At 37.4% G+C, this 57,671-nt stretch carries 59 protein-coding genes and 1 other RNA gene (1 of these 60 running past the window's edge); 40 read left to right on the forward strand and 20 right to left on the reverse strand.

Features of this window, described 5'->3' with window-relative positions; genetic code table 11:
- Nucleotides 1-139 precede the first annotated feature (139 nt).
- Genes ftsW through HNR32_RS07815 form a run of 3 tightly spaced genes read right to left on the reverse strand, consistent with a single transcriptional unit; the run spans nucleotide 140 to nucleotide 2,727 of the window.
- Entirely contained in the window at nucleotides 140-1,342 is a 1,203-nt protein-coding gene (gene ftsW / locus HNR32_RS07805) for a putative lipid II flippase FtsW (RefSeq protein ID WP_183861391.1), read from the reverse strand.
- Nucleotides 1,339-1,992: a tRNA (guanosine(46)-N7)-methyltransferase TrmB gene (gene trmB, locus HNR32_RS07810; protein ID WP_183861393.1), complete on the reverse strand. Its 654-nt coding sequence runs from the start codon at nucleotides 1,990-1,992 to the stop codon at nucleotides 1,339-1,341. Before trmB ends, ftsW begins: the two co-directional genes overlap by 4 nt.
- Nucleotides 1,993-2,043: 51 nt before the next feature.
- Nucleotides 2,044-2,727: a uracil-DNA glycosylase gene (locus HNR32_RS07815; protein ID WP_183861395.1), complete on the reverse strand. Its 684-nt coding sequence runs from the start codon at nucleotides 2,725-2,727 to the stop codon at nucleotides 2,044-2,046.
- A 261-nt stretch (nucleotides 2,728-2,988) separates the two neighbouring features.
- Here HNR32_RS07815 and eam point away from each other — a divergent pair, with 261 nt between their 5' ends.
- Complete coding sequence (eam, locus tag HNR32_RS07820) at nucleotides 2,989-4,242, forward strand: glutamate 2,3-aminomutase (RefSeq protein WP_183861397.1); 1,254 nt, start codon at nucleotides 2,989-2,991, stop codon at nucleotides 4,240-4,242.
- 45 nt (nucleotides 4,243-4,287) lie between these two features.
- On the opposite strand, the gene HNR32_RS07825 is transcribed toward eam, so the two are convergent.
- From HNR32_RS07825 to HNR32_RS07845, 5 genes are all read right to left on the reverse strand, one after another.
- Nucleotides 4,288-4,812, reverse strand: a complete 525-nt coding sequence (locus tag HNR32_RS07825) for a 2-oxoacid:acceptor oxidoreductase family protein (RefSeq protein WP_183861523.1) — start codon at nucleotides 4,810-4,812, stop codon at nucleotides 4,288-4,290.
- On the reverse strand, nucleotides 4,809-5,633 hold the full coding sequence (locus tag HNR32_RS07830) for a thiamine pyrophosphate-dependent enzyme (RefSeq protein ID WP_183861398.1): 825 nt from the start codon (nucleotides 5,631-5,633) through the stop codon (nucleotides 4,809-4,811). Before HNR32_RS07830 ends, HNR32_RS07825 begins: the two co-directional genes overlap by 4 nt.
- 1 nt (nucleotide 5,634) lies before the next feature.
- Nucleotides 5,635-6,780, reverse strand: coding sequence for a 2-oxoacid:acceptor oxidoreductase subunit alpha (locus HNR32_RS07835; RefSeq protein ID WP_183861400.1), 1,146 nt, complete (start codon nucleotides 6,778-6,780; stop codon nucleotides 5,635-5,637).
- Complete coding sequence (locus tag HNR32_RS07840) at nucleotides 6,777-6,980, reverse strand: 4Fe-4S binding protein (RefSeq protein WP_183861402.1); 204 nt, start codon at nucleotides 6,978-6,980, stop codon at nucleotides 6,777-6,779. Before HNR32_RS07840 ends, HNR32_RS07835 begins: the two co-directional genes overlap by 4 nt.
- Before the next feature lie 284 nt (nucleotides 6,981-7,264).
- Complete coding sequence (locus tag HNR32_RS07845; RefSeq protein WP_183861404.1) at nucleotides 7,265-8,893, reverse strand: DUF4127 family protein; 1,629 nt, start codon at nucleotides 8,891-8,893, stop codon at nucleotides 7,265-7,267.
- Nucleotides 8,894-9,111: 218 nt separating this feature from the next.
- Between HNR32_RS07845 and HNR32_RS07850 the strand changes: the two genes are divergently transcribed.
- From HNR32_RS07850 to HNR32_RS07940, 19 genes are all read left to right on the forward strand, one after another.
- Nucleotides 9,112-9,354 (forward strand): cell division protein ZapA, encoded by a 243-nt coding sequence (locus HNR32_RS07850; protein WP_183861406.1) that lies wholly within the window; start codon nucleotides 9,112-9,114, stop codon nucleotides 9,352-9,354.
- Nucleotides 9,355-9,517: 163 nt separating this feature from the next.
- On the forward strand, nucleotides 9,518-12,037 hold the full coding sequence (locus HNR32_RS07855) for a U32 family peptidase (protein WP_183861408.1): 2,520 nt from the start codon (nucleotides 9,518-9,520) through the stop codon (nucleotides 12,035-12,037).
- Between the two features lie 10 nt (nucleotides 12,038-12,047).
- Entirely contained in the window at nucleotides 12,048-14,423 is a 2,376-nt protein-coding gene (locus HNR32_RS07860) for an endonuclease MutS2 (protein ID WP_183861410.1), read from the forward strand.
- Between the two features lie 234 nt (nucleotides 14,424-14,657).
- The gene (locus HNR32_RS07865; protein WP_183861413.1) at nucleotides 14,658-16,763 is read left to right on the forward strand and encodes a transglycosylase domain-containing protein; all 2,106 of its coding nucleotides are present in this window, start codon (nucleotides 14,658-14,660) and stop codon (nucleotides 16,761-16,763) included.
- Between the two features lie 16 nt (nucleotides 16,764-16,779).
- On the forward strand, nucleotides 16,780-17,997 hold the full coding sequence (gene tyrS / locus HNR32_RS07870; RefSeq protein ID WP_183861415.1) for a tyrosine--tRNA ligase: 1,218 nt from the start codon (nucleotides 16,780-16,782) through the stop codon (nucleotides 17,995-17,997).
- A 124-nt stretch (nucleotides 17,998-18,121) separates the two neighbouring features.
- On the forward strand, nucleotides 18,122-18,856 hold the full coding sequence (locus HNR32_RS07875; protein ID WP_183861417.1) for a YebC/PmpR family DNA-binding transcriptional regulator: 735 nt from the start codon (nucleotides 18,122-18,124) through the stop codon (nucleotides 18,854-18,856).
- Nucleotides 18,857-18,861: 5 nt separating this feature from the next.
- Nucleotides 18,862-19,356 (forward strand): crossover junction endodeoxyribonuclease RuvC, encoded by a 495-nt coding sequence (ruvC, locus tag HNR32_RS07880; RefSeq protein WP_183861419.1) that lies wholly within the window; start codon nucleotides 18,862-18,864, stop codon nucleotides 19,354-19,356.
- A gap of 9 nt (nucleotides 19,357-19,365) precedes the next feature.
- Complete coding sequence (gene ruvA / locus HNR32_RS07885) at nucleotides 19,366-19,965, forward strand: Holliday junction branch migration protein RuvA (protein WP_183861421.1); 600 nt, start codon at nucleotides 19,366-19,368, stop codon at nucleotides 19,963-19,965.
- A gap of 156 nt (nucleotides 19,966-20,121) precedes the next feature.
- Nucleotides 20,122-20,931, forward strand: coding sequence for a TrmH family RNA methyltransferase (locus HNR32_RS07890; protein ID WP_183861423.1), 810 nt, complete (start codon nucleotides 20,122-20,124; stop codon nucleotides 20,929-20,931).
- Nucleotides 20,932-20,973: 42 nt separating this feature from the next.
- Nucleotides 20,974-21,326: RNase P RNA component class A (rnpB, locus tag HNR32_RS07895), an RNA gene on the forward strand.
- A gap of 100 nt (nucleotides 21,327-21,426) precedes the next feature.
- Nucleotides 21,427-22,005: a bis(5'-nucleosyl)-tetraphosphatase (symmetrical) YqeK gene (yqeK, locus tag HNR32_RS07900; protein ID WP_183861425.1), complete on the forward strand. Its 579-nt coding sequence runs from the start codon at nucleotides 21,427-21,429 to the stop codon at nucleotides 22,003-22,005.
- Nucleotides 21,998-22,993: an LCP family protein gene (locus HNR32_RS07905; protein WP_183861427.1), complete on the forward strand. Its 996-nt coding sequence runs from the start codon at nucleotides 21,998-22,000 to the stop codon at nucleotides 22,991-22,993. Before yqeK ends, HNR32_RS07905 begins: the two co-directional genes overlap by 8 nt.
- 15 nt (nucleotides 22,994-23,008) lie before the next feature.
- The gene (gene rsfS / locus HNR32_RS07910) at nucleotides 23,009-23,389 is read left to right on the forward strand and encodes a ribosome silencing factor (RefSeq protein ID WP_183861428.1); all 381 of its coding nucleotides are present in this window, start codon (nucleotides 23,009-23,011) and stop codon (nucleotides 23,387-23,389) included.
- Nucleotides 23,379-24,269, forward strand: coding sequence for a CvfB family protein (locus tag HNR32_RS07915; RefSeq protein ID WP_260162622.1), 891 nt, complete (start codon nucleotides 23,379-23,381; stop codon nucleotides 24,267-24,269). The genes rsfS and HNR32_RS07915 overlap by 11 nt, the downstream gene beginning before the upstream one ends.
- A gap of 141 nt (nucleotides 24,270-24,410) precedes the next feature.
- Entirely contained in the window at nucleotides 24,411-25,355 is a 945-nt protein-coding gene (locus tag HNR32_RS07920; RefSeq protein WP_183861431.1) for a chemotaxis protein, read from the forward strand.
- A gap of 281 nt (nucleotides 25,356-25,636) precedes the next feature.
- A complete protein-coding gene (locus tag HNR32_RS07925; RefSeq protein WP_183861433.1) occupies nucleotides 25,637-26,104 on the forward strand; it encodes an ACT domain-containing protein in 468 nt (155 codons plus the stop codon).
- A gap of 100 nt (nucleotides 26,105-26,204) precedes the next feature.
- A complete protein-coding gene (locus HNR32_RS07930; protein WP_183861435.1) occupies nucleotides 26,205-27,506 on the forward strand; it encodes a homoserine dehydrogenase in 1,302 nt (433 codons plus the stop codon).
- 2 nt (nucleotides 27,507-27,508) lie between these two features.
- On the forward strand, nucleotides 27,509-28,420 hold the full coding sequence (gene thrB, locus HNR32_RS07935) for a homoserine kinase (RefSeq protein WP_183861437.1): 912 nt from the start codon (nucleotides 27,509-27,511) through the stop codon (nucleotides 28,418-28,420).
- 68 nt (nucleotides 28,421-28,488) lie between these two features.
- Nucleotides 28,489-29,727 carry a tRNA nucleotidyltransferase/poly(A) polymerase-related protein gene (locus HNR32_RS07940; RefSeq protein WP_183861440.1) on the forward strand — a complete coding sequence of 413 codons (1,239 nt, stop codon included), beginning with the start codon at nucleotides 28,489-28,491 and terminating at the stop codon, nucleotides 29,725-29,727.
- A 26-nt stretch (nucleotides 29,728-29,753) separates the two neighbouring features.
- On the opposite strand, the gene HNR32_RS07945 is transcribed toward HNR32_RS07940, so the two are convergent.
- Entirely contained in the window at nucleotides 29,754-30,863 is a 1,110-nt protein-coding gene (locus HNR32_RS07945) for an iron-containing alcohol dehydrogenase family protein (RefSeq protein ID WP_183861442.1), read from the reverse strand.
- Nucleotides 30,864-31,241: 378 nt separating this feature from the next.
- On the opposite strand from HNR32_RS07945, the gene hutH reads away from it, so the two are divergent.
- A complete protein-coding gene (hutH, locus tag HNR32_RS07950; RefSeq protein ID WP_183861444.1) occupies nucleotides 31,242-32,771 on the forward strand; it encodes a histidine ammonia-lyase in 1,530 nt (509 codons plus the stop codon).
- Between the two features lie 135 nt (nucleotides 32,772-32,906).
- Here the strand turns inward: hutH and HNR32_RS07955 are convergent, their stop codons facing one another.
- The 11 genes from HNR32_RS07955 to HNR32_RS08005 are packed head-to-tail and all read right to left on the reverse strand — an operon-like array spanning nucleotide 32,907 to nucleotide 42,461.
- A complete protein-coding gene (locus tag HNR32_RS07955; protein WP_183861445.1) occupies nucleotides 32,907-34,328 on the reverse strand; it encodes an NADH-quinone oxidoreductase subunit N in 1,422 nt (473 codons plus the stop codon).
- A complete protein-coding gene (locus HNR32_RS07960) occupies nucleotides 34,328-35,866 on the reverse strand; it encodes a complex I subunit 4 family protein (protein WP_183861447.1) in 1,539 nt (512 codons plus the stop codon). Before HNR32_RS07960 ends, HNR32_RS07955 begins: the two co-directional genes overlap by 1 nt.
- Nucleotides 35,866-37,764, reverse strand: a complete 1,899-nt coding sequence (gene nuoL / locus HNR32_RS07965) for an NADH-quinone oxidoreductase subunit L (RefSeq protein ID WP_183861449.1) — start codon at nucleotides 37,762-37,764, stop codon at nucleotides 35,866-35,868. The genes HNR32_RS07960 and nuoL overlap by 1 nt, the downstream gene beginning before the upstream one ends.
- Before the next feature lie 12 nt (nucleotides 37,765-37,776).
- Nucleotides 37,777-38,088, reverse strand: coding sequence for an NADH-quinone oxidoreductase subunit NuoK (gene nuoK, locus HNR32_RS07970; protein WP_183861451.1), 312 nt, complete (start codon nucleotides 38,086-38,088; stop codon nucleotides 37,777-37,779).
- A complete protein-coding gene (locus HNR32_RS07975; protein ID WP_183861453.1) occupies nucleotides 38,088-38,594 on the reverse strand; it encodes an NADH-quinone oxidoreductase subunit J family protein in 507 nt (168 codons plus the stop codon). Before HNR32_RS07975 ends, nuoK begins: the two co-directional genes overlap by 1 nt.
- Nucleotides 38,587-38,991, reverse strand: a complete 405-nt coding sequence (locus tag HNR32_RS07980) for a NuoI/complex I 23 kDa subunit family protein (protein ID WP_183861455.1) — start codon at nucleotides 38,989-38,991, stop codon at nucleotides 38,587-38,589. The genes HNR32_RS07975 and HNR32_RS07980 overlap by 8 nt, the downstream gene beginning before the upstream one ends.
- Nucleotides 38,992-39,003: 12 nt before the next feature.
- Nucleotides 39,004-40,038 carry an NADH-quinone oxidoreductase subunit NuoH gene (gene nuoH / locus HNR32_RS07985; RefSeq protein WP_183861457.1) on the reverse strand — a complete coding sequence of 345 codons (1,035 nt, stop codon included), beginning with the start codon at nucleotides 40,036-40,038 and terminating at the stop codon, nucleotides 39,004-39,006.
- A 16-nt stretch (nucleotides 40,039-40,054) separates the two neighbouring features.
- The gene (locus HNR32_RS07990; RefSeq protein ID WP_183861459.1) at nucleotides 40,055-41,152 is read right to left on the reverse strand and encodes an NADH-quinone oxidoreductase subunit D; all 1,098 of its coding nucleotides are present in this window, start codon (nucleotides 41,150-41,152) and stop codon (nucleotides 40,055-40,057) included.
- Nucleotides 41,153-41,182: 30 nt separating this feature from the next.
- On the reverse strand, nucleotides 41,183-41,620 hold the full coding sequence (locus tag HNR32_RS07995) for an NADH-quinone oxidoreductase subunit C (RefSeq protein WP_183861461.1): 438 nt from the start codon (nucleotides 41,618-41,620) through the stop codon (nucleotides 41,183-41,185).
- On the reverse strand, nucleotides 41,620-42,117 hold the full coding sequence (locus HNR32_RS08000) for an NADH-quinone oxidoreductase subunit B (protein ID WP_183861462.1): 498 nt from the start codon (nucleotides 42,115-42,117) through the stop codon (nucleotides 41,620-41,622). Before HNR32_RS08000 ends, HNR32_RS07995 begins: the two co-directional genes overlap by 1 nt.
- On the reverse strand, nucleotides 42,108-42,461 hold the full coding sequence (locus tag HNR32_RS08005; RefSeq protein ID WP_183861463.1) for an NADH-quinone oxidoreductase subunit A: 354 nt from the start codon (nucleotides 42,459-42,461) through the stop codon (nucleotides 42,108-42,110). The genes HNR32_RS08000 and HNR32_RS08005 overlap by 10 nt, the downstream gene beginning before the upstream one ends.
- Before the next feature lie 432 nt (nucleotides 42,462-42,893).
- Here HNR32_RS08005 and ylxM point away from each other — a divergent pair, with 432 nt between their 5' ends.
- The 19 genes from ylxM to HNR32_RS08100 form a co-directional block, all read left to right on the forward strand.
- A complete protein-coding gene (gene ylxM, locus HNR32_RS08010) occupies nucleotides 42,894-43,238 on the forward strand; it encodes a YlxM family DNA-binding protein (protein WP_183861464.1) in 345 nt (114 codons plus the stop codon).
- Between the two features lie 22 nt (nucleotides 43,239-43,260).
- The gene (ffh, locus tag HNR32_RS08015; RefSeq protein ID WP_183861465.1) at nucleotides 43,261-44,640 is read left to right on the forward strand and encodes a signal recognition particle protein; all 1,380 of its coding nucleotides are present in this window, start codon (nucleotides 43,261-43,263) and stop codon (nucleotides 44,638-44,640) included.
- 15 nt (nucleotides 44,641-44,655) lie between these two features.
- Nucleotides 44,656-44,931 carry a 30S ribosomal protein S16 gene (gene rpsP, locus HNR32_RS08020; protein ID WP_183861466.1) on the forward strand — a complete coding sequence of 92 codons (276 nt, stop codon included), beginning with the start codon at nucleotides 44,656-44,658 and terminating at the stop codon, nucleotides 44,929-44,931.
- A 15-nt stretch (nucleotides 44,932-44,946) separates the two neighbouring features.
- Nucleotides 44,947-45,174, forward strand: coding sequence for a KH domain-containing protein (locus tag HNR32_RS08025; RefSeq protein ID WP_183861467.1), 228 nt, complete (start codon nucleotides 44,947-44,949; stop codon nucleotides 45,172-45,174).
- Nucleotides 45,175-45,429: 255 nt separating this feature from the next.
- Complete coding sequence (locus tag HNR32_RS08030; RefSeq protein WP_183861469.1) at nucleotides 45,430-45,834, forward strand: YlqD family protein; 405 nt, start codon at nucleotides 45,430-45,432, stop codon at nucleotides 45,832-45,834.
- A complete protein-coding gene (gene rimM, locus HNR32_RS08035; RefSeq protein ID WP_183861471.1) occupies nucleotides 45,806-46,327 on the forward strand; it encodes a ribosome maturation factor RimM in 522 nt (173 codons plus the stop codon). Before HNR32_RS08030 ends, rimM begins: the two co-directional genes overlap by 29 nt.
- 1 nt (nucleotide 46,328) lies before the next feature.
- A complete protein-coding gene (gene trmD, locus HNR32_RS08040) occupies nucleotides 46,329-47,072 on the forward strand; it encodes a tRNA (guanosine(37)-N1)-methyltransferase TrmD (protein WP_183861473.1) in 744 nt (247 codons plus the stop codon).
- A gap of 90 nt (nucleotides 47,073-47,162) precedes the next feature.
- Nucleotides 47,163-47,504, forward strand: a complete 342-nt coding sequence (gene rplS, locus HNR32_RS08045; protein WP_183861475.1) for a 50S ribosomal protein L19 — start codon at nucleotides 47,163-47,165, stop codon at nucleotides 47,502-47,504.
- 132 nt (nucleotides 47,505-47,636) lie between these two features.
- Nucleotides 47,637-48,161: a signal peptidase I gene (gene lepB, locus HNR32_RS08050; protein ID WP_183861477.1), complete on the forward strand. Its 525-nt coding sequence runs from the start codon at nucleotides 47,637-47,639 to the stop codon at nucleotides 48,159-48,161.
- Nucleotides 48,162-48,246: 85 nt separating this feature from the next.
- The gene (ylqF, locus tag HNR32_RS08055; RefSeq protein WP_183861479.1) at nucleotides 48,247-49,128 is read left to right on the forward strand and encodes a ribosome biogenesis GTPase YlqF; all 882 of its coding nucleotides are present in this window, start codon (nucleotides 48,247-48,249) and stop codon (nucleotides 49,126-49,128) included.
- A gap of 99 nt (nucleotides 49,129-49,227) precedes the next feature.
- The gene (gene rnhB, locus HNR32_RS08060) at nucleotides 49,228-49,989 is read left to right on the forward strand and encodes a ribonuclease HII (protein ID WP_183861482.1); all 762 of its coding nucleotides are present in this window, start codon (nucleotides 49,228-49,230) and stop codon (nucleotides 49,987-49,989) included.
- Between the two features lie 15 nt (nucleotides 49,990-50,004).
- The gene (locus HNR32_RS08065) at nucleotides 50,005-51,975 is read left to right on the forward strand and encodes a hypothetical protein (protein ID WP_183861484.1); all 1,971 of its coding nucleotides are present in this window, start codon (nucleotides 50,005-50,007) and stop codon (nucleotides 51,973-51,975) included.
- A gap of 20 nt (nucleotides 51,976-51,995) precedes the next feature.
- The gene (locus tag HNR32_RS08070) at nucleotides 51,996-52,298 is read left to right on the forward strand and encodes an EscU/YscU/HrcU family type III secretion system export apparatus switch protein (RefSeq protein ID WP_183861487.1); all 303 of its coding nucleotides are present in this window, start codon (nucleotides 51,996-51,998) and stop codon (nucleotides 52,296-52,298) included.
- Nucleotides 52,295-52,651 carry a YraN family protein gene (locus HNR32_RS08075; RefSeq protein ID WP_183861489.1) on the forward strand — a complete coding sequence of 119 codons (357 nt, stop codon included), beginning with the start codon at nucleotides 52,295-52,297 and terminating at the stop codon, nucleotides 52,649-52,651. Before HNR32_RS08070 ends, HNR32_RS08075 begins: the two co-directional genes overlap by 4 nt.
- Nucleotides 52,652-52,655: 4 nt before the next feature.
- A complete protein-coding gene (locus HNR32_RS08080) occupies nucleotides 52,656-53,225 on the forward strand; it encodes a UbiX family flavin prenyltransferase (RefSeq protein WP_183861491.1) in 570 nt (189 codons plus the stop codon).
- A gap of 23 nt (nucleotides 53,226-53,248) precedes the next feature.
- Nucleotides 53,249-54,769, forward strand: coding sequence for a YifB family Mg chelatase-like AAA ATPase (locus HNR32_RS08085; RefSeq protein WP_183861493.1), 1,521 nt, complete (start codon nucleotides 53,249-53,251; stop codon nucleotides 54,767-54,769).
- Nucleotides 54,770-54,827: 58 nt separating this feature from the next.
- Nucleotides 54,828-55,691, forward strand: coding sequence for a shikimate dehydrogenase (locus HNR32_RS08090; protein ID WP_221300587.1), 864 nt, complete (start codon nucleotides 54,828-54,830; stop codon nucleotides 55,689-55,691).
- Nucleotide 55,692: 1 nt separating this feature from the next.
- Entirely contained in the window at nucleotides 55,693-56,958 is a 1,266-nt protein-coding gene (locus HNR32_RS08095; protein ID WP_183861495.1) for a GspE/PulE family protein, read from the forward strand.
- Nucleotides 56,951-57,671, forward strand: partial view of a type IV pilus twitching motility protein PilT gene (locus HNR32_RS08100; RefSeq protein WP_183861497.1) — the 5' portion only. The gene runs 290 nt beyond the window's last position; the window shows 721 of its 1,011 coding nt (coding positions 1-721); its start codon is at nucleotides 56,951-56,953; its stop codon lies beyond the right edge, outside the window. The genes HNR32_RS08095 and HNR32_RS08100 overlap by 8 nt, the downstream gene beginning before the upstream one ends.

Raw genomic sequence — 57,671 nt, forward strand, 5'->3', positions numbered from 1 at the left:
TGCCTGTTTTACTTTAAAATGATTAGGGGTAATGTTTTTCATTGGTACGTAAAATTTTACCACAAAAAGAGGTCCATCAGCTCTTCTGAGCTAACAAACCTCTTTTTTAATTATCAGGGCGTTATTTCACAGCCCCTTTTTATTTTAGGCGCCGCAGGCGTTGATTAGTTTTTATTGTTATCATCCCACCTGCTATTGTGTTTTTCTCTTTAGCTGCTTTATAGGCCGCATAACGGCCAATGTTTATTAAAACCCCAATACTGGCCATATTTAAAATCAAAGAAGTCCCACCATAACTTATAAAAGGCAAAGGTACACCCACTACCGGTAATAGACCTATTATCATTGCCATATTTGCTGCTGCCTGCCCTACTGTTAAGAGCATTATGCCGCAAGCCATCATCTTGCCAAAACCATCGTGAGCCCGCCGAGCTATATTAGCGCAGTATATAGCTAATGTCATATATAAAACAAAAACAACTAGAACCGCAATTAAACCATTTTCCTGACTAAATACAGCAAATGCAAAATCAGTATGCGCTTCCGGCAAATAAGAATATTTACTAACACCCTTGCCCAGTCCCATTCCCCATAAGCCACCTGAACCTATCGCTGATAAGGATTGGACAGTTTGGTACCCAACGCCCTGCGATTGTGACCAGGGATCATACCAGCTCTTTAATCTTTCCATACGATACGGCTGAATTGTTATCATAAATGCTGCCACTAAAGCTACTGCTATACCGCAATAGCCAATCCAGCGAACATTCATGCCTGCTACTACATACATTAATATCGGAATCCCCGCAACTAACACTGCCGTTCCCATATCAGGCTCCACTTCGACTAATGCTGCCATAATCAAGACTATAAGCAACGTACGATTAAACGGTGTTATAATTTTATCAGCATCAATCTTGGCTCCCAAAAAAGACGCGGACATAACAATACCAACAATCTTGGCAATCTCTGATGGCTGAAATTGCATGGATCCTATGCCTATCCAACGTTTTGCCCCATTTACACTAACCCCGGTAATTAAAACAACAACCAAAGCAACTAATGTAAATGCCATTAAAAAAGGAACTGCTGCTCTTAGTCTATGGTAATCGAAATTAGTTGCAATAAAAAACGCTGCTAATCCTATCACTATACTAATCAAGTGCCGTGTTAGAAAAAAATATGGATTTTTAAATGTCATCTCTGCCGTTACAAAGCTGGCACTAAAGATATTTATAGTACCAATAATTACAAGCAAGATCATTATAATCACTATGGCTTCCATATCATTAAGCCAAAATTTTCTCTTTGCTGGCAGTTCCTTTTTTATCAATGTATTCAAGGAAATGTAACCTCACAACGATTAATTTTTTCGCCAAACGCACTAAATTTACGTTCGTATTCTGTCATAAAATCTTCCCGTTCGCAGCCATTTTTATGCAAATCATAAGTTATGCTTTTAGTAGCACAACCAGCTTCTTCGAATTGTTCCAAAGAAAAATCAAATAATGGCCTGTTATCCGTCTTAAAAAACAGTTCTCCACCATCAATTAAAAGACCGCGATATTTTTGCAAAAACCCTGTATGGGTAAGGCGCCTTTTGGCATGTCTGGCCTTTGGCCAAGGATCACAAAAATTAATATAAAATCTATGTACTTCGGCTTTATCCAATAACTCTTCAATATGATTTATATCAAACACTGCCAAACGCACATTTGGCAGCTGCGCTTCTTTAATTTTTTGTGCAGCATGATAAATAATATCCTGCTGTAATTCCAGTCCCAAAAAATTTATTTCAGGATGTTTAGCTGCTGCCTGGCTTATAAAATCACCTTTACCGGTACCAAGTTCCACATAAAGTGGTGCATTATTGGCAAATATCTTCGCCCAATTTCCTTTTAAATCAGCGGCATCAAACCCATCCTTAGTATATACAAAATCTTTAAAATCTAGGATAGCCTCATCTATCCACGGTTTTCTACGTAATCGCAAAACTTTTCCTCCAACATATTATTTTCCTTTAAAAATATATTATATAATGGTTTACGCATCAGGTAAATCATTAATTTGCCAATCAATAGGCTCTTGACCTGCACTTAGCAAGAACTTATTAACTTTAGAAAACGGCTTACTGCCAAAAAATCCATGAAAAGCCGATAAGGGACTAGGATGTGGTGATTCCACAATAAAATGCGCCGGATTTGTTATCATATCTTTTTTACGGCGGGCTGGTGCCCCCCACAGTATAAATGCCAATGGTTTTTCCCGTTCATTTAAAACAGAAATTACTTTGTCCGTAAATCGTTCCCAGCCTATACCTTTATGCGAATTAGCCTGATGTTCTCGCACAGTTAGTACCGTATTTAAAAGTAATACCCCTTGCTGTGCCCATTTTTGTAAACAGCCATTATTAGGAATCCTGCAGCCTAAATCTTCATGCAATTCCTTAAAAATATTTTGCAGTGACGGCGGTGTTTTTATCCCTGGTTTTACCGAAAAACTTAAACCATGGGCCTGTCCTGGTCCATGATAAGGATCCTGACCCAAAATAACCACTTTACATTCATGATAGCTTGTATAATGTAAAGCATTAAAAATATCATACATACTTGGATATATTTTTTTACTATGATATTCTTCCTTTAAAAATTCTCGCAGTTTTATATAATAATCTTCATGCAATTGTGCATCAAGATATTCATTCCAATCATTCTTAAAAATTTCCATATAACAACCCTCTACAGCATATTTTAGTCATTACTATTATAATATAAAAGCAGAAAAATTGTAACAATAAGTTTCTTGTGACTTTATTGCTTTTATTTTTTCTATATTATCTTAAAAAATTAAAATATTTATTTTTTTCTCAAAATATGCTATTATATACATGTATATAATTTTATTTAATGCTATATACTATTTTACATAGTTTATATATATTTTAATTTTACAACCCTATTATTGTAATAAGAAAGGACTGTACTAATTATGAGCATTCACGATAAAACTGTCCCTGCATCAACCAAGGAAGAAAAACGAGAAATATCGCTGCAAAGAGCCTTTGTTTTAAAAAACAAAATCAAAAATTATATGCAGCAAAAAAATTTAATTCTGACGGGTTTTGACCTCAGTGAAAATTTTCAGACGAAAAAATCCCTTATTCTAAAATATTTCAAGGCCTCTGAAAACGATTGGCAGGATTGGCATTGGCAAGTGGCACATCGCATTGATAACATAAATGCCTTAAAAGCCTTAATAAATTTTCCTCAAGAAATTTATGATGAAATAAAAAGAATAGAAAATACCTTCCGTTGGGCTATTTCGCCATATTATTTATGTTTAATAGATGAACATAATCCTCTTGATCCCATAAAAATGCAGAGTATTCCTACAATTCTTGAAGCTGCTCACAGCGGCATAAAAGATCCTATGGCTGAAGAATACACTTCACCTGCACCCTGTATAACCAGACGCTACCCTGACCGTTTAATAATAAATGTTACAAACCAATGTGCCATGTATTGCCGCCATTGCCAAAGACGGCGCAATATCGGTGAAACCGATAACCAAGCTGCCACTGATGACATCAAAGCTGCTTTAGACTACATCCGTGCCAACCCAGAAATACGTGATGTATTAATAACTGGCGGCGATGCGCTATTATTAAATGATAATATGATTGATTGGATTTTAACCGAACTTGATAGTATACCTCATGTTGAAATAAAACGTCTTGGTACCAGAACACTTGTCACCATGCCGCAGCGAATAACAGATGACTTATGTACAATTTTAAAAAAACATACTCCCATCTATCTCAATACACAATTTAATCATCCGCATGAAATAACACCGTCCAGTAAAAAAGCCGCCGATAAGCTGGTAGCTGCTGGTGTCATCCTAGGCAATCAATCAGTTTTATTAAAAGGCATAAACGATGATCCCAATATCATAAAAAAATTAAATCAGGAACTTTTAAAAATTCGCATCCGCCCTTATTATTTATTCCATGCCAAGGCCGTTGAGGGCACGCTGCATTTTGTCACGTCTATTGATAAAGGCTTGGAAATAATGAAATATCTACGTGGCTATACATCGGGGCTAGCAATTCCATCTTATATTGTCAATGCTCCTAATGGTTACGGAAAAATACCATTACTTCCCCAGTATATTATGAACAAGAAAGATGGAAAACTACATCTGCGTACCTGGGAAGACCGCATCATCGAATATGAAACGTAAATATAAAAACGACAGGAAATTCCTGTCGTTTTTATATTTATAAGTTTAAACTGCATCATAGCCTAATTGCAGTGCTTTCATATTCTGTTCAATAGTATGCGGCGGCACACGTTTTTCCACAGCTTTTTTGGCACTTTCCAGCGAAATAAGCTGTGATAACTTAACCAATACACCTAATGCCACAATATTAGTAAACAACATCTTTCCAACTTTTTCAGCAGCAATACGCGTCACTGGTACTTTAACTACATTAGGAAAATCCGGTATATTAGGCACAAGATCTTCATCTACAACCAGCAAACCATTATTTTGATCAAGCCCTTTATAATATTTATCAGCTGCCTTTTGCGTCAATGACAAAACAATATCAGGACTGACAATTTTAGGATGATATATTTTTTCATCTGAGATAACAATTTCAGCTTTAGAAGCACCGCCGCGAGCCTCAGGACCATATGACTGCGACTGCACTACCTGTTTTCCTTCATTCATAGCAGCCTCAGCAAAAATAATAGCCGCTGTAATAACACCTTGTCCGCCCGAGCCCGACAATCGCAACTGTTTCATTATTTTTTTCCTCCCTGCGCCATTTCTATAACCTCATTATAAGCCTTGCCATATTCAGTGAATTCATGCTGATAAAATACACCTATTGGGAATTTTTCATCTCTTTTGTCCGTTGGTAATTTGTCCCAAGCTGCTTTCATTACCGCATTATCGCGCATCCACATCATCATTTGTGCCGGATCAGCCATCTTATTTTTTCTTCCATAAGCAGTTGGGCATTGTACCACAGCTTCAATGAAAGAAAAACCATCGCGGGCAATACCGCCAGCAATCATATCTGTCAAATGCTGCACATGAAAAGCCGTACTGCGTGCTACATATGCCGCTCCGGCAGCTTCAGCCAAATGGCAGGCATCAAATGGACGGTCAACACTGCCATAAGGTGCCGTTGTTGCTTTTTTATGAACAGGTGTCATCGGCGATGCCTGCCCGCCAGTCATCCCATAAATACTGTTGTTAAAAAGTACTACTGTTAGATCAACATTACGACGTGCTCCATGAATAAAATGATTACCACCAATGGCTGTACAATCTCCATCACCAGTTATAACTATGACATTAAGCTTTGGATTAGCCAGTTTTATTCCCGTAGCAAAGGGAATAGCCCGCCCATGTGCCGTATGCAGCGTATCAAAATCCATATACCCAGAGGCACGCGATGAACAGCCAATCCCCGATACAATAACAGTATTATCACGATTTAGTTTTTGTTTTTCTACAGCCTCAACAATTGCCTTCATTACTATGCCATTGCCACAGCCAGGGCACCAGATATGAGGCAGACGATGCTGACGAAAATATTTTTCATAAATGCGATCTTCCATATTATTTACTGCCTCCTTGTAGCTTTTCTATTTCTGACAAAATTTCTTCCGGAGTAAAAATTTCTGTATTATATTTTGCTAATAGTTTTACTTCACATTGTCCATTAGCTGCCCTTTTTATTTCATTGACTAACTGTCCATAATTTAATTCTGGCACTAATATTGATTTTACTTTTCCCGCAATTTTTTCAATTACTTTATCGGCAAATGGCCATATTGTCATCAAACGAACCATGCCGACTTTTATCCCCTGCCTGCGTGCCTGTTGTACAGCTTCATAGGCTGTACGAGCTACACCGCCATATGAGACCACTGCATATTCAGCATCTTCCATAAAAAATTCATCATAATGCGTTATTTCATCCTGTGCTATAGCAATTTTTTTATGTAGCCTGTCGATAAATTCTTCAGTTACAGCCGGACTGCCGGAAGGAAAGCCTGTATAATCATGCACTAAACCAGTCACATGAATGCGATACCCTGTCCCAAAAGCAGCCGGATTAGGCACAAGATCGGCTTCCGGCTTATATGGCTGATATCCCTGTTCCCTTGTCTTGGTCGGCTGACGGCGCGTATAAACATCTATTTTTTCCTGCTCTGGCAGCTGTACATTTTCACGCAGATGTCCCACAATCTCATCCATCAGTAATATTACCGGCGTACGAAACCGTTCAGCATAATTTACTGCCATAACTGTAGCATCAAATGTTTCACGCACACTCCATGGTGATAATACTATCATTGGATGGTCACCATGTGTCCCCCATCTGGCCTGCATTACATCTCCTTGTGAAGGTGATGTAGGCTGTCCGGTAGAAGGGCCTACCCGCTGTACATCAACAATAACTACTGGTATCTCCGCACAGGCAGCATAGCCAATCAATTCCTGTTTAAGTGAAAAACCCGGACCGGAAGTTGCCGTCAACACTTTTTGACCGGCTAAAGCGGCACCAAGCACTACACCCATTCCTCCAATTTCATCTTCCATCTGAATAAAATGTCCGCCAACTGCCGGTAAATCCTTAGCCATAGTCTCAGCTATTTCTGTTGACGGTGTTATCGGATAACCGCCAAAAAATCTTACTCCAGCTGCAATTGCTCCAGCAGCACAAGCTTCATTTCCCTGCATTAATTTCATATCCGTCATTTTGCCACCTTCTTTTTATCAACAAAAATTGCATAATCAGGACAGCGCAGCTCACATTGTCCACAAGCTATACATTCATCGGGATTTACTATACTGCAACGCCCCAATGCATCTATTGCCAATACTTTTTTGGGACAAAATGCTACACAAATACCGCAGCCTTTACAACGTTCTGATTTTAGAAAAATTTCTGCCTTCATAAAGCTCCCCCTCAACTCACTGCTATGTATATGATTGTACCTTCAATATATAATAAAAAAGCAAAATACATCAGCTATATTTAAATAATTGTATTTTTTTACTTTTTTTATATTTATTCATCAATCTGCCAACTACCCCCAGATTGTAGTAACACTATAGCAAAACAATATCAAATTATAATATAAGCTATGTCCAAATGACATAGCTTATATTATAAAGAATTTTGTTCTTTTTGACAAGACTATATAAACAATATATATATTACATTGTCATTTTTTTTTATTTAATTGGCTCTATTTAACGTAAATTTAACATCTGTATATATCTCAAAAGTGCGTGGCCACGGGAAAAACGCATTCACCTGCATATTGGTCAGTTTTATCTTTTCACTGCCCGTTTTAGTTCTTATCTCAATAGGTGTCTGCACTGATTTGCTGACTGAAAAATCAGCCAGCTGTTTCTGCAATGAATTATTAAGCATCAAATTAGCCCATTTATAATTATTATTCATATTTAAATCATTAACATTAGAAATTCCCGCATGACGCAAACTGTTGTTTACAGCATCAATCGTCCCTTTAAGATAAAAATAATCTTCGAAAAAATGGTCATATAATATCGTTAAATTATTAAAGATTAAGGTATGAGCTTGCTGCTCAGTAACGATATTTCTTTGTGCCAATGTATATAATGAGGCTTGTGCTATTGCTGTTCCTATGGAATTACTGGCTGTATTCCAGCCATCATATGCTATTAAGTTATTAATAGCAGTACCTTTTGCTATCAGTAATGGCAATACTGTTTCGTCAGCACGAAAATGCTGGCTTAAATCTACTACAGCAACATTTTCTCCAGCCGCCAGCCATTTTTCTATTTTTTCTGCTGAATATTGTCGTGTTGATAAATTTTTTGTCGTTCCAATATGCAGATATAATATAAAATCAGCCTGTTGTTCAGAGGATACCTGTCTAGCCCCTGCTAAATTTAATTTATCCTGTACTGTATCTTTTATTGCAGCTGCCATATACGGCAATATTATTTTAGGAGTATTTTCATCATTATATGCTACAAAAACCTTTGGTCTGTAACCTTTATCTTCCTGTATTACATTAAATAATAACGACATAGCTACTTCATCAGCCCCATGCGTTATCATTACTTTATCCGCTAATTTATTTCTATTAATATATGCCTGCAATTCCCGTCTTTCTTTATTAGGAATCCCATATTTTTCACCATCATCCTGCCCGATTATTAATCTTGTTATTATATTTTTTTGGCTAAGCATAATTAAATGTTTGTTCAATAATAAATTTTTGTCAAATAGCAGCAAATACTGTCGCAAATTTTTATCTGTAATATGTTTTTTTAGTCGCTGTAATTTATTAAAATCATCTATTCTCCGATAAATTTCCCATTTATCTACCAGACGAGAATATTCCATAATGTTTTTTATTTCCCGTGGTGAATCAATATTAGGCGGCGGTGTCAAACGTGGAAGTATATTAAAGGCATATATGGGCAGTTGGGGATTTTCCTTATGCAGCGACTCTAATGTATGCCATAGGGAACTCTCGCCAAAGTCTTTGCTTACTGGGCCAGGCCGCCTTGATGCCAGTAAACCGCCATATAGCATTTGATCTATAGATATAATCACACCATCATATGCCGCTGCGTTTGTTTGCAGCCATACACATAATTTTTCCGGCTTTCCGGCCTTAGTATAATAATCCATAATTTTAGTTGGCGGTACAATTACTTTTATATTTACAAGCCTGCCGGCATCAATGACAAATTTTCCGCAAGGCGGCCTGCTGTCCAGCGGTATCAATAATATTTTTTTTGTATAGTGCTGCTTTATTTTTATAGTATCATTACCATTATTTCTCTGATGATATTGATTTATTGCCACACATATACTTATTGCCAATATAATAAAAAATAAAATTCTCTTATACAATATATTTCTTTACCTTTTTGTTTATTTTTGTAGTTTATATGTTTTATATTACAAATAAATAGTAAAATATGTCAATTAAAAACTCTTTTGTTTTCCCTTTATTCTTGCATATTTACCTATCTTTTGATAAAATCAAAGCAGGTAAATCGCATATTTTACAGGTGATATTTATGGAAAATAAATTAACAATAGATATTTATGGTGAGCAATACCCGCTAAAAGGCGATGTGGATATTGAATATATGAAAAAACTCGCTGCAATAGTTGACGCTAAAATGAATGAACTCGTTAAAAAAAATCAATACTTACCAGCACAGCGTATTGGTGTTTTAACTGCCTTGCACATCGCTGATGATTATTTTCAAATGAAAAAAGACTATGATGAATTAGTGCGCTTTTTAGATAATAAATAATTTTGAACTATGTATGACTGTTGTTTACTCAGCAGTGTCCAGCATCAGCTAAATAAGTTTTATTAAGTACTAAAGCGGTGTGGTTTTTCCATACCGTTTATTTTATTGTAAACAAATGTAATAAACTATATATAATTATTACATAATATTTGGAGGTATTTTTTTGGTTGAATTACTAGCCCCAGCAGGAACATGGCAGTCTTTTAAAGCCGCTGTAGAAAGTGGCGCCAACGCCATATATCTGGCTGGAAAAAATTTTGGGGCCCGCGCTTTCGCTGATAATTTTGATGAAGAAAAATTACAGGAAGCTGTTGAATATGCCCATTTACGCAATGTTGCCATACATGTAACTGTAAATACATTAATTGACAATAATGAACTGCCGGCACTTGCCGATTATCTTATCTATCTGTATAACGTTGGTGTAGATGCAATAATTGTCCAGGACTTAGCTGTAGCTAAACTTGCTCAAAAAATAGTACCTGATTTACCGCTGCATGCCAGCACACAAATGAGTGTCAATAATCTGTCCAGTGTAAAAATGCTGGAAAAATTAAATTTTACCCGTGTCGTTTTAGCACGTGAGGTATCGCTAAAAGATATCGAATATATCTGCCAAAATACCAGTCTGGAAATTGAAACATTTATTCATGGTGCTATCTGCGTATGTTATTCTGGTCAATGCCTGATGAGCAGCATGATTGGCGGACGCAGCGGCAATCGCGGCCGTTGTGCCCAGCCCTGCCGTCTTCCTTATACCCTGGTAGATGAACACGATAATGATTTATTAGAAGAATTCGAGGCGGGCCAATACCTTTTAAGTCCACGCGATATGAAAACTATCGATATGATTCCCGAACTTATCAAAGCCGGTGTAAGTTCCTTTAAAATAGAAGGCCGCATGAAAAAGCCCGAATACGTTGCCATTGTGGTAAATGCTTACCGCAATAAAATAGATTCATATTATGACACTTCTGTTACTTATAATAAGGAACAAACTGATAAAGAATTATCACAAATATTTAATCGTGATTTTACAACAGCTTATTTAGCCAATCGCCCTGGCAAAAATATGATAAGCGATCGCAAACCAAATAATCGCGGTATGCTCATTGGACGCGTACAGGAATACGATTATAATACGCACCTTGCCCAAATAAAATTATCCGATGATTTATCTATCGGTGATAAAATCGATTTTTGGGTAAAAGTTGGCGGACGGGTAACAACCAATGTAGCTGATATTAAGCTGGGAAAAAACAGTGTCAGCTGTGCCCATAAAAACGATATCGTAACAATAAAACTGCCAGCACATGTCCATGAGCATGACCGCGTCTTTAAGGTGTTTGATATTAACCTCAGCGAAAAAGCAAAAACATATTTTAATACCAGCGACCCTGTGCGCAAAATAAATCTGCAGATGACATTACAGGCATCAGTTGATCAACCCGTACATTTATCCCTGGTTGATGATGATAATATTTCAGTTGACATAGCTTCTGAGTTTATTGCCCAGGCAGCATTAAAACGTCCCCTTACTTATGACACTGTCCAGAAACAAATGGTTCGCCTTGGCAATACCATCTACAACCTGCACCAGTTGACCTGCTCTATTGGTGAAAATGTCATGGTTCCAATGAGCGTATTAAATGAATTGCGTCGTCAGGGTATTGAAGCCCTTCTTGCCAAACGATTACAAAATTTTGAACGTCCAGCAACTGTTGAAAAATTAAACATAAAAAAAGATTTTTTCACACACAAAAACAATCATACAGCCCCCACTCAATTATTTGTCGCTGTTGATACGGTAAAAAAAGTTGCAGCAGCAGTTAAACACAATTGCAGCGGAGTTATATTTGGTGGCGATTCATATACCGGCCAGATTATTTCCAATAATGATTATAATAAAGCTATTAGTTTATGCCATAATAATATTACTGCCATCTATATCAGCCTGCCGCGTATTTTACGCCAAAACCAAATGGATTATATTGACACATTATTAAATAATATCGCTGTTGATAATATTGACGGTATTTATGTGCATACTTTAGGTCAATTGCATGATGTACAGCGATTTTGCCAGCAATATGATATGAATATTCCTATTTGGAGCGATTTTTCCGTAAATATTTTTAATAATATTTCCCTGAATGTCGTTAAAGATCTCGATATTTCCGGTGTTGTTTTATCTCCAGAACTCACTCTACAACAAATTAAAAATATTACCTCACAGGCTTGTCTGCCCACGGAAGTAATAGTCCATGGCCATATTGAATTGATGGTTTCCGAATACTGTATTCCAGGCAGCTTCCTTGGTGATGTCGCTTCGGGAAAATGCAGCCGCCCCTGCCAAAACAATCATTTTTACCTAAAAGACCGGAAAAATGAACATTTTCCGGTTATAACTGACCAATTTTGCCATATGCATATTCTAAATGGCCGAGAACTTGTTATGCTCTCACATCTGCCTGATTTATCAGCCAGCGGCATAGATCGCCTACGCATTGACGGTCGCTATATGGACTGCAATAAACTCGATAAAATTGTAAAACTATATAAAGAGGTATTAGCCAAAGGCAAATACCATAAATTATTCCAAAATAATAATATGCTGGAAGAAGCTGAGGGCAGTAACTTTACACGCGGACATTTTTTCCGTGGCATTTTAAGCAACGATTAAGGATGAATATATGGAACAAGCAACATTAAAAATCTTACAATATAATAAAATAATTTCTAAGCTGATGGAAAAAGCCCATACCGCCCAAGGCAAGGAAATAGCCCAAAATTTACAGCCAGCAGTTGATTATGCTGACGTCTGCTCCAGCTTAGAACAAACTAAAGAAGCCCATGCTATATTGAATGAAATTTCGGAGCCCCCCTTTGGCGGCATCTTTGATATCAGACAAGCTTTAAAAAAAGCTGCTATGGGAACCCTGCTCGATGCCCCCACTTTATTAAATATTGCCAGTACTATGTATGGTATGCGCAATATAAAACGTTTTTTTAAAGACTGTCCTGTCAATACCATAATTTTAAAAGAATGGGCTTTATCCATTGAAATACTGGGACAATTAGAAAAAGATATAAATAACATCATTGATGAATATGGCAGTATCAAGGATACTGCCAGCCATGAATTGGCGCGCATCCGCAGTAATATAAAGTCCTCACAAAACCGAATCAAATCTACTATCGATAATATTTTAAAAAATAATGAGCTGCAAAAGTTTTTCCAGGAAAACATCGTAACAGTACGCGATGACCGCTATGTTATACCAGTAAAACAGGAATATCGTCAGCAGTTTCCCGGCATTATCCATGACCAATCGGCCAGCGGCTCAACACTTTTTATTGAGCCTATGTCAATTGCGACTTTAAACAATGATATCAAGCAATATCGCTTAAATGAACAGCGTGAAACTAATCGCATATTAAAAGTCATTTCAGAAAAGATTGCTAAAAATGAGGCTGTATTACAACAAAACTGTCTATATCTTGCTCAATTAGACTTTACTTTTGCTAAAGCTAAATTAGCTCACTCCATGCGGGCATTTATGCCAATTTTAAACGAAGACGGCGTCACTGATTTAATAGCGGCCCGGCATCCTTTGCTCGATGTTGAAAACATTGTTCCTATTGACATACGCATTGGTGAAAACTATCGGACCCTATTAATTACTGGCCCTAATACCGGTGGTAAAACAGTCAGCCTTAAAACCTTAGGTATTTTAGTAGCAATGGCTCAATCCGGCTTATTTATTCCAGCTAATGATGGTTCACGTTTGGCTTTTTACCACAATATATTTGCTGATATTGGTGATGAACAAAGTATTGAACAAAATTTAAGTACCTTTTCTGCTCATATGACTCATATTATCAATATCCTCAAAAACAGCGACAATAATGACCTTATATTATTAGATGAATTAGGCTCTGGTACTGACCCTGAAGAAGGTGCTTCTCTAGCCATAGCTATCCTGGAAAAATTTATGGCAATAAACAGTTCTGTCATTGCAACTACCCATTATAATGAATTAAAGACCTTTGCCTACAGCCATGATAATATTGAAAATGCCAGTGTCGAATTTGATATAAAAACCCTGCGACCTACCTATCGCCTGCTAATTGGTATTCCTGGTGCCAGCAACGCATTTTCTATCAGTTCACGGCTTGGCCTTGATGAATCAATAATTTTGCGAGCAAAACAATTGATTCGCGCTGACCATGCTAATTTCGAAAATGTCTTAAATACCTTAGAAACTGAAAAACTGCTTTATGAGCAAAAAAATGCTGCCATTGCTGAAAAAGAACGTCGCATAAATGCATTAGAACGTCGCTTAAGTGAGCAAAAACAAGAACTCACCAAGAAAAAATCACAGACGATAAAAAACACCCAAAAAGAATGTGCTGCTCTTTTGCGTGATACACGTCGTCAGGCTGAAACAATAATCAAGGATTTAAAAGCTCAATACAATGACTCCGGCAAGAAAAACCGACAAAATGCCATGAATTCAGCCAGGCAGTCACTACAAAATCAATTGGATAAATTTAATAATTTATCTACTGATAACAATCAAATAAGCGGCAGTCCTATCGACTTAAAAACACTGCGGACAGGTGATACTGTCTTATTGACTACACTGCAACAACAGGCTGTTGTCCATGAAATAAAAGGTCAGGAACTCGTTTTATTATTAGGTGGATTAACTACAACAGTAAAAGCCAATAAATGTCTTTTCATAAAAAAGGGGCAAACTAAGTCTTTATCTTCTGCCAATACTGCTAAAAAAGCCTTCTCGCAATTAGATAAAAGCATCCATATAAGTCGTCAGATTGATATTCGCGGCATGATGGTTGATGAAGCTGAAGAAATACTTGGCAAATATATCGATGATGCTGTAATGGCTGGTCTAAAGCAAATAATTATAATTCATGGCAAAGGCACTGGTGCATTGCGTAAAGGCATTCATGAATATCTAAAAAGCCATCGCAGTGTATTTGATTTTTCCCTGGCTGATATCAATGAAGGCGGCAGTGGGGCAACTGTTGTACAATTACAATAGCATGTTTATCCCCTGTTAAAAGTGGTAACATCAGCAAATTTATGGTATTATACTTGTGCAAATGATTTTATCCGACAATTACTACTTCATAAATAAAAAAATTAATAAAAGCAATAAATATGCTTTTATTAACAACCATACTCAAATCCAATAACAACATTTTGCGGATAATCACAACGAGTATTTACTACTCAATATCTAATAGCTTTTAATCTTGCATCTAGGAGGATATGCATGAGCACCCAACAAAAACAATCGCCGCAGCATTCTACCAGCAGTAGTTGGTCAAGAGTATTTCTTGTCTCTTTTATTGTGCTGATAGTTATGGTAATTGGCGTTGGCTGTGGCTTTTTAACTGCCACACTAAATACTAAACCGGATATGCTGCACGATATTACACCACCAGCATCTTCACAAATCTATGATATAAATGGTAAATTAATAACTAATATCCACGCTGTAGAAAACCGTGTACCTATTCCTTTATCGAAAATACCTATTGATATCCAAAATGCTTTTATTGCCAATGAAGATTCAAGGTTCTATGAACATTTTGGCATTGACCCGCGTGGTATTTTACGTGCCCTATGGGCCAATATTACCCATCATGAAATATCTGAAGGCGGCAGCACTATTACCCAACAGCTGGCTAAAAATGCCTATTTGACACAAGAACGTACTTTAAAAAGAAAATTTCAGGAAGTTTTCCTAGCCTTACAGCTGGAACATAAATACACCAAGCAGGAAATCCTCGAAATGTATCTCAATCAAATTTATTTTGGTCAGGGCGCCTATGGTGTACAGTCGGCAGCCCAGACATATTTTGGCAAAAATGCCTCTGATTTGGATTTATCAGAATGTGCTATGCTTGCCGGCATTCCACGCAGTCCTAATTATTATTCACCACTTAATAATTTAGATGCTGCTAAAAAAAGAAAAACTGTTGTTTTAGAAGAAATGCTAAAACATAACTACATTACACAATCACAGTTTGAACAAGCCAATAATGAGCCTTTAAACTTAAACAATAAAAAACATAATGAAAATTATCGCCTTGCTTCATATTTTGTTGATTATGTTACCCAGCAATTAATTGATACTTATGGTGCAGATAAAGTCTATAAAGAAGGCTTAAAAATCTACACGACTTTAGATTTAAATATGCAGCGTAATGCTGAAACAGCCATGAAGCAATTGCCTAATTATCGCAAGGACGGCAATGGCCTGGAACAACCGCAAGGAGCCTTAATTTCAATTGATCCGCATACCGGCTATATAAAAGCAATGGTGGGCGGCCGTGGCGATGATAAATTTAATCGTGCTACCATGGCTGTACGACAACCTGGATCCGCGTTTAAACCATTTGTTTTTGCTACTGCTTTTGAAAACGGTATGAGTCCTGATACACTTGTTGATGACAGTCCGATTAAAATAGGGTCATGGGAACCACAAAATGATGAACATAATTTCAGTGGTATTGTAAACATCAGGCAGATTGCTACCCATTCCATAAACGTTCCTACGATAAAGTTGGCCTATTCTCTCGGTGTTGATAAAGTATTATCAACTGCACAAAGATTAGGGATATCTACATTAGTTACCGATGGAGCCGTAAGTGACCGCAATCTGGCCAGTGCTATTGGTGGGCTTACCCGTGGCGTAACGCCGCTGGATATGGCTGCTGCCTACGCTGCTTTTTCCAATGATGGTGTATATATTAAACCGACTGCCATTATTAAAGTCGTTGACCGCAACGGCAAAATAATCAGCGAGCATAGTCCGGAAAAATATCAGGCTATAAGCCAGCGCAGTGCGTATTTAATCACTGATGTTTTAGAAAATGTAATTACTCATGGTACAGGCACACGTGCTAATATTAATCGCCCGGCTGCCGGCAAAACCGGTACAACTGATAATTATCAAAATGCCTGGTTTGTTGGTTACACACCTGATTTAGCTACTGCTGTCTGGGTTGGCTGTGATGATAATGCCCGTATGCCAGGGATGTACGGTGGTACTACTCCTGCTTCCATCTGGAGGGAATTCATGATGAAGTCATTAGCCAACGTGCCTAAAAGCAATTTCACTGCACCAGCTGGTGTATCTGCCTCTGGAAGCGTAGCCCAAGTGACTACGCCTTACGACAAAGCAACTGTTGCTAAAACTAAACCTGATGACAAAAATAAACCTGACGATAAAAAAGATAAAAATAATCCCAATAATAAAAAACCTGCCAATAATAAATCAGACTCAAACACCCCTGCTCCCGAACCAATTATAATACCATCAAATGACCGCCAACCTCAACCGGGTATGCAAATGGGAAAAGGTGCAAACTAAATTAGGAGGCCTTGCCTTGAATATATATGATACACTGAAAGAACGCGGCTATATAGCCCAAGTTACACACGAAGAAGAAATTCGCAAATTATTAGCTGAAGAAAAGATCTCATTTTACATTGGCTTTGACCCTACAGCCGACAGCCTTCACGTCGGTCATTTCTTAGGAATGATGGTAATGGCGCATATGCAGCGTGCCGGTCATCGCCCTATCTGTCTAATTGGTGGTGGTACCGCAACAGTTGGCGATCCTTCCGGTCGTACTGACATGCGCCAAATGCTTACTGATGAAATGATTGAGCATAATTGCAACTGCTTCAAAAAACAGATGCAACGCTTTATTGATTTTACCGATGATAAAGCATTAATGGTAAATAATGGTGAATGGCTGCACAAATTAAATTATATTAATTTATTGCGCGATGTCGGACCACATTTTTCTGTAAACAGAATGCTTACCGCCGAATGCTATAAACAGCGTATGGAAAAGGGACTCACTTTTCTTGAATTCAATTACATGATAATGCAGGCCTACGATTTCATGGAATTAAATCATCGTTATAATTGTAAAATGGAAATGGGCGGTGATGATCAGTGGTCAAATATTATCGCCGGAGTAGAATTACTGCGCCGCAAAGATGAAACACCAGCTTTTGGCCTCACTTTTACTTTACTTACCACCAGTGAAGGCAAAAAAATGGGGAAAACCGCCAAAGGCGCCCTATGGCTTGATCCGAAAAAGACTTCTCCTTATGATTTTTATCAGTACTGGCGCAACGTCAGTGACGCTGATGTAAAAAAATGTTTAGCTCTATTGACATTCCTGCCAATGGAGGAAGTAAACCGTTTAGGCAGTCTGAAGGATAAAGAAATTAACGATGCGAAAAAGGTATTGGCTTTTGAAGTCACCAAAATGGTACATGGTGAAGAAGAAGCCATTAAAGCTAAAGAAGCCGCCGAGGCATTATTCAGCGGCAGCGGCGTTCTTGATAATGTACCTACTATTAAGCTTTCCTCCAATACAATTGGCAGTAAAATTATCGATATATTAGTTCAAGAAAAAATATTTGCTTCCAAAGGTGAGGGCAAACGCTTAATCCAGCAAAACGGTTTATCTATAAACGATGAAAAATTAAACGATATTGACAAAATATTATCATGTGAAGATTTCATTGATAATTCCTGCATGATAAAAAAGGGCAAGAAAAAATATTATCGTCTAATTTTACAATAAAGTTTGATTAGGTCTATAGATAACAATATAGGCCTAATCATCTTATCCGGATTTTACAGATAAAATGAGCAAAATCATTATTAATTCGGATAAAACTATAATTAATAATATATGAGGTGTAATAATGTCAGGACATTCAAAATGGGCCAATATAAAAAGAAAAAAGGGAGCAAATGATGCTATCCGCGGTAAAGTTACTACTAAAATAGGTCGTGAAATAACAATTGCCGTTCGTATGGGCGGCGGTGATCCTACCGGTAATATGCGTCTTAAGTTAGCTTTGTCCAAGGCTAAAGCTAATAATATTCCTAAAGATAATATCCAGCGCGCTATTCAAAAAGGTCTTGGCGCTACTGATGGCAGCAGCTATGAAGAATTCTCCTATGAAGGCTACGGCCCGGGCGGCAGTGCCGTTATGATTGATATTATGACCGATAACCGTAATCGTACAGCAGCTGATATTCGTCATCTATTTTCTAAATACGGTGGGAATCTTGGTGAAACCGGCTGCGTTGGCTGGATGTTCCATAAAAAATCTGTTTTTATTGTTGATAAAGAAGTTTTTGATGACGAAGAATCATTAATGATGATCGCCCTTGAAGCTGGTGCTGAAGATTTTCAGGCTGAAGATGATTCCTTTGAAATAACCGCTTCCCCTGATGATTTTGATGCCATCGCTCAAGCACTAGAAGATAATAATATTGAAACCGTACAATCAGAAATCACTATGGTACCTGATACCACCGTAAAACTTGAAGGCAAAGATGCTGATAAAATGCTGACCTTAATTGACGCCTTAGAAGAACATGATGATGTACAAAATGTCTATGCTAACTATGAAATAGACGACCAAGAATAATAATTATGTTAGCACTTGGCATAGACCCTGGCACCGCAATTTGCGGCTATGGCTTTGTAGAGCTGTCTGGCAGCCGTCTTAAAGCCGTGGAATATGGTGCAATAACTACCAGTCCTAAAGCCAGACCACAGGACAGACTTCTTACAATTCATACTGAGCTTACTGCTTTAATAAAAAAATACCAGCCTGATGTTATGGGCGTTGAGCAGTTATTTTTTAATCGTAATGTAACTACAGCTATTCCGGTTGGACAAGCCCGCGGCATTATCTTGCTAACTGCTGCCCAAAATAATATTGAACTTGTTGAACGTACACCACTGCAGATAAAGCAATCCGTTGTCGGTTATGGCAAAGCAACCAAAGAACAAGTCATATATATGGTAACCAAGCTATTACATCTGCCAAAACCACCGCATCCTGATGATGTTGCCGATGCATTGGCTGCTGCAATCTGTACTACCCATTGTATGAACAATATTATTTGGCGTAATAACCATTAAGGAGAATTTATGATAGGTTACCTGCATGGAAAAATTACTGAGTTATTTTCTGACGCTTGTTTTATTGATGTCAATGGCGTTGGTTATCGCGTACTCATTGCAGCCTCTACCCGCTCGCAATTAAATATTGGCAGTGAAATAACTATTTATACTTATTTAAATGTACGTGAAGATGCTCTGCAGCTTTATGGTTTTTCTAACCAAAATGAATATGATATTTTTAATCAGCTTATTTCTGTATCAGGCATTGGACCAAAAGCTGCACTGAGCATTTTGTCATCTATGAATACTGACAAAATCATTTGGGCAGTGCAGAACAAACAGCCATCATTATTAACTGCTGCTCCCGGCATTGGTAAAAAAACCGCCGAGCGCATTATTTTGGAGCTAAAAGATAAATTTACTGCTATTACTAATGATACTGGTATCTTCGCCCCAGTTGATATGCCAGCAGCTGATAGTTTACCTGATATTTGGTCTGATGCCAAAAAAGCCTTAATATCGCTTGGCTATACGCCACAGGAAACAGCTGTTGTTCTTAAAAAAGCTCACAATTTAACTTCAGTTGAAGAAATTATAAAGTTCGCCTTAAAAGAATTAAGCATGTAAACAAGGACTTGGTTGGAGCTATTGCGCTTAAACCAAGTCCTTGTTTTATATTACACTGATTTTTATAAAAAATTATATACAAATACTGTTATTATCACTATAATTACTTACATTGAATAAAATATATAAACAAATTTATTTTTTAAAGGAAAGATTATGACTACAATTACCAGCCCCGACAATATCCAAATAAAAAATGCCGCGGCCTTAAAACAAAAAAAATTTCGCGACAAAACTAATTTATTTTTAATCGAAGGCATCCGTCTTATCGAAACAGCCTTAGCCTGCAATGCCCAAATAAACGAATGTTTTTATTTGCCAACTATTCTTGACAACGAACGTGGTGCTGCCCTTATCAATAATTTAGCCCAGACAAAATGCTTCATGCACGAAGTAACCCCAGCTGTTTTTAATAAGTTAGCTGATACCGATACCCCTCAGGGCATTGTTGCCTGCGTTTATAAAAATAATGTAGAATTGACGAATTTATCATTGAAAGAAAATAGTACTTTTATTGTTCTCGACCAGTTACAAGACCCTGGTAACACTGGTACAATCATTCGTACTGCCGATGCTGCCGGCATTGATGCCATCATCAGCCTGAAAGGCACCGTTGACATCTATTCTCCCAAAGTAACACGTGCAACAATGGGCGCATTATTTCACCTGCCTATTGTCGATAAAATAACACCTGCTGATCTGGAAGATTTTATTACGAAAAACAATATCACATTGCTTGCCACTGTTTTATCAAATACAGCTGCTGCCTGCTTTGATGTTGACTATACCAAAACTGCAACGGCTATAGCAGTTGGCAATGAGGGCGCTGGTGTATCCGAGCAAATAAAACTTGCTGCTGCCAAACATATTTATATCCCTATGTATGGGAAAAGTGAATCTTTAAATGCTTCCTGTGCTGCTGCCATGATAATGTATGAAATCATGCGGCAAAAACACACTAATTGACAGGCATTTTAATCAATGTTATAATTTCAGTGTATAGCATTATGAGTGTGAAAGATAATCGCGGGTGTTTTTTAACATCTGAGGAAAGTCCGGGCTCCACAGGGCAAATATGCCGGATAACGTCCGGCGAGGGTGACCTTAGGGACAGTGCTATAGAAATTTAAACCGCCTGGCAACAGGTAAGGATGGAAAGGTGCGGTAAGAGCGCACCAGCATATAGGTAACTATATGGCTTTGGTAAACCCCATATGGAGCAAGACCGAATAGGGAAGGGATGAGGCGGCCCGCTGATCCTTCCGGGTTGTGTCGCTTGAATTGATGGGCAACTATCAATCTAGATAAATGATTATCACCGCCACGCGGATACAGAACTCGGCTTATTGATCACTCATAACAATAAACTGCCTTGCGGCAGTTTATTTTTTATTAACCCTATTTATTAAATAAAGTTATTATTTTATTAATTGTATATAAATAAAAAGGAGCTACTCAGCCTTGGACTATATTGACATTGTAAAAACTTTAAAAAACACTCTTAAGGAAAGTCGATATATTCATTCTCTCAGTGTTAGTGATACAGCGATAGAACTTGCCCAACGTTTTAATGTCGACGAACAGCGTGCAAAACTCGCCGGCATTTTGCACGATTGCGCTAGAGAAATTCCAACGTCTTCGCTTATCGAGGTTGCCCAAAAACGTCAGATAAAAATTGGTCTTATTGAAGAACACCAGCCAATTTTATTACATGCGCGCTTAGGCGCTATCATGGCTCAAGAAAAATATGGTATTGATGACAATGATATTCTTGATGCTATAAGACTGCACACTACCGGCAGCGCTGATATGACGGATTTAGCAAAAATCATTTATCTTGCTGATATGATTGAACCGCATCGTCAATACGAATCAGTCAATCGTCTGCGTGATCTTATAAAAACCTCAGATCTTGATACAATCATGTTAAATGCCTTTAATGATTCCTTAGCATTTATTCTGCAAAGAGGACTGATGATTCATCCACAAACAATTTTAGCACGCAATACTTTAATTGCCAAAAACATTAATCATGGCTAATAATAAAAGACGTGTTTCTGCTGTCGATAAAAAAGTTGTTCGCAAACAGCGCCGCCCTAAACTTTGGCGCATAATTTTATTTTTATGTCTAATAGGTGGACTATGCTGGGGAATTATCCGTGCTGGCATGTGGCTTTATGATAGCAGTATTAGTTTATATGCTTCTGCTGAGAAAGCTTATACTCAATACCAAAATACCCATGCTGCCAATGCGCAAACCTCAGCGACACCCAAAATACCGCTTGCTTATAAACAGCTAGATAATATTTTATTTATTGGCATTAAAGACTATAATAACCTTAATGATAATGCCAGCACGATGTTCCTGTTTAATATTAACCACAACGACAATAGTATTTCCATATTACAAATACCTGTTAATACAGCTATTTCTGCTAATAAATCATATATGGCAATCGGCGATGTCCAAAAAACAGGTATTGCTAATACCATGCAGGCTGTTTCTAAGCTTTTAGGTATAAATATTACCCAGTATATTATAATGGATGAGTCTACTTTACTGCAGCTGCTGGCCGGATTTAATGGTTTTGACCTATATGTTCCCACTGATATGAATTATGAAGATATCCCGGGAAACACCTCCATTCATCTTAAACAAGGCTATCAGCACCTCAACAGTAAACAGCTGCTCGAATATCTGCAATATCGCAGTGATGACCTAAATGATATCAGCAAAGCTGAACGCCAAAAAGATTTTCTGCAAAAATTGCCGGATTATGTCTATTCCAGTGATTTTCTATTTAATATCCCATCAACTATCAGTATAATTAATAAATCGCTTATTACCAATACTGATTTATTAAGTCCAGGTAATATAAAAAATTATCTTTGGGCCATAAATAAAAATTCATTAACCATAAAAATCCTGCCCGGACATTTTTCCGCTGATGGTCACTATTGGCTCCCTGCTCCAGCCGATACAATTAACGCTGCTATTAATAAGCTATTTTTTATAAATGATAAATAATAATTCCAGAAAGGTATGATTCTTATAATTAAACCAAAACAAAAAACAATAAAAACCTCTCTTGATAAGAGTAATCTGATTGCTAAGGCTGCTTTTGACAAAAAAGCTCAACATGTCTGTATTATGAATATGGAGCCGCTTACCACCTCTGCCAATTACTTTATTGTCTGTAACGGCCGCTCTGCTATCCAGGCAAAAGCCATCGCTGATAATATTGATGAACAGCTCCGCTTAGCTGGAGAGCATTGTCTTCACACCGAAGGCTATAAAACGGGCGAATGGATATTGCTTGATTACGGCGATTGCGTAGCTCACATTTTTACTGAAGAAAGTCGTGAATTCTATGGATTGGAAAACCTCTGGGGCGATGCCCAGCTCACACAATATGAAGAATAATAATTTTGCTGAAAAAAAATTTTTTGCCAGCACTGTTGCTACTTTAACAGTAGTACGAAAAAATGATATGGGTGCATTTTTAGATGCACAAACCGGCAACACTTCTGACGATATTTTACTTCATCACACTCAGCAGACCGCTGCCGTGGAAATTGGCGATACTATTACAGTATTTCTTTATAAAGATCCTAAGGGACGTCTTACGGCCAGTATGCGTATTCCTAAAATGAAGGAAGGGCAAATTGCCCGCGTAAAAGTCATAAATATTTCTAAGGACGGGGCGTTCTTGGATGTTGGTGCTGAACGTGGCATTTTCCTGCCTTATGCCGGTACCCGCGGTAAATTAAGTATTGGTGATATTGTTTGGGCTAAGCTGTATACTGATAAATCAGGACGCTTAGCCATGACTATGGTCGTGGAAGATGAACTTAGACGAGCATCTAAACCAGCTCCAGCTGATTTACAAATAGGCGCTGCCATTGATGGTTCTATCTATAATATAACTGAAGATGGTGCTTTTATGTTTACTACTGAACGTTATATTGCTTTTATTCCTGAAAAGGAAATGCCTGTCCATCCACATGTTGGTGCTGAAATCTCGGCACGTGTTACCTATATACGTGAGGATGGCCGATTAAACGCGTCATTACGGCCTATTAAGGAAAAAGCTCTCGTTATTGATGCCGAAAAAATTCTTTCTGAACTAATTGCACACGATGGCAAAATGCCGTACAGTGATAAAACTCCTCCTGAAATTATTAAAGAACGTTTCCAAATAAGTAAGGCTGCTTTTAAACGAGCTATTGGTCATTTGATGAAAAACGATACTATCACTGAAAAAGACGGCTGGATTATCTTAAATAAAACTTCAGAAAAATAGTTTAACTATATATTTTTGCAGGATTTAAAATAAAATTACCGAATTATGCATTAATAGACAATTATTTTTTGTTATTATAGATTATAAATATGTTCCGTAATTAAAAGATAATTATATGACTTAAAAATCGGAGGTATAACTATGCAAAAGATAGAAGCAGATGTATTAGACAGCAACGCTAACCAAAAGGGTATTCTGTTAGAAAGCGGCACTAATGAATTTGAGATAGTTGAATTTAATATTGGCGATGTTTACTATGGTATTAATGTAGCTAAAGTTCGTGAAGTTATAACCAGAGTCCCTGTAACGGCTATGCCATCAGCCCATTCCTATGTTGATGGACTTTTCACATTACGCGGACGTGCTATGCCGCTGGTTAATTTAGCCCGAGCAATAAATGCCCAAGGCTCTGATGACCCGAAAAACATAATTGTCACTGAAATAAATAATTATAATATTGGTTTTTTAGTTGACAGTGTTTCTCGTATTCATCGCATTTCCTGGAAAAATATGGAACCATCACCTGAAGTCGGTAATAATTCTGTAATCGTCGGTGTCATCAAAATGACCGATAAAATTGTTTTACTGCTTGATTTTGAAAAAATCATTGCTGAAATCAATTCAGAAATAAACCAGAAACTATCTACTTTTGATAAAGCTGATAGCTCCCTACAGTCGTTACGTAAAACTAAGCATATTGTCATTGCTGAAGATTCTAAAATGCTGCGTGATCTTTTAGTAGATACCCTGCATCAATCCGGTTATGAATTTGTTCGTGATTTTAATACAGGCAAAGCCGCTTACGAATATCTAACAAGCTTAAAGAACGCAACAGGTTCCATTGAAGATCATCTTACCTTGATTATTTCTGATATTGAAATGCCGCAGATGGATGGTCATCGCATGCTCAAATTAGTTCGTGAAGATGACGTATTGAATAAAACTCCTGTTATCTTATTCTCATCTCTCATAAATGAAGAAATGCGTCTAAAAGGTGATCGTTTAGGAGCAACAGCCCAGATATCAAAACCTGAAATCGGACAGTTAATAAATCTTATGGATGATATTATTTTTACAAATAAGTAATTCATTAAAAACTTATTAATACGGTAAATAAATGTCTTTTTTGTAAAAGCACCTTACTCTTATGTTATATTTTTAAGATGAGGTGCTTTTTATTTCCATCACGAGCGTATTTTTAGATATAATTTCTAAGTATATTCTCACTATTTTCTCTATTATAAAAAAAAAACAATAATATTATATCATTTTAGGGGTAGAAAATTTTTCCAAAACACGTTATAATATCACAGGGAGATTCCTCTCTCAGAATAACATTATCCATTGCATAAACACGGAGGATTTATATGCGTAAAAGAAAACAAATTATCAATAATAAAAATACAGGATTTTTCCTAGTAAAGGAAGATATCCTGCCTACTGCCATAAAAAAGACAATTAAAGTAAATGAAATGCTAAAACGCGGTGATGCTGCTACCATAAATGAAGCAATTGCTTCTACAGGACTTTCTCGCAGTGCTTACTACAAATATAAAGACTCTGTTTTTCCATTTTATGAAGCCAGTCTCAATAAAATTGTTTCTATTTCCTTTATGCTTGATCATAAAAAAGGGGTTCTATCAAAAGTATTGAATATTATTTCAGCCGATGCTGCTAATATCCTTACCATTAATCAGGGCTTACCTTTACAGGGTATGGCTAATGTAACCCTATCAATTGAAACCGAAAATATGTCTATTGACCTTGAAGCACTACTCGATAAATTACGCGTAGTCGAAGGTGTCAGACGCTTGGAAATAGTTGGTCAGGCTTAATTATTATAGGGTCTGGAAGCAGTACTATTGATATCGCTAATCTATACCTAATCATCAATCAGAACAAATAATAATACAGCTTGAAAGGATAATTTTGCGAATGAATAATATTATAAAAGTTGGTCTTTTGGGATGTGGAACAGTCGGCACAGGCGTTCTTAAAGTCTTGTCGCAAAATATGGACGAAATCACACCGCGTGTAGGTGCTAAACTCGTTGTTTCACATGTTTTAGTCCGCAATTTAGATAAAAAACGTGAATACGCTGATGCTGTAAAATTTACTGATAATATCAATGATATTTTAGAAGATCCCGAAATAAAGATTGTCATTGAATTGTTAGGTGGTCTGCATCCAGCACGTGAATATATGATACAGGCTATGCAGGCAGGAAAAAATATTGTTACTGCTAACAAAGATGTTGTTGCTCAATTTGGTAAAGATATGTTTGATACTGCTGAAGCCAACAATGTTGATTTTATGTTTGAAGCCAGTGTTGCTGGTGGTATTCCAATAATAACACCACTTAAGCAATGTCTTACTGCCAATAAAATTACTGAAGTAATCGGTATTGTCAACGGCACTACCAACTATATGCTCACAAAAATGAGCGAAGAAAACGCCAGTTATGATGCTGTATTGAAAGATGCCCAGGAAAAGGGCTATGCTGAAGCTGACCCTACTGCTGATGTAGAAGGTCTTGATGCCGCTAGAAAGACAGCCATCTTAGCTTCTATTGCCTTCAATAATCGAGTAAGCCTCAACAAAGTATCCACAGAAGGTATCACTCATATAACACCACAGGATATTGCTTATGCCAAAGAATTAGGCTATACCATAAAATTATTATCAATAGCCCGCGAAGATGAAAAAGGAATTGATGTGCGTGTCCATCCGGCACTATTGCCGCAAAATCATCCTTTGGCCTTTGTCCGTAATGAATTTAATGCTATATTCGTACGTGGCAACGTAGTTGGTGATACTATGTTTTATGGCAAGGGTGCCGGACAGCTGCCGACAGCATCTGCTGTTGTTGCAGATGTTATTGACGTTGCCCGCGATATTGTCAAAAATCGTTATGGGCGCATCCGCTGTACCTGTTATGAGCACAAAAAATTCTGTCCAATTGAAAAAACAACCTCCTCATATTATGTCCGCTTATTAGTTGATGATCAGCCGGGCGTATTAGGTGCTATTGCCATGGCCTTTGGCGAAACCGGCGTAAGCTTAAGCTCAGTAATTCAAAAAAGAAAAGTTAATAAAGCCGCAGAAATCGTTGCTATCACTCATAAAGTTGAAGAAGCGAAGATACGCAAAGCCGAAGAACTTTTGAATAAATTACCTGCTGTTGATAAAATATGCAATGTCATCCGTGTACAAGACACCGATGAGCAGGAGGGCTAAAATTGGGAAAAAGCGAAACCGTAAAAGTTCGTGTCCCTGCTACAACAGCTAACTGCGGCCCGGGATTTGATGCATTGGGTATTGCCTGTAATATCTACAATGAACTTGAACTTACTCTTTTTACAAATGAAGTATTAGAAATAGCTGTTTCCGGTGAAGGCAAACAATATCTGCCCACAGATGACAGCAACCTCATCTGGCATGTTATCAAGGATTTATTACAAAAAACAAATTCTTCATATAAAGGTGCCCATATAAAGATGCATAATAATATACCATTATCACATGGCTTAGGCAGCAGTGCCGCTGCCATTGTTGCTGGTATATTAGCTTTTAATCTAGCTGTCGGTGAACCATTCAGCAAGGAAGAAATGTTAAAAATAGCTACCGATGTTGAAGGTCATCCTGATAACGTAGCGCCAGCTATTTTTGGTGGTATGACTATAAGCTTACAGGAAAATGATGCTGTAAAAACATTTTCCTTTATTCCCCAACTACCACTAAAGATGATTGTAGCTGTACCAGAATTCTTTTTGGCTACAAAAAAAGCGCGCCAGGTTTTGCCTGAAAAAATTTCAGTAAAAGATGCCGCTTTTAATATTGCCCATGCTGCCAGCCTTGTTGCTGCAATGTGTACTGGCAGCAGTGATGTTTTGCGCTATGCTTTTGCCGATAAACTGCATCAACCCTATCGTGCAGCATTAATTCCTGGTATGTACGATGTTTTTGCTGCTGCTGAACAAGCGGGTGCTCTTGGCGCTGCTTTAAGCGGAGCCGGTCCTTCATTAATTGCTTTTACAATTGACAATGAAAATGCTATTGGTGAAGCGATGGTCAAAGCCTTTGCTGCGCATTCCATTGATTCACATTATCTCATACTGGATATTGATGCGCAGGGTGCCATGCGTATTTAACAATACATAAAAAAATAAAACTCGTTTACCGGGTTTTATTTTTTTTATAAAAGTGACGGGAGGATATTTTGACTGAGGACAACTTTGTAAAAACTATAACAGAAAATAATGGTGAAATATATATTGTTGGTGGCTGGGTTCGTGATATGATAAGAAATAAACCAGCTAAAGATAAAGACTACGTTGTATGCAAACTTACAGAAAATTTATTCTGCCAGTTATTCCCACAAGCACAGAAAGTCGGCAAATCATTTCCTGTATTTTTGCTTAATATAAATAATAAAAAATGTGAGATTGCCTTTGCCCGCACGGAAGAAAAAAAAGGCCTTGGTTATAAAGGTTTTACTACTATATATACGCCATCAATAACAATAGAAAATGATTTATGGCGCCGCGATACCCGTATGAACAGCATTGCATTAAAATTGCCGGAAAGACTTATCATTGACCCTTTTAATGGTACTGATGACATCAACGCTAAACGCATCCAAGCCACTTCAATACATTTTAGTGAAGATCCAGTGAGAGCTCTGCGTGCTGCCCGCCAAGCTGCTGAACTTGATTTTTTTGTTGAAGAGTCTACTTTAAAACTAATGTATAAATGTGCTGAAGAATTACAGGCAGAACCGGGGGAACGTATTGTTAACGAGCTTAAACGAGCCTTGGCTGCAAAAAAACCTACAAATTTTTTTATTTATCTGCACAAAGCGAATCTACTACAGATTATCTTCCCAGAAATCTTTGCGTTAATTGGAAAAACTCAGCCAGCCTTTTACCATCCAGAAGGTGACAGTTTTAATCATACTATGCTGGCACTTAAACAAATATCCCAGCTTACGGATAATATTAATACACGTTTTGCCGCCTTAGCCCATGATTTAGGCAAAGGACTTACGCCGGCTGCTATGCTGCCCCATCATTACGAGCATGAAGAAACTGGCTTAACCGCTTTAGCTAATTGGAATAAACGCACTACACTGCCAAAACTTTGGCTTAATAGTGCCCAATTTGTCATAAAAGAACATATGAGGGCGGCCCGTTTACAAAAACCAGCTAAAATAGCCGATATGCTTGCAGCTATCGAAAAAAATCCTTTAGGCATTGATGAATTCTGCAAAATTATCAAAGTGGATAATAAGGAACTGCCTAATTACTTGCAGGATATCCATTTTATATTAAAATTATTTCATAATATTAATATGTCTAATTGCCCCGCCCAATTGCAGGGAAAACAAATTGCCGACTGGCTTAAAAATGAACGCACAAAATTAGTAAATGAATATCTGCACAGTAAAACACTGCAATAAAAAAAGAGCACATAATATGCTCTTTTTTATTGCAGTGTTTTACCATATTCGTCAACAGCTAATATCGCCTGTTTATATTTTTGCTGATCCATTTTATATGGCACACAGTTCCATTCATTTATTTCCGGCGCCTTATTAATAATCATATCAATTTCGCTGTCTTTACTTATACCGACTTCTGACAAAGTTACCGGCAGTTTCATTTTTTTATTAAACGCCGCAATCTTATTGCGTAATTCAAGCTGACCATCATAAGTCAATAAAACCAAAACACCATATGCTACAACTGCGCCATGGCGATAATCATGTCCCTGTGGTAATTCCATATAGGAATTATAAAAGCAGTGTGCCAATGATGAATTATAATAATACTCAATTTTATTATCAACAGCTGAACAAGTCATATTGGATGCAATACCAGTACTAATAATAATATCAAGTACGACCTGTGCCAATTCATAAGATGGCTGTTTTTTATCTATAGCTGCCAGCGCTTTTTCTCCATATTCCAGCAATGGTGTTGTACAGGCTGTAGCTGCTTTGTACCCAATAAGCGGTGTATGCGATATTCCCTTCTCACGAACAGCTAAATCTACTTCACACTCTTTGGATAAGGCATCACCAATTCCCGCCCACAACAGTTCTACTGGTGAATCAGCAATAATTGCTGTATTGATAAATATATGCAAAGGGCATTGTTTGGGAAAATAATAGCGTGATAATGAACCATCATCGTTATATAATACCGAAATAGCCGAAGAAGGTGCGCAATTAGAAGCTACAGTTGGAAAAGAAAAATATGGTTTTTCTAATGTGTCCGCAGCTGCTTTTGCTGTATCAATAGCTCGTCCACCACCTACACCAAAAATAATATCAGCAGCCTGAACATCTTTATTATCAATCATTTTTTGTACATTACTTTCACTGGAATTGCCGCCATACCAAATGGTAGCCATATGTTCCAGCCCAGCCTTGGCAATTGCCTTTACTATAGCTGGTTCTGCCTTTTGCAAAGCAGTCATGCCGCCAATGATGACAATTTTCTTGCCAAAATATTTAGTAACCGCACCTATTTCATCATAGCAATTCGGTCCCACACTATACTGCGGTAAATAAACTGAATAATTTTCTCTCATATATGGATAAACCTCCCTTAAAGTTTATCTTTCATCTCCTTGGTCTGTGTAAATTTCAACGGTATATGGTTAATTATTATAGCACTTAGTTGTAACGTTGTAAATATTTGGTATAATATCTTTTTTCATTAATAAATAAATTTTATATTGAAATTTTATTTATTTTATGCTATTCTACTCATTAGAAAAGACAAAGTAGTCTGAAGAATAAAATTCTTCGCTGCCTTGTCTTTTTTTATCTTAAGATGATATCTATTTTTACAATATATATGCATCTTTTATTTTTCTTTTTCCATGAATAAGCCTATCAATTTTTCTATTACGTTAATTATCTTATTAATTTAAAGTTTTACTATATTAAAGGAGCGATAAAAATCAATGATTTTATTAGATGGTAATTCCTTAACACTAAATGATGTAATCAAAGTTTCCCGTTTTAAAGAGACTGTTGCTCTTTCTCCCGCAGGCGAAGAACAAATTACTGCCAGCCGCAAAATTGTCGATGACATCTTAAAAACCGAACGGCCTGTATATGGTATATCAACAGGCTTTGGCGATTTCAGTACCGTATTTATTGAAAAAGATAAACGCGAACAATTGCAGCGTAATTTAATCTTAAGCCATGCCACTGGTGTCGGCGAACATTTATCACCAGAGATTGTCCGAGCGGCTATTCTCCTGCGAGCTAATTCACTGACCAAAGGCTACTCTGGCATCCGGTTAGAGACTGTAAAAATGCTCTTAGCCTTACTCAATAACGATATTACGCCGGCTATTCCCTGTAAAGGGTCCGTTGGGGCCAGTGGTGATTTAGCCCCATTATCTCATATGGTATTAACAATGCTGGGGGAAGGTGAAGCCTATGTTGACGGCAAACTTATGTCCGGTGCTGATGCCTTAAAGCTTAAAAATTTATCACCAATAACACTAGGTGGCAAAGAAGGCCTTGCCCTTATTAATGGTACACAAATCATGACAGCAGTAGGCTGTATTGCCTGGGACAAAGCCGTTACCTTAGTCAAGACTGCTGATATTGCAGCTGCCTTAAGTCTCGAAGCATTAAAGGGCACACGAGCAGCATTTGATAGGCGTATATGTGAAGTACGTCCTTACCCCGGTCAATTGGCAACTACTGATAACATTTTAAAACTCACTCAAGACAGTGCAATTATTGCCTCACATATAAACTGCCGTAAAGTGCAGGATGCCTATTCATTACGTTGTGTACCGCAAGTCCATGGTGCTTCTAAAGAAGCCCTGCAACAAGCAGCCAGAACGCTTACCATAGAAATTAACGCTGTAACCGATAATCCTATTATTATGCCTGATACTGGTGAAGCTATTTCCGGCGGTAATTTTCATGGTCAGCCCATTGCCCTTGTAATGGATTATTTAAAACTGGCTATGGCTGAACTTGGCAATATTTCCGAACGCCGCACTAACCGCCTGCTTGATATGCATCTTAGTGATTTACCAGCCTTCCTTACAGCCTTTCCCGGTGTCGATTCCGGCCTTATGATAACACAATATGTAGCTGCATCACTCGTTTCAGAAAATAAAGTGCTTGTCCATCCTGCCAGTGCCGACTCCATTCCCACCTCTGCTAATCAAGAAGATCACGTCAGCATGGGAACTATTGCTGCCCGCCAGTCACTTGAAATAATTGATAATGTCTTTAATGTGCTGGCAATTGAAATAATGTCTGCAGCCCAAGGCATTGATTTTCTTGCTCCTTTGACACCAGGCAAAGGAACAACTAAAGCTCATGCCGTCATTAGAAATATCGTACCTCATCTTGACAAAGACAGATTTTTATCACCAGAAATCAAAAAAATATACAGCCTGATAAAAAAGGGCACACTTGTTGATAAAGTAGAACAAAGTATTGGTTCTTTAGACTGGCAATAAACTATAAATTTAAGAAGGCCCGCCCTATGAGCTTTTTAATAATCCTCAGCAAGAACGAACCAAAAATTTTCTGCATAACATGTTGTAAATAAAAAGAGCAGTCTGCCCACTAGCAGTACTGCTCTTTTTATTGATTTACAAAGCAAAGCTTATTGCCGCAAAATTAGTCAAAACAGATAGATACTGCGGCCATATCCCCAGTAAAAGAGTTGTCAGCATGCTTATTATTACTGTTATCTTTATTGCCGCTGAAACATTGATATAGTCGTTATTTGCTTTTCCTATATACATAACTTTAACTACTCGGAGGTAATAATATACCGATATCATTGACATAATAAAGCCAATAAAGGCCAGCCAGATATAGCCTTGCTCAACAACTGCCAAGAATAAATATAATTTCCCGACAAAACCAACCGTTGGTGGAATCCCCGCCATTGACAACAGGGATATCGTCATTACCATTGCCAATAACGGTGCTGATTTGCTAAGACCAGCAATTGCTTTATCATCGGTTCCTTTATTTTGTTTATCAACTACAGTAAGCACTGCAAATGCCCCGATATTAGCCACTATATATAAAAAGACATAAAATAAAACACTTTTTATTCCCTGTGGACTTGCTGCACAAAATCCCACCAATATATAACCAACCTGAGCAATCGATGAATAAGCCAGCATCCTTTTGATGTTTTTCTGTTTTATAGCGGCAATATTGCCGCCAATCATACAAATAGCCGCAAACACTGCCAATACTGGCAAAAAATAATTTGCAGTATGTAAAAATGCCACAAATAAAATACGAATGAAAACGGCAATTGCCGCTGCCTTAGACCCCATTGCCAACAGACCGGTTATTGGTGTCGGCGCACCTTCGTAAACATCAGGCGACCACATATGAAATGGCATAATCGATAATTTAAAAAACATACCAATTATTAGCAAAACAATTCCTGTCAGCATTAATGGCACAAAAAATCTTGTTTCTGCTGCTAATACATTAAAATCAAGGCTATGACCAGCACCATAGATTAAGCTTATACCATAAAGGGTAACAGCTGTTGCCACCGACCCCATAATCAGATATTTAATACCTGCTTCCGAAGAATTTTCATCATTATTTTTGAAGGCAGCCAGTATATAAAAGCTTATCGTCATCAATTCCAAACCGATAAACATCGTCACAAAATCATTGGCTGAAGCTAATACCATCATGCCAAGCAGGGAAAATAACAGCATGGCATAATATTCACCGCTATAGCGTAAATCATCTGCATAATCTAAAGACAGCATTATAGTAAAGATAACTGCCAATAAAAATAACTGCTTAAAAAATATGGCATAATTGTCAAAGTAAAACAGTTTATTATAAAAATATGGTGATATGCCAAAATGATATTGATAAAACAAACTTATAAACAAGCATCCCAATACCATTACTGCAATATAAGCCAAACTGCGTCGTGTTTCCTGCACTGGCAATAATAAATCCATTATGACGATTAACAAGGTCAGCAATAAAACTGTAATTTCCGGATATAAAATATAAATATTCATTACCATATCCCTCCCCATACCACTAATAAAGAGGGCTCATTATTTAAAGCCTGTAAAAAAGACTGTAATGGTGCAATAGTCCCATTTATCATCCCCAGCAATAATTGGGGAAAGATCCCAAACAAAATTAATACCGATCCCAATACAAATAGCGGCACCATTTCTGGGCCTTTAGCGTCTGGAATAGCATCAAAGCCATAATTTCTTGGTCCAAATAAGATTTTTTGCAATACCCGCAAAATATAAATTGCTGTAAACACTATTCCGGAAACAGCAATAATAGCTAGGAATGGATAGACCTTAAACAACCCCAAAAAAATTGTATATTCGGGCATAAAGCCGATAAGTCCCGGCAGTCCCACTGATGACATTCCAGCCAGCATAAATCCGACAGCAATACGCGGCATTTGATGCGCTAAACCGCGTAATTTATCAATGCTGCGTTTGTGGGTTTTTTCATAGACATAACCAATCATCGCAAAAAACAATGCACTCATTATGCCATGGGCTACCATATTGGCAATAGCACCGGTCAAGCTTATTGTATTCAACGCGGCAAAACCTAATAATACATATCCCATATGCGAAACTGAAGAATAACCAATTACATATTTCAAATCTTTTTGTACTATAGCTACATAGGCTGCATATATGACATTTCCCAAAGCCAAAACTATTATAATCGGTGCCCAAAATTTTGCTCCCGCTGGCAAAACCAAAAGCCCTAGACGAATAAGCCCATATCCGCCAATTTTCTTTAATACCCCCGCATGAATCATTGATACAGCCGTTGGTGCTCCTGCATATCCATCCGGTGACCAGGTATGAAAGGGAAACATCGATAGTAAAGTACCAAACCCTATTAATAACAGTAAAAAAACGATAATTTGAAACGATTGGCTTAAAGTTCCCAATAAATGAGCCTGGCTCAACGCTGCTATACTGAATGTACGCATACCTGCCGGAAAAGCCTGCAGATATAAAGCAACTATTCCCACCAGCATAAAAGCTGATCCGATCAATAAATAAATCGTCAGCTTCATCCCGGCATATTCTTTGCTTACCCGTTTGGTTGATCCCCAGATTATAACCATAATGTATATGGGAATAACAACTAATTCATAACATAATAAGAATATAAATAAATCACCGGCAATAAATGTTCCCATAACACCTGTGAGCAATATCAACAATAAAATAAAGAACTCTTTAGGCCGTTCATTTATGTTCCAAGAACTAAAAACAGCTGCAAAACCAATTATATTTGTCAAAAACAGCATTGGCAGCGATATTCCATCAACCCCTACTGTATAAGCCACGCCTAAATCACTTATCCAAGGAATTGACTGCATAAATTGCATACCGCCAAGGTTATTATCATAGTTAATATAAACATAAATAGTCATTAACAAACTTATTCCTGTAGCCATTGCAGCGATAAGTTTAATACTTTTCTTCGCAGTTGGCGGTATAAATAACAACAGTACAACCGCAACTATCGGAGCAAGTAAAATCATTGACAACAATGAATCTGTCATTAAAAACCACCTCCAGCCGCAAGTTCATTTATTTTAGTAAAAAACACTATAGTATATACCAATAAAATAATAACGCCACAGAAAAATATAGCAACATATGTTTGTATTTGTCCCGTCTGCAATTTCGAAAAAATTCTACTGCAATACACAGTCAGTGCTGCCATTGTATTAACAATGCCGTCAATAATATATAAATCAATAAAATACATTATTTTGCCGATTCCATCTATGAAGATACGGCATAATATGGCATAAAATTCATCAATATAATATTTATTAAAACTGACTGTATAAATAAATCCCATTTTTTGGGCTATTATATCCGACAAATATTTTTTACTGACATATATATGCCAAGCCAAGGCAATAGCTGCCACTGACAACGCTGTTGATATGCCGGCTAATCCAATATTCATATGTTCCGGCATCGCTTCTCCAAACCGCACCCAATCGCCAAAACCACCCACATACCCTGCTGCTCCGGCAAAAGCTGCCAATATTGACAGTACCGCTAATGGAATTTGCATAAAATATGATGTTTTATGCACGTGTCCATGCTGTTCTTTGCCCCAAAATACCACAAACAGCAATCTTGCCATATAAAATGCCGTCATAAAAGCTGTTATCGTTCCAATGATATATAATGGCATACTTACTGCCGCTGCTGCCGCTAATATTTCATCCTTAGAAAAAAATCCCGCAAAAGGCGGCAATCCAGAAATAGCCAACACCCCGATAGTCATTGTAACAAAAACCAATGGCATTTTTTTGCGCAGCCCGCCCATTTTAAAGATATCTGCTTCTTCATTGATAGCATGCATGACAGCCCCTGCACCTAAAAACAATAATGATTTAAAAAAAGCATGTGTCAACAAATGAAACATTGAAGCGGTAAGTGAACCAACACCTAAAGCCATCATCATATAACCAAGCTGGCTAATTGTCGAATAAGCCAAAATACGCTTTATTTCCCGCTGTGTTATGGCTATGCTAGCTGCAAAAAATGCAGTAAAAGCCCCCAGCCAGGCAATCAAATGCAGTAGCTCCGGTAACTGTGCAAATAAAAAATAGCTTCTTGCGACTAAATACACACCAGCTACGACCATAGTTGCCGCATGAATAAGTGCTGAAACAGGCGCTGGCCCCTCCATAGCATCAGGCAGCCATACATGCAGCGGAAATTGTCCTGATTTTCCAATGGGCCCAATAAATAACAATATGCCAATAATTGTCAATAAACCTGTCCCATTCGCCGCAATATACACTGGTAAAATATGCCTCAGTTCCATAAAATCAACTGTGCCAAATACCATCTGCAGCGATAATATGCCGATAAGCAAACCGAAATCACCAATACGTGTAGTTATAAACGCTTTTTTTGCTGCTTCTCTTGCTGATATACGATAATAATAAAAACCTATTAATAAATATGAACATAGTCCCACCAGTTCCCAAAATACATACATCTGCAAAAAATTAACTGCAATATTAAGTCCCAGCATTGATGCACTAAATAACGAAATATAGGCAAAAAATCTTCCATATCCTTTATCGCCCTTCATATAGCCGATGGAATAAATTTCCACTAAAAGTGCTACCAATGACACAACTACCAACATCATCGCTGACAAAGGATCGATCATAACCCCCATAGAAAAATGCATGCCGGCAATCTTTATCCATTGTATTTTTTGTATAAAAGGCATTTCTACACTTATTCCGGCATCTAACACGGCCATTACAACCGCTGCTGACATTATAAAACTAAAAGTCCCCGCCAGCACAGCAATTCCTGCCGACAATTGATGAAATTCCTTGAAAAATAAACCAATTATAATAAAAGCTGCTGCCGGAACCAATGGTATAAGCCAGGCATGATTAAGCGCAAATAATTCCATAGTCTGCCCTCCTTATCCCTTCATATTATTTATTTTATCAATATTTACTGTTTTAAAATCATGGTAAATCTTAAAAATAATGGCTAATCCAACTGCCACTTCTGCTGCAGCTACCGTTATTGAAAAAATCATCATAACCTGTCCCGACAAATCAGGCATTGGCAAAAAATAATTAAAAGCCGCAAAATTTATATTTACTGCATTTAGCATTATCTCTATACACATTAATATTGCAAATAAATTACGTTTCACTAAAATCCCATATAATCCTATACAAAAAAGCAGTGCACTTAAAATAAGAACCTGTGTCAACCCCACATGCATTATTCATCGGCCCCCTTTGCCAATACTACTGCGCCAATCATAGCTGCTAACAATAATACTGCTGCAATTTCAAACGATAACATGTATTTCCCCAGCAGCAGCTGTGCAATTGCATCAACAGTATTTCCCTCTGGTTTCACATTTACTGACGCCAATGGATATTCTATAAAAATAATACCTAAGCAAGTAAATAATCCACCTGTAATTAATGCAGTCCATATCATATATCTGCGTTCAGGCATATTAGTCCTGTCCATAGAAATGCGCCTTGTCATCATTATGCCTAATGCAATCAATATAACTACTGTTCCCGCATATATCATTATTTGCACCGCAGCTAAAAAATCGGCCTGCATCAGTGCATATAATCCGGCGATAGCAATAAAACATAATGTCATTGACAATGCTGAATGAACGAGATTTTTGCAATAAATTATGCCCCAGGCAGCAACAACTATTATTATTGCCAATATATAAAATATAATTGATGCCATCGTATCAGCCATTTTTCTCATCCTTCCTATTATTTTCTACAGCATCATATGTTAAATTTTCCCTATAATAACAAGAATTCTCATAATTTTTATCCCAGCTAAGTGCATCTACCGGACAAGCCTCAACACAAAAATTGCAATATAAACAGCGTCCCGCTTTATGTATATAGTTTTTCATATGCCGCTTTTTATTTTCATCTATCTCTACAGTTAAATCCAGTGCTGTATTAGGACAGGCCATTGCACATAATTTGCAGCTTATACACTTCTTTTCATCCAGCAGCAATTTACCGCCGCGAAACGCTTCCGTCATCGGTATTTTTTCTTCTGGATACTGTACCGTTTCTTTTTTGCCAAAGAAATGTTTAAGCGTAACAGCCAGCCCTACCAATAAGCCTTTTCCCTGCATAAATACTCACCTCTACATCCAGTTATAAATATATATCCCTATGCCTGTCGCTGCTATATTAAACAACGCTAATGGTAATAACACCTTCCAGCTCAATGCCATCATCTGATCAATTCTGGTGCGCGGATAAGTCCAGCGTATCCACATAAATAAAAAAATAACTAAAAATACTTTTATTAAAAACCATAATATTCCCGGCAATACAGGACCATGCCAACCACCTAAAAATAAAGTTACCGTTAATATTGCTGCACTTAAAAGATTGGCATATTCTGCTAAAAAAAACAGTGCCCAACGCATTCCGCTATATTCCGTAAACGGTCCAGCAATAATTTCTGATTCTCCTTCTACTAAATCAAAAGGTGTCCTGTTAATTTCCATTAATATTGATATTGTAAAAATAATAAAGGCCAAAGGTTCTACTGCTATAAACCACATATTTGACTGTGCCGCTACAATATCCGTCATTTTAAGTGAACCTGAAACCATGACCACCGCCAAAACAGCAAACGCCATGGGTATTTCACTGCTAAGCATTTGTGCGACCGCCCGCATCGCTCCCATAAAGGAATATTTATTTTCCGAGGCAAATCCACCTAATAAGAACATCAATACCGACTGAGACATAACTGCCATAACAAAAAATATCCCCACATTAAGATCGACAAAAACAGCCCCATCGTCAAAAGGAAATACCGCATATATAAGTGCTGCTGGAATAAATAACAGCATGGGCGTTATCCCCCATAAAATACGCTGGGCTTTAACAGGAATGATATCTTCCTTCCCCATAAGTTTTATCATATCCGCTACTGTTTGTAATAATCCCCAAGGACCAACACGATTTGGTCCAAGTCGATCCTGTATAAAACCACAAATACGTCTTTCCATATAAACCTGTATAATTGCTGCCAAAGAAATAACGGCAAATATTGCCATAATCTGGACTATTACCATTATCAGCTGGCTAATAAATTCATTGCCTGATAAATAATTTATTCCATAAAACAATTTATCAGTTAATATCACCAATAAACCACCCTGCATTTTTTCACCTCCAAGTTTAACAGTCCACTTCTCCCATTATCGGATCAATTGTTGACATGGCCGCTACAACGTCACCAACTAAATAACCACGGCACATTATGTCAAGCGCCTGCAAATTGATAAATGACGGTCTTCTGATATGAACCCGATAGGGTTTTGCCGAACCATCACTTACTATATGGTAACCGACCTCACCGCGTGGCCCCTCAGTTACATCATAAACTTCACCTTTAGGTGGTTTCAGCACTTTAGGAACCTTAGCCATAAATTCACCTGTTGGCAATCCAGCCAGTGCCTGCTTTATTATCTTGGCACTTTCTGACATTTCTTTAAGCCTGACAATGTATCTATCCCAATTGTCGCCCTTTTCTCCTAATGGAATTGAAAAATCAAAATCCTCATAAGAACAATATGTATTATCCTTGCGCAAATCGTAGCTGACGCCGCTGGCTCTAAGCATAGGTCCTGTTATTCCCAATTCCATTGCCTGTTTAGCCGTCAGTATTGAGGTATTTTTTAAGCGATATTGAAAAATTTCATTGCCTGTAAGTAAATCATTATATTCATCAATCATATCAGTCAATTTTGCCAAAAAATCATCTATCATGCTAATTACTTTTACTGCTAAATCAGATTTTACTCCGCCTATCCTGATATATGAATAGGTCATGCGTGCTCCGCACAATTCATTAAATATATCCAAAATTCGTTCCCGATCACGAAAAGGGTAAATCATTCCAGTCGTAGCACCTAAATCCACAGCCAATGAACCAATAAAAATCATATGGCTGGCTATACGATTTAATTCGGCCATTATCACTCTTATGTACTGTGCTCTTTTAGGAACTTCAATTTGCGCCAATTTTTCCACAGCACTGCAGTAACCAAGATTATTGTTCATAGCTGATACATAATCAAGTCTATCGGTATAGGGCAGGCATTGAAAATATGTACGTTTTTCCAGTAATTTTTCAATGCCTCGGTGCAGATAGCCCATACAGGGATCTGCCCTTAAAATTCTTTCCCCATCAAGTGTCAGCCAAACCTGCAAAACCCCATGGGTACTTGGGTGTACAGGTCCCATAGATAATTTATAACTTTCTGTCTGTATCATAGCAACATCCCCTTCCGGCATTTCATCATATTAAAAGTCTTTACGCAAAGGATAGCCGCTAAAATCATCTGGCAGCAATATCCGTTTTAAATTAGGATGCCCTGTAAAGATAATTCCCATTAAATCAAATTGTTCTCTTTCCTGAAAATCAGCCGCCGGCCATATTTCTGTTACGGATGGAAGCTGCGGTTTATTTTTTTCAACTGGAAATTTTATTATTATCTCTTTATAATCTTCTATCGCTGTTAGATGATAAATGACCTCAAAACATTCTGGATAATCAACAGCCGTTACATTAGAAAGCATTATAAAATTATATTTATCTTTAAGCATTTGCATAAAAGCCAAAAAATCCCCCTGTTTAAACAGCAGCGGCGGCTTCGCTAAAGTTTTATCAAACTCTATTTTGGCACTGCAAGCGGCTTGTATTTGTTCCAGTATTTCTAGAGTCACATAACTTCGTTTCATTATTCCACCTTCTGTATTAATTCCGGATGCCGGATTTTTTCTTTTAGCTTAAGCATTCCTTCTATCAATGCTTCTGGTCTTGGTGGACAGCCGGGAATATATACATCCACCGGAATTATTTTATCAACTCCCGGCACCACTGAATACGCATCGGCAAACGGACCACCTTCATTGGCACAGCTGCCCATGGCAATAACATATTTAGGATTGGGCATCTGTTCATATAAGCGTTTCAACGGCGGCGCCATTTTCCAGGTCAAGGTGCCTGCCACAATAAATAAATCAGCCTGCCGCGGCGATGGGCGAAATACTTCATAACCAAAGCGTGATAAATCAAAACGGGCGGCAGCTGCACACATCATCTCAATAGCGCAGCAGGATAAACCCGAGGTAAGCGGCCATAAAGAATTACTGCGCGCCCATTTAAACAGTCCATCCACAGTTGTCAATAAAACATTATCCCGTAAAATTTCTGGTACACGTTCTTTTATTTCCATACTAAAGCTCCTTTTTTCCAGGCATATGCCAATCCTATCGCTAATATTCCAGCAAAAATAAACATTTCAATTAAGCCAAATAATCCCATAACATTAAATTTAACGGCCCACGGAAAAAGAAATACCGTTTCGACATCAAATACTACAAAAATAATTGCATATAAAAAATAACTTATCCTGTACCGCGGTACATTTCGTCCTATTGTATCCACGCCGCATTCATATTGCGAATTTTTTTCCTCATTAGGCTGCCGTGGTTCAATAAGCAACGGCATAATCATTGCCATTATAGGAAATACTCCTGCTACTACTAATAATAATAGCATTTTCATAAATTCTGTCATTTTCTTACATCCCTTCATTTGAATTTTTTTTTATTGTATTTAGAAATTTAATTATTTCATAGAAAATTTATGATAATATTTTTTGAAAGTATATATTTTATATAATAATTACGTGTTTTTGTCAAATATACATAGATTATGTTTTATGATAATTTACATTTATAAGGTTTATAACATTGTAACAAATTGTCTGTTCTTTTACCAATTATCTATTTTTTCCCTATTTTATAAAATAAGGTTTTTCTTGCTATAACTTTATATTTATTTTTTATCCTTTCTTTTATTTGCCATTGTTACTTCATATACCTATAATTTATTTAAAATAAAATATATTCCTGTTTTTATTTTTTTGACAAGTAAAAATACTTGACAGTATATTTATTTTTCTATATAATATGCATCGTAGTAAATTTAGTTGTCGAGGTGTTATAAATGATAGACAACTTTTTAAGATTAAGCACTCTTTTCGACTTTTATGGTGCTTTATTGACAAAAAAACAACAGGATTGCCTAAAAATGCACTTATATGAAGACTGGTCACTTTCAGAAATAGCCGCTGCACTGGATATTTCTCGTCAAGCTGCCTATGACATGATCCATCGTTGTACTGCAACTTTGGAAAAATATGAAAGCAAGCTGCAGCTAATTAATAAGTCAAAAAAACGGCAAACATCTTTAAACAGTATTCTCACTGATGTTAACACTTTGCAATCCGCTATTTCTAATAAACGATTACATATTATTGAAGATAAATTACGTGAATTATTAAATTCCTGAAATACTGAGAGGGTGAATTAGAGTGATTTTTGAATCGCTGGCTGAAAAATTACAAGACACATTCAAAAAACTGCGTGGCCATGGGCGCCTCTCAGAAGATGATGTTAATACCGCCATGCGCGATATACGTATGGCTCTACTTGAAGCAGATGTTAACTTTAAAGTAGTAAAAAATTTCGTAGCTAAAATAAAAGAACGTGCTATTGGTGCTAATATTTTAGAAAGTCTTACCCCCGCACAGGCCGTAATTCAAATAGTAAATGAAGAACTAACTCAATTAATGGGAGGCTCGGTAAGCCGCCTGACAATTGCACCAAATCCACCGACAATCATCATGATGGCTGGTCTTCAGGGTGCTGGTAAAACTACATCAGTGGGTAAACTTGGTACTATGCTTAAAAAGCAGGGCAAGCGACCATTATTTGTCGCAGCTGATATTTATCGCCCAGCTGCTATAAAACAGCTGCAGGTCATTGGTGAACAGTTAGATATTCCTGTTTTTACCATGCCAGAAGGAACAAATCCGGTAACTATTGCCGATGAAGCAATAAAACATGCCTTATCACATGCTAATGATATTGTAATAATCGATACAGCTGGACGTCTCCATATTAATGAAGAACTTATGCAGGAACTTAAGTCAATAAAGTCAACTGTCCATCCACATGAAATCTTATTAGTTGTTGATGCTATGACCGGTCAAGATGCCGTAAATGTTGCTGAAAGCTTCAATAAAGATTTAGGTCTTGATGGTGTAGTTCTCACTAAAATGGATGGTGATGCCCGCGGTGGTGCGGCTTTATCCGTAAAAGCCGTTACTGGCTGTCCAATAAAATTTGTTGGTACGGGTGAAAAACTTGAAGCATTAGAAATGTTTTATCCTGATCGTATGGCTTCTCGTATTTTGGATATGGGCGACGTATTGTCCCTTATCGAAAAAGCTCAAGAAACTTTTGACGCTGATGAAGCCAAGAAAATGGAAAAAGCTTTTCGTAAAAACCAATTCACTTTAGATGATTTTCTTGACCAGATGCAGCAAGTCAAAAAACTTGGTTCACTTGATAAAATACTTGGCATGCTGCCAGGCATGGGCGGACTTAAGAAAAAAATGGGCGATATTGACATGGACTTAAAGAACAATAAGGAAATTGCCCATATTGAAGCGATCATCCGTTCTATGACACCAGCTGAACGAAATAATACAAAAATTATAAATGGCAGCCGCCGCAAACGTATTGCCAGCGGCAGCGGTACTAAAGTTCAGGATGTTAACAAACTTTTAAAACAGTTTGATGAAATGAAAAAAATGATGAAAAAAATGACCAATATGAAAGGAAAAAATGGAAAAAGCATGATGAAAGGTCTTCCTAAAGGCCTTGGCAACTTCAAGTTTCCATTTTAAGGAGGTGAATATTTAATGGCAGTAAAAATCCGTTTAAATCGCATGGGTGCTAAAAAGAATCCGTTTTATCGTATTGTTGTAGCTGATTCCCGTGCTCCACGTGACGGCCGTTTTATCGAAATCATCGGTAATTATGATGTTACCAAAGAACCGGCTATCGTAAATATAGATGAAGATAAAGCTATTGATTGGATGGGTAAAGGCGCACAACCTACCGATACCGTAAAATCATTATTTTCTAAAAAAGGTATAATGGCTAAATTCGCTGAAGCAAAAAAAGCGAACAAATAAGAAAGAGGCTATGATATGAAAGAACTTATTGAGCTTATAGCAAAATCTCTTGTCGATAATCCTGATATGGTTGTCGTAAAAGAAAAAAATGACGGCAAAACTGTTGTTTATGAACTTTCTGTAGCAGATGATGATATGGGAAAAGTAATTGGCAAACAGGGCCGTATTGCTAAGGCAATGCGCACTGTCGTAAAAGCCGCGGCAGCTCGTGAATATAAAAAAGTCATAGTTGATATTATTTAATATGCAGCGGCAACGGACTTTGAAAAAAGCCTTGCCGCTGTTATTATATCCAAGCAAACAATTATATATCTTTCATTGATAAACTATTATTAGTTTTAAATAAATTTTATTTGCCTTAGCAAATAGCAATTATTAGTCAATTAGTTGAGCCTTACTATTATAGCGAGTAAATAAGTATTACACACAGTAAAGTCCCATTCACAGCAATAATAGTAGGGCCAATTGATTTACAATGATAATCGGGAGGTTAACAAAGTGGATTCAATTACATTGCAAAGCCCGGTAACTGTTAAAGCCAAAGTTACCGAAAAATTCAAAACAGATATGTTGTTCAATCTTAAACGTGAAATAGAAAAAATCGATGCTGAAGTTTCTCATATTGACAAAGATATGAAACAGCTTTTAGCCGAAGAAAATAATGATATGCAGCGTGTTTCAGCAATGCTGCAACGTATGGAAGAAGAAAAACATAAACGTTTATCTTACAAAGAAAATCTTAATCATAAAATTGCTGACACCGAAGGCTTAGAAATCGGTGCTGAAGTCGTACAGGGCACTTTGCAGCGTCTTATTGAAATAAAAGTCGGCGATATGATGCCGGAAATCATGAATACAGAATTGCTGGTAGAAGATGGAAAAATTATCGAAATGCGCGCCTGAAGAAATGCTGATAATCGGCAAAATTGGTAAACCGCATGGCATCAAAGGTGAACTGCGTGTTTACCCCTTGACCGATTTTCCCGAGCGCTTTGAAAAACTGCGCACAGCTTATATTGATAATACTGCAGTTGACATTGCGTCTACCCGCTATAGCAATGATTTCGTCATACTCAAAATAAAAGATTTCAATAGCAGAGAGCAGGCTGCTACGGTTACAGGCAAGCTGCTTAAAATCAACCGTGCCGATGCAGCACCATTAGCCAAAGGTGAATATTACTCCTTTGATATAATTGGTCTTATTGTCTATGACGAAAATGGCATCTGCCTGGGTAAAATAATCGATATTATAAAAACCGGCAGCAATGATGTTTATGTTATCGAGGAAGCAGAAACTGCCAAACACATACTTGTTCCGGCACTAAAAAAGGTCGTCACTAATATTGATTTAACTAACAAACGCATGGATATTATCATGCCGATAGTAGAAGAATAATATGCAGATAGATATATTATCATTATTTCCTGAGATGTTTATAAGCCCTTTTGCCCATAGCATCATTAAACGTGCTATCGACAAAAAACTGCTGTCAGTTAATTTTACTAATCCCAGAGATTATACCTATGATCGGCATCATCAAGTCGATGATGTTCCGTTTGGCGGCGGGGCCGGGATGGTATTAAAACCTGAACCATTTTTTCGGGCGGTAACTGCTGTAAAAAAGCATATCCCAGTTGATAAAAAGTCTCGGACTATTTTACTTTCGCCGGAAGGAACACCATTTTCGCAGGATAAGGCTAAACATTTAGCCACATATGATTCCCTTATTTTTATTTGTGGACATTATGAAGGCTTTGATAATCGTATTTCCGAGCATCTTGCTGAAGAAAAAATCTCCATCGGTGATTATGTATTAACGGGCGGCGAACTGGCCTGTATGGTAATTGTCGACGCAGTTTCGCGAATGCTTCCTAATGTTTTAGGGTCGCAGGATTCGGCACCAACTGATTCTTTTTATAATGGCCTTTTAGAACATCCACAATATACACGTCCTCGTCAATATAAGGATATGTCCGTACCTGATGTACTCTTATCAGGTAATCATGCCTATATAGATAAATGGCGTCAGGAAAAATCTTTGGAAACAACCTATAAAAATCGACCAGATTTACTGGATAAATTAAATTTATCTGCAAACCAAAGGGCACTTTTGGAAAAGATAAAAAATGATTGCACCTAAATTTAAATTATGATAGAATTAAGAGGTATTGCAATCGGTCCGCTGGCATCAATTATTGTCATGAACGATTGATATTAAGGAGGAAAAATAATGAATATTATCCAAGCTTTGGAACAGGAACAATTAAAGAAAGACATTCCCCAGTTCCAACCAGGTGACACTGTACGCGTTCATGTAAAAGTTGTCGAAGGAACTAATGAACGTATCCAGATGTTTGAAGGCGTTGTTATTGCTCGTCAGGGCAGTGGTGTTCGTGAAATGTTTACTGTAAGACGTATTTCTTATGGTATCGGCGTTGAACGTACATTCCTACTTCACTCTCCGCGTTTACCACAAATCGATGTTGTACGCAGAGGCGTTGTACGCAGAGCAAAACTTTATTACTTACGCAATCTTACTGGTAAAGCTGCTCGTATTAAAGAAAGACGCTAATAATTTATTATTGGGGACTGCGCCTTATGGCAAGTCCTCTTTTCTTTTTTTTAGCAAATATGTATTTTACCGTATTTTCATATCTTACAGCAAATTTATTAGCAGCTAAAATTTATTTAATGGAGGCTTAATATGAATAAATCATTAGGCGCAGAAATTAAAGACTGGATCATATCTATTGTTATCGCAATAGCTTTAGCTTTATTTATCCGTCATTTCATTGTTGAACTTTATCTTGTCGATGGTCCATCAATGCGTCCAACACTGCAAAATCATGAACGTTTGGTCGTAAATAAGTTTATCTACCGTTTCCGTACACCAAAACGCGGTGAAATTCTTATTTTCCAATATCCCAAAGACCACAGCCGTGATTTTATAAAAAGGGTTATTGCTCTACCGGGTGATACTATTCAAATTCAGGACGGTCATGTTTTTGTAAATGGCAAATTACAAAATGAACCATTTATTTTAAATAAAACCAACGGTGATTATCCACTTACAACAATTCCTGAGGGACATATTTTTGTCATGGGTGATAATCGTAATAATTCTGAAGACAGTCGCTTCCCTGATGTCGGCTTCGTACCTTTCAATCTCATAAAAGGGAAAGCGGTATTAGTTTTTTGGCCATTAGACAGCCTTCATACTTTACCGTAATCAGCAAAACAAACCTGTAAGATACTTATTTTTCAAAAATAAAAACGTCGGTATACACCGGCGTTTTTTCTAAATGGAGGTCTAAATGAACGAACAAAATACAACTAACGTTGATATTCCTTTAGTCCAATGGTTCCCTGGCCATATGACCAAGGCCCGCCGACTTATTGAGGAAAATTTAAAACTTGTGGATATTGTCGTTGAATTACTCGACTCACGTATTCCATTATCCAGCTCCAATCCTATAATAACCAGTCTTGTTGGCAATAAACCCCATATTATCGTTTTAAACAAAGCCGATCTATCTGACCCGGTGATAACCCATGAATGGTTAGAATTTTACAAACGTATGGGGAAAACGGCCATTGCCATTGATTCGGTAAAAGGAAAAAATTTAAAAGAACTTACCCAGGCCATCGGCCAACTGACACAAAAACAAACCGGTAAATTTGCCGCTCATGGTGCTAAACCAAGAAACGCCCGAGCTATGATTGTCGGTATCCCTAACGTTGGTAAATCGTCATTAATAAATCGCTTATCAAATACTATCGCTGCCAAAACCGAAAATCGTCCAGGCGTAACCCGTGCCAAACAATGGATACGCATCAGTAAAAACATTGATTTACTTGATATGCCTGGACTATTATGGCCCAAATTTGATGATCCGACAGTAGGTTTACGCTTAGCTTTCAGTGGTGCTATCAATGATGATATCTTTGATAAAGAACAGGTAGCACGACTGCTGCTGGCTTATTTACAAGAACATTATCCTTCAGCCCTGCTCAACCGCTTTAAACTAGAGGAATTGCCGGAAGACACCAATGAATTATTTGAGCTTATCGGAAAAAAACGCGGCTGTCTGGTAAAAGGCGGCCATATCGATGAAGAAAAAGTTGTAACTATTATTTTTACCGATTTTCGCAGTGGTAAACTAGGACGTATCTCACTCGAAGCACCATCTGCTTAAAATCTATATAAAAATATACTTATAACAAGGAAAAAACACATCATTTCCCGAATGGTAATATGATATGTTTTTTATTATAAAATTTATTTTGGGTGAACTATGAATATTACTAATCTAACTACTAATGAGCTTACTAATTTAATTGCAGACAACAATTTAACTGACGATATACTTGCTGCAATGCGCGCTGATAACCGCAAATCAGTCCAACGCCTTGTAAAAAAACACGAAAATGAACAAACAGAAAAATTACGCTTAAATAATTTATATAAATATGAACAGCAATTTACCCAGCAGGGAAAAGAGCTCATTGCTGGTGTTGATGAAGCCGGCCGCGGCCCATTAGCTGGACCAGTAGTAGCTGCTGCTGTTATTTTGCCACTTAATTGTTATATTCCAAAATTAAACGACTCAAAAAAATTATCGGCTGCTACTCGTGAAAAAATCTATAAATTAATATTAGATAATGCGCTTGCCGTAGAACGTTCCATTATTGATGAAAAAACTATTGACCGCATTAATATTTATCAAGCAGCTATGAATGCTATGTATAATTCTATTTATGCCTTAAAACCAGCCCCTGATCAGGTTCTCATTGATGCTACTCCATTAAATTCACTGGATATACCACATCTGTCAATAATAAAAGGCGATGCCAAAAGTGCCTCCATAGCTGCGGCCTCCATAATTGCCAAAGTAGAACGTGACCGACTAATGGATGATTATGATAAAAAATACCCTGAATATGGCTTTGCCCATCATAAAGGCTATGGTACCAAAGAACATATTGAGGCTCTAAATAAATATGGTCCCTGTCCTATCCATCGCCAGTCCTTTGAACCAATAAAATCTATGATATAAAAGGGAGTTTTTATTATGCCTATACAACCACAAATAAATTCTGCCAATGTTACCCCTGCCCAATCAACCAAAGACATTAATCAAAAAACAAATACTAAACAAGTTGTATCTGATAGTGGTTTTCGGCCTAAAACCGATGTTTCGATACGCAGTGCCATAACCAGCTTATCGAAAGTATTAGCCGAAATCACCGGCAGTCAAAGTAGTACACTTGAGGATATGCCGCCTGAATTACAAAAACTTATACAAAATATTCTCAAAAATTCTTTTTCATTGGAAAAAACCTTGAATGATGGTATGGGCGGAACAATCCAGTCACAGCGTTATGTAGTTGATCAGCTCGCAACCTTAGGCAAATTCTTAACCCAGCTCGGCGAACTAGCTGAAAACCAGAATTTCACGGGACTGCCTACCGATTTAAAACTGATATTAAACCAATTCCGTTCATTATTATCTCAGGATACACAAATGGGTACCGTTGATTTATTAAAAACTGCTTTTAACCTACTCAATGGCAAGGACATTGCTGCTCTGCCCAGTGATTTACAGCTGCTGTTAACCAACTCTCCCGCTAATACTGCAGGCACTGCATCTAATCAACAAAATCTATTAACACTAAAAAATCTTTTAGATAATTTATTCACAGCTAACCTAGCTGCTGATGATTCGCTTCCTAACGATACTAATAGCAAAACTGATAATGCTGCCGCTCCCACCAATACCAACCCGGAAAATAATACAGCTGCTCAAATAAACACCAAAAACACTGCTGCCAGTAACGAAACAATAAATACTTCTGCAGATGCTGCTGCTAATAAAAATAGCAGTACTACCGCAGCAACCCCATCTGATATTACAGAGTCACCAAATTTGACTGCCAGTAAAACTAACAGCAACAATACTGCAGCTGCCCAAACAGATATAAAAAACAGCAATGAATTAATAAAAACCACATCTAATCCTGCTGGAACTAGTGAAATTATTTCTGAAACAAACAAAAACAGTGCAGTAGATCAATTGGCTGACAAAACTAATACAACAGCTGCTCAAACCATTGCTAAAGATGCTGCCGCCAGCAGCAGTAATAATCTTACTGCGAAAACCATTACTACTGAAGCAGATACATTAAACAATACAGCTACTGCTAAAACTTCTCCAGCAGCTGATACCAGTAATCCAGCTAAGGAAAATATAAATACTGCTAAAACAGCTTCTTCTGCCGACAATGCATTAGCTAGCAAAACACTTAATACTGCAGCCGCCAAAATGTCAATTAATATAGAAAACACTATACAAAGCATGCAGGTATTAAAAGATTTAGGCGGGCTTATTCAAAAAAACACCACTCTTACTGCTGCTGACATCAATATTTTAAAAAATTTTATCAATAATAATGAAATGTCCGCAGAAAACTTCCAACAATTGCAAAAAACACTGCAGGTAATCAACAGCAATATACCTGGTGTAATCGTACAGGCAGCCGATAAACAGCAGATGCCCAATTTAGCTAAATTATGGGCTTTTATACAATTAAGCGATATAAGTACATTAGATACCCTTAATGCTGAATCTTTAAAACAAAATGGTAAAAACATCGAAGACTTTGCCAAAATAATGCAGCGTTCTTTTGGTCACGAATCTTCATCTTCTGCTGGACAAAAATCACTTGATTTTATCTTACCGCTATTTTGGGACGATCAAACAACTTATCCTACCTATCTTAATATTTACAATGAAGATCACAAAAACCCCCGCACAGGCGAAGATGAGTATGAAACTTGGTTTCGTGTCTGCTGCCTAACTGAAAATGCCGGTGCTGTTGAAATTGTTCTGCGGCTTTATAACAAGCATGATTTAAATATTCGTTTAGCTTTTTCCCAAGAAGACACCGCACTATCTTTTGAAGATTATTTACCAAGCTTACGCTCATATTTGCATAACGCTAAACTGTCCTTAACCGAACTTAAAATTGATGCTATTGATTAGCGCGACAGGAGCTAAAACTCATGGATGAAAAAAAGAATGAAACTCATGTTCCCGACAAAAAAGCTGTAGCGCTTCGTTACCGCGATAAAGAAGGCAAAGCTCCAAAAGTAGTTGCCAAAGGACGTGGCTATACTGCTGAAAGTATTTTACAAGCAGCGCAAAGAAACTCAGTACCAATATATCAAGATAAAACACTAGTAAGCATGCTTATGGCATTGGAATTAGACCGTGAAATCCCACCGGAGCTCTACGCTGTTGTTGCTGAAATTCTAGCCTATGTTTATCGTATTGATAAACGCAAAAAACCGGATATAAAACTATGAATAACAAAGAAAAGGGCTTTCTTGGCGAAAAATACGCCTGCCAATATTTGCAGCAAAAACATTACACTATTTTAGCAGTTAACTTTTCCTGCCGCCAAGGTGAAATTGATATAATTGCCAAAAAAGATAATCTTATTGCTTTTATTGAAGTAAAGACACGAAAAAATGATAAATTTGGTACAGCTAGCCAAGCTGTAAACTATCTTAAACAAAAAAAAATTATCCACACAGCCCGTATATATATCAGTCAGCATCCAGCGGCTGTTAATTATCGTTTTGACATTATAGAAATTTATTATTCAAGTTCTGATAATTATAAACTGCAGCATATAAAAGGAGCGTTTGAAATTTAATTATATGAAAAAAAGACGTATTATTGTCGGTATAACTGGTGCCAGCGGTTCCATTTATGCCCTGACATTCTTAAAAATATTAAAATCTCTTGATATCGAAACACATGTAGTCATCACTCATTCCGGTGTTAATGTCCTGCAATATGAGTGTGATATAACTATTAATGATATCAAAAAATATGCCAGCTATATTTATGATGTTGATAATGTTGGTGCTGCTATTGCCAGCGGCTCATTTTTGTCTGAGGCAATGGTTATTCTTCCCTGTTCAATGAAAACAATTGCTTCAATTGCCAGTGGCGTATCAGATAATCTTTTGACCAGAGCTGCCGATGTTACCATCAAAGAAGACCGAAAACTTGTGATTGTCCCACGCGAAACACCATTTAGTGCCATCCATTTGGAAAATATGTTGAAACTTACCCGTCTTGGCATAAAAATTATTCCGGCTTGTCCAGGATTTTATCATAAACCACAAACCGTTGATGACATTGTAAATATTATGGTTGGTAAAATCTGTGACCAGCTCCAAATCGAACATAATTTATTTACTCGCTGGACTGGAGATATGTAACTACAGTAAAGAAGGTGGCTTTATTGTTTGCTAAAACATTCGGTGCTACAACAGCAGGTATTGACGGTATTCTAATCGAAGTAGAAGCAGATGTATCAAGTGGTCTGCCGGGTTTTGAAATAGTTGGTCTGCCTGATGCGGCTGTAAAAGAAGCTAAGGAACGCGTACGCACAGCTATAAAAAACAGCGGCATCAAATTACCAGCACGCAAAATAACCATAAATCTGGCACCAGCTGATTTAAAAAAGGATAGCAGTGGTCTTGACTTACCAATAGCTGTTGCCATACTGACAGCTTACGGTATTTTACCAGCTACGCATTCACAGTCAGCTATGTTTACAGGTGAATTATCATTAGAAGGACAGTTAAGACCCGTACACGGCATTTTACCAATGGCCATAAGATGCCATGCTAAAAATATCAACGAATTTTTTCTGCCTGCCGGCAATGAACAAGAAGCTTTGCTGGTGGATGATTTAAAAATTTTTCCACTCACTAAATTAATCGATATAATAAATCATTTTACTGGCAAAAACAAACTGTCTATTGCTGTTAAAAAAGACCTGTCTGAAAACACAATTATTTACGAGGATTTTTCTGATGTCCAAGGACAGTTTGCCGCTAAACGAGCCTTAGAAATTGCCGCTGCCGGCGGACATAACATTCTTATGTGCGGCGCTCCCGGCACAGGAAAAACCATGCTGGCCAGACGCACCGCAACTATCCTGCCGACATTATCACGTCAGGAAGCCCTTGAAGTAACAAAAATATACAGCATCGCGGGATTTCTAAAAAAAGGCTGTGGTTTAATCAGCCAACGCCCCTTTCGCAGCCCGCACCACACTATTTCCAATGCTGGTATGATTGGCGGCGGCAGTATTCCCAAACCCGGTGAAGTAACACTTAGCCATAATGGTGTATTATTTCTCGATGAACTGCCGGAATTTGGCAAATCTACACTGGAAGTTCTGCGCCAGCCACTTGAGGATAGAAAAATATCTATCGCCCGAGCCAATGCCTCTTATACCTTTCCCTCAAATTTTATTTTAATTGCAAGTATGAATCCGTGTCCGTGCGGTTATCTAGGCGATAATTTACATTCATGCAGCTGCACGCCAACTGAAATTAAACGCTATACCAAGAAAATATCCGGCCCGCTTTTAGACCGTATTGACATTCATATCCAAGTACCACGCGTTAACTATACCGATTTAGTAAACGAAAAAAAAACTGAAAGCTCGGCCAGTATACGAAAACGTGTTGAATATGCCCGCCAAAAACAAATTCAGCGCCTTAGCTCTTATCATTTATACTGTAATTCACAAATGAATCATGCCCTGTTAAAAGAATTCTGCTGTTTAACTCCTGCTGCCCAAAATATGCTAAAGATGATTTTTGAACGCATGAAATTAAGCGCCCGTTCCTATGACCGCTTGATAAAAGTGAGCCAGACTATTGCTGATCTGGCTGATTCCAAGGTTATTACCGATCAGCATGTAGCTGAGGCTGTTCAATTTCACAGCACTATTAATAATAATATTTAGTAATAATAAATGAAATTATCATTTATTATTTAATTCTACTAGTAAAGAAGGTATTAATTTGACAATCTACACCGGTAAAACAAAAAATCTTGGTGTTATTGGTTACCCTGTTCATCACTCCTTATCGCCTGTTATCCAAAATACGGTACTGCAAAGCATGCATCTTGATTATGCTTATACCGCTCTTCCTGTTAAGGAAGAATTGCTTTGCGATGCCGTATTTGGTCTTAAAGCTTTAAATTTTACTGGTTTTAACGTAACTATTCCCCATAAAATCAATATTATGCAGTATCTTGATTTTATTGATGATGCCGCCCGCTTAATCGGTGCCGTCAATACCGTAGTCATAAAAGATAACAAATTATATGGTTATAATACTGACCACGAAGGTTTTATTAATGCCTTGCATGATAGAAAATTTTCCTTGGAAAATAAGGTAGTAACCTTGCTGGGAGCTGGTGGTGCAGCCCGCGCCGTCATTTACAGCCTGCTTACTGCCGGTATAAAAAAACTTTACATTGGAGCCCGCAACAAAGAAAAAGCACAAAAAACAGCCAATGATTTTTCCCATTTAGGAACAATTGAGGTCTGCAATTGGCAGGAGGAAAAATTTGCTGAATGGTTAACTCAGACTGAACTTTTAGTAAACACCACACCGCTTGGTATGTATCCGTATACTGATGAAATGCCGCCAGTAAATCTTGCGATACTGCCAACTAATACACTTATCTACGATATAATCTACACACCAGAAAAAACAAAACTGCTATTAGAAGCTGAAAAAAATAATCATACTATATTAAATGGTGAATATATGCTGGCCGGCCAAGGTGCCGCAGCATTAAAAAAATGGACTAATCGTACCGATATTGATATTGATCTTATGCGTATTGCCCTGCATAAATCATTAACAGGAAAATAATATGGATACTAATAATTTATCGTTGAATGAGCTCGCAGAAAAAACTCTGCGCTCATTTAATACTTTGGTCAATACTTCCGCTGATATGACACTTAATATCAGCAGCTCGCCAATTGTGGGACTGGTCGATAGAATTTTAAATGACGCAATATTTAAAATTGCCAGTGATATTCATATTGAACCTACCAATACCATTCTCAATATTCGCTTTCGCATCGACGGTATGCTTTATAAATATGCTGCTTTATCACTGACGCTGCACCCTTTTATTATTGCCCGTTTAAAAATTATCAGTAAGCTAAACACCGTTGAAAAAAGAAAACCTCAGGATGGCAATTTGTCCTATTCGTATCTTGATAAAATCATAGATATCAGAATTGCCATTATCCCTACAATCTATGGTGAAAAAATAGTTTTACGCTTATTAAACACTTCAGGCAAACTATTAAATATCAATGAATTAGATTTAAGTACTGCCAATAAACAGCTTTTTAAGAAACTGTATACACGTCCCAGTGGGCTTATTTTAAATACCGGACCTGTAAACTCTGGCAAAACAACCACGCTTTATGCTGCCTTGCAGGAATTAAACAGTGTTGAAAAAAATATTATGACCATTGAAGATCCCGTAGAATATAAACTTGAGGGCATAAATCAAGTACAGATTTATGAATCACAGGGATTAAATTTTAATACTGGATTGCGTGCCATTTTACGGCAGGATCCCAGCATTATTTTAATTGGTGAAATACGTGATAATGATACTGCCAAAACAGCTGTACGAGCAGCTCTCACCGGGCATTTAGTTCTGTCCACACTGCATGCTTCCAATGCTGCCAGTGCTGTTTTGCGACTGCTCGATATGCAGATTGAACCATATTTGCTGTCTGCAACTTTAGCCGGCTGTTTATCACAGCGTTTGGTCAGAAAAATTTGTCCCAACTGTATAGAATCATATGTTCCTGAAATAAATTCGACTGAATATAAATTTCTGCAAAAACATCATATTCACTATGATAAATTATATCGCGGTCGTGGCTGCAATAAATGCAATAACAGCGGTTACCATGGGCGAATTGCCATCCATGAAATTTTTTTGGCTAGCAAAGATATCAAAAATGCTATTTATAATACAGCTGATTCCAATACTATTGAAAAACTAGCCCAGGAAAATGGCATGATTAGTCTTTTGCAGGATGGCCTTAATAAATGTCTTGATCAGAAAACTACGCTTACAGAAATAATGAGGATAAATGATAATGACTAATTGCAACGGTCTGGACAAATTAAAAAAATTACTGTCTTTAGTTAAAGATACTTGCTCCGATATTCATATAAGCGAAAATAATTATTCTTTTTGCCGCATTAATGGTTTATTGAATAAATTATCGGAAAATTTCATCTTTTATAACAAAGATATAACTGAACTATTAGCACTTTTTTTAACAAAAGACACCCAGTCTATTTTTGCCAAAAAACATTTTATTGATTTATCTTATATCATTAATGGTCAGCGTTTACGTATCAGTATTTATCAGCAAAACAATCAAATAGCGCTTGCGCTGCGTCTCATAAGTAATAATATTCCTGACCTGACAATCAACGAATATCCTAGTATTTTGCAGACCCTGGCCCTAAAAAACAGTGGCCTTATTTTGCTAACAGGTCCTTCCGGCTGTGGTAAATCAACAACACTTGCAGCCATGATCAAATACCGTTTGCAGAAAAATCCCTGCCATGTAATAACCTTGGAAGATCCCATTGAATATATACTAAAATCTACTACAGGGCTCGTTCACCAACGAGAATATCGGCGTGATTTTTCTTCTTTTTCCCAGGCTATAAAAAGTGCCTTAAGACAGGATCCTGATGTTTTACTTATCGGGGAGATACGTGATTATAAAACAATGCATACCGCTCTTACTGCTGCTCAAACTGGTCATTTAGTGCTGTCAACACTGCATACCTCAAGCGTTGTCG

It is taken from the genome of Pectinatus brassicae (assembly GCF_014201835.1).
Classification (GTDB): Bacteria; Bacillota; Negativicutes; order Selenomonadales; family Selenomonadaceae; genus Pectinatus; species Pectinatus brassicae.

What these genes read in the sequence shown, in the direction of transcription:
- HNR32_RS07815 (WP_183861395.1), bottom strand. Translation starts at nt 2,727, where the DNA reads ATGGAAATTTTTAAGAATGATTGGAATGAATATCTTGATGCACAATTG.
- eam (WP_183861397.1), top strand. Translation starts at nt 2,989, where the DNA reads ATGAGCATTCACGATAAAACTGTCCCTGCATCAACCAAGGAAGAAAAA.
- HNR32_RS07830 (WP_183861398.1), bottom strand. Translation starts at nt 5,633, where the DNA reads ATGGAAGATCGCATTTATGAAAAATATTTTCGTCAGCATCGTCTGCCT.
- HNR32_RS07835 (WP_183861400.1), bottom strand. Translation starts at nt 6,780, where the DNA reads ATGACGGATATGAAATTAATGCAGGGAAATGAAGCTTGTGCTGCTGGA.
- HNR32_RS07840 (WP_183861402.1), bottom strand. Translation starts at nt 6,980, where the DNA reads ATGAAGGCAGAAATTTTTCTAAAATCAGAACGTTGTAAAGGCTGCGGT.
- HNR32_RS07850 (WP_183861406.1), top strand. Translation starts at nt 9,112, where the DNA reads ATGGAAAATAAATTAACAATAGATATTTATGGTGAGCAATACCCGCTA.
- HNR32_RS07860 (WP_183861410.1), top strand. Translation starts at nt 12,048, where the DNA reads ATGGAACAAGCAACATTAAAAATCTTACAATATAATAAAATAATTTCT.
- HNR32_RS07865 (WP_183861413.1), top strand. Translation starts at nt 14,658, where the DNA reads ATGAGCACCCAACAAAAACAATCGCCGCAGCATTCTACCAGCAGTAGT.
- HNR32_RS07875 (WP_183861417.1), top strand. Translation starts at nt 18,122, where the DNA reads ATGTCAGGACATTCAAAATGGGCCAATATAAAAAGAAAAAAGGGAGCA.
- ruvC (WP_183861419.1), top strand. Translation starts at nt 18,862, where the DNA reads ATGTTAGCACTTGGCATAGACCCTGGCACCGCAATTTGCGGCTATGGC.
- ruvA (WP_183861421.1), top strand. Translation starts at nt 19,366, where the DNA reads ATGATAGGTTACCTGCATGGAAAAATTACTGAGTTATTTTCTGACGCT.
- HNR32_RS07890 (WP_183861423.1), top strand. Translation starts at nt 20,122, where the DNA reads ATGACTACAATTACCAGCCCCGACAATATCCAAATAAAAAATGCCGCG.
- HNR32_RS07905 (WP_183861427.1), top strand. Translation starts at nt 21,998, where the DNA reads ATGGCTAATAATAAAAGACGTGTTTCTGCTGTCGATAAAAAAGTTGTT.
- rsfS (WP_183861428.1), top strand. Translation starts at nt 23,009, where the DNA reads ATGATTCTTATAATTAAACCAAAACAAAAAACAATAAAAACCTCTCTT.
- HNR32_RS07915 (WP_260162622.1), top strand. Translation starts at nt 23,379, where the DNA reads ATGAAGAATAATAATTTTGCTGAAAAAAAATTTTTTGCCAGCACTGTT.
- HNR32_RS07920 (WP_183861431.1), top strand. Translation starts at nt 24,411, where the DNA reads ATGCAAAAGATAGAAGCAGATGTATTAGACAGCAACGCTAACCAAAAG.
- HNR32_RS07925 (WP_183861433.1), top strand. Translation starts at nt 25,637, where the DNA reads ATGCGTAAAAGAAAACAAATTATCAATAATAAAAATACAGGATTTTTC.
- HNR32_RS07930 (WP_183861435.1), top strand. Translation starts at nt 26,205, where the DNA reads ATGAATAATATTATAAAAGTTGGTCTTTTGGGATGTGGAACAGTCGGC.
- HNR32_RS07945 (WP_183861442.1), bottom strand. Translation starts at nt 30,863, where the DNA reads ATGAGAGAAAATTATTCAGTTTATTTACCGCAGTATAGTGTGGGACCG.
- hutH (WP_183861444.1), top strand. Translation starts at nt 31,242, where the DNA reads ATGATTTTATTAGATGGTAATTCCTTAACACTAAATGATGTAATCAAA.
- HNR32_RS07955 (WP_183861445.1), bottom strand. Translation starts at nt 34,328, where the DNA reads ATGAATATTTATATTTTATATCCGGAAATTACAGTTTTATTGCTGACC.
- HNR32_RS07960 (WP_183861447.1), bottom strand. Translation starts at nt 35,866, where the DNA reads ATGACAGATTCATTGTTGTCAATGATTTTACTTGCTCCGATAGTTGCG.
- nuoL (WP_183861449.1), bottom strand. Translation starts at nt 37,764, where the DNA reads ATGGAATTATTTGCGCTTAATCATGCCTGGCTTATACCATTGGTTCCG.
- nuoK (WP_183861451.1), bottom strand. Translation starts at nt 38,088, where the DNA reads ATGCATGTGGGGTTGACACAGGTTCTTATTTTAAGTGCACTGCTTTTT.
- HNR32_RS07975 (WP_183861453.1), bottom strand. Translation starts at nt 38,594, where the DNA reads ATGGCTGATACGATGGCATCAATTATATTTTATATATTGGCAATAATA.
- HNR32_RS07980 (WP_183861455.1), bottom strand. Translation starts at nt 38,991, where the DNA reads ATGCAGGGAAAAGGCTTATTGGTAGGGCTGGCTGTTACGCTTAAACAT.
- nuoH (WP_183861457.1), bottom strand. Translation starts at nt 40,038, where the DNA reads ATGCAGGGTGGTTTATTGGTGATATTAACTGATAAATTGTTTTATGGA.
- HNR32_RS07990 (WP_183861459.1), bottom strand. Translation starts at nt 41,152, where the DNA reads ATGATACAGACAGAAAGTTATAAATTATCTATGGGACCTGTACACCCA.
- HNR32_RS07995 (WP_183861461.1), bottom strand. Translation starts at nt 41,620, where the DNA reads ATGAAACGAAGTTATGTGACTCTAGAAATACTGGAACAAATACAAGCC.
- HNR32_RS08000 (WP_183861462.1), bottom strand. Translation starts at nt 42,117, where the DNA reads ATGGAAATAAAAGAACGTGTACCAGAAATTTTACGGGATAATGTTTTA.
- HNR32_RS08005 (WP_183861463.1), bottom strand. Translation starts at nt 42,461, where the DNA reads ATGACAGAATTTATGAAAATGCTATTATTATTAGTAGTAGCAGGAGTA.
- ylxM (WP_183861464.1), top strand. Translation starts at nt 42,894, where the DNA reads ATGATAGACAACTTTTTAAGATTAAGCACTCTTTTCGACTTTTATGGT.
- rpsP (WP_183861466.1), top strand. Translation starts at nt 44,656, where the DNA reads ATGGCAGTAAAAATCCGTTTAAATCGCATGGGTGCTAAAAAGAATCCG.
- HNR32_RS08025 (WP_183861467.1), top strand. Translation starts at nt 44,947, where the DNA reads ATGAAAGAACTTATTGAGCTTATAGCAAAATCTCTTGTCGATAATCCT.
- rimM (WP_183861471.1), top strand. Translation starts at nt 45,806, where the DNA reads ATGGAAAAATTATCGAAATGCGCGCCTGAAGAAATGCTGATAATCGGC.
- trmD (WP_183861473.1), top strand. Translation starts at nt 46,329, where the DNA reads ATGCAGATAGATATATTATCATTATTTCCTGAGATGTTTATAAGCCCT.
- rplS (WP_183861475.1), top strand. Translation starts at nt 47,163, where the DNA reads ATGAATATTATCCAAGCTTTGGAACAGGAACAATTAAAGAAAGACATT.
- lepB (WP_183861477.1), top strand. Translation starts at nt 47,637, where the DNA reads ATGAATAAATCATTAGGCGCAGAAATTAAAGACTGGATCATATCTATT.
- ylqF (WP_183861479.1), top strand. Translation starts at nt 48,247, where the DNA reads ATGAACGAACAAAATACAACTAACGTTGATATTCCTTTAGTCCAATGG.
- rnhB (WP_183861482.1), top strand. Translation starts at nt 49,228, where the DNA reads ATGAATATTACTAATCTAACTACTAATGAGCTTACTAATTTAATTGCA.
- HNR32_RS08065 (WP_183861484.1), top strand. Translation starts at nt 50,005, where the DNA reads ATGCCTATACAACCACAAATAAATTCTGCCAATGTTACCCCTGCCCAA.
- HNR32_RS08070 (WP_183861487.1), top strand. Translation starts at nt 51,996, where the DNA reads ATGGATGAAAAAAAGAATGAAACTCATGTTCCCGACAAAAAAGCTGTA.
- HNR32_RS08075 (WP_183861489.1), top strand. Translation starts at nt 52,295, where the DNA reads ATGAATAACAAAGAAAAGGGCTTTCTTGGCGAAAAATACGCCTGCCAA.
- HNR32_RS08080 (WP_183861491.1), top strand. Translation starts at nt 52,656, where the DNA reads ATGAAAAAAAGACGTATTATTGTCGGTATAACTGGTGCCAGCGGTTCC.
- HNR32_RS08095 (WP_183861495.1), top strand. Translation starts at nt 55,693, where the DNA reads ATGGATACTAATAATTTATCGTTGAATGAGCTCGCAGAAAAAACTCTG.